Source organism: Bacillus cereus group sp. N31 (assembly GCF_016483245.1).
Taxonomy (GTDB): Bacteria; Bacillota; Bacilli; order Bacillales; family Bacillaceae_G; genus Bacillus_A; species Bacillus_A toyonensis.
The window spans coordinates 1-57,671 of sequence record NZ_JAEHCH010000002.1 but is presented as its reverse complement, the minus strand read 5'-3'; the positions used below and the strand labels follow the sequence as shown (position 1 = coordinate 57,671).

Genomic DNA, 57,671 nt, shown 5'->3' with positions numbered 1-57,671 from the left:
TTACGAAGAGCTTGAAGAAGTAGCTGATAGCTGCCAAAGCGTTGCAAACGTATTAGAAACAATTATTATGAAGAACGCGTAAGGAGTTTGATCATGGATACACTCTTGATACTGACCGTTTTAGTAGTCATTTGCGCTTTAGCTTTTGACTTTATCAATGGATTTCACGATACAGCAAACGCTATTGCAACGGCTGTTTCAACGAAAGCTCTAAAGCCTAGACATGCAATTATTATGGCAGCTATTATGAACTTTTTAGGTGCAATGACATTTACAGGTGTAGCAAAAACGATTACAAAAGATATTGTTGACCCATTTGCTTTACAAAATGGTTCTCTGGTAATTTTAGCTGCTTTACTTGCGGCGATAGCTTGGAACTTAATTACTTGGTACTACGGTATCCCAAGTAGTTCTTCGCATGCAATTATTGGCTCAATCGCAGGTGCAGCTATTGCTGCTGCTGGTATTAGTTCATTAAACCTTAAAGGATTCATTAAAATTCTTGAAGCTTTAATCATTTCACCGATTATCGCTTTTGTTATTGGTTATATCGTATACAGTATTTTTAAAGTAGTCTTTAAAAACTTTAACTTAACGAAAACGAATAAAAACTTCCGTATATTCCAGATTTTCACTGCAGCATTACAAGCTTATACACATGGTACAAATGATGCACAAAAAGCAATGGGAATCATTACGATGGCTCTTATGGCCAATAACTATCATACTTCTAGCGACATCCCGTTCTGGGTACAATTATCTTGTGCAATTGCAATGGGTCTTGGTACTTCTGTCGGTGGATGGAAAATTATTAAAACTGTCGGTGGACAAATTATGAAAATTCGTCCTGTAAATGGTGTAGCTGCTGATTTATCATCATCACTTGTTATTTTCGGTGCAACATTCATTCACTTGCCAGTTAGTACAACGCACGTTATCTCTTCTTCTATTTTAGGGGTTGGTGCTTCTCATCGTGTGAAAGGTGTAAAATGGGGAACTGCAAAACGCATGTTAATTACTTGGGTTATTACACTTCCTATTTCAGCTTCATTAGCTGCGTTATTTTACTACTTATTACACTTAATCTTTTAATCAAAAGTCGTCTTCCTTATTTTTCTAGGAAGACGACTTTTTTGTGAACAAGCCTATTTCTTATTAAAAAGCGTGTATAATGATTGATGGATAAGTTATATAGAGGAGTTGGCAATTTTGGAATACATCATGTTACTTTTCATCGGATTAATCGCTGGGACCGTTGGGAGCCTAGTAGGGCTTGGGGGCGGAATTATTATCGTTCCGTTATTAATTGGATTACACAGTTTATCACCACAACTCGCAGTAGGAACTTCTATGGTAACAGTCGTTTTTACAGGACTGGCTTCTACCCTTACGTATATGAAACATAAACGGGTGGATTATAAAAGTGGACTTATTTTATTTATCGGGAGTGGCCCTGGTGGTATTATCGGATCATGGGCAAATAAATTTTTAAACCAAGATACATTTTCTTTATATTTTGGGATTTTCCTTATTTTCGTATCCATTCTTCTTATGCTACGAGACAAATTAAAACCTCTTTCCTTATCAAATATGTCTGTCATTAAGCGGTCTTTTACAGATAACAAAGGAAATACTGTACACTATCAATTCCCACCGTTTCTTGCTATCTTTATCGCCTTTATAGTTGGGTTTATATCTGGATTATTTGGAATTGGTGGCGGTGCCTTACTTGTTCCAGCGATGATGCTTCTTTTTGCATTCCCAGCACACATTGCTGTGGCAACTTCGATGTTTATCGTATTTTTATCAGCAATTGTAAGTTCTGCAACTCACATCTCTCTTGGAAATGTTAGCTGGACTTATGCATTAATTCTTATTCCTGGTGCATGGATTGGCGGAAAAATCGGGGCTTATATTAATACAAAATTAAGCGGTAATGCCGTAATTAATTTATTACGTATCACATTAATAATTCTTGGAACTAGATTAATCATTACTTCACTTTTATAACGCGTTCTTTCTAGAATGCGTTTTTTTATACACATGAATATAAAAAAGCTCCTAGGAGAACAAATAAAACTAAACAAACACTTAATAGCATAAAATTTGAAATATGTACCTTCTTCAAGTTGATCACTCCTATAGCTGCGACTGTTATCTTTATGATAGCGAAAAAACAGTTCGCATGCAGTTACAAAGTGCTAACAATGCAAAATCATTTATTACAAATTTTATCCTTTTATTTCATTTCCTTGTATAATCTATCGATTCAATAAAAAAAGATGTCATATTGACATCTTTTTAGTGAAGAAGTGACCATCCCATAAAGTCTTCATGTACTTGGCACGCCCTCTTATCGTTTCGATCATATAATTCAGCATAACTATCTGTTTCTTCATCATAGGCCATCGTATAAATAATTTGGCCGTCTATTTCAACGGATAGAACGACTCCACCTTTCATCTCTTCTACATGAATGATAGCATTCGCTGGTATTCTCACATCCGTCATCTTCATCGCATCTAACAATATACTAAACCCCCTACAGCGTATTCATTGCTAGTACTATTACACACTAAATAGTATACTACTGTAATAGCATACATTTCGTCAATGAAATTGCTGTTCAAATAGCATATTATCTTTATACATATACGCTAAAATAGAAGAATTAGAAATGTTTAAATGGGGGGCTAACATTGATTCTACACAAAGGAGATGTACTATTCCGTCAAGGCGAGGATGGTCCTTTATATTTTATAAAAACAGGTTTATTAAAAGTGGTTCGGCTAGAAGAAGACGGAACACCATTTCTATTCAACATTATCGTTCCAGGTGAAACGATACCTCACCATTCTTTAATTTCACCGAAGGAATATCACGGTACCGCTATTGCTTTAATAAAAACAGAAGTTGAACCGATTACTAGTAGCGAATGGTACGATAGACTTCAAGCAAACCCTAAATCATATGCCGACATCGCTATGCAATTACAATCGAAACTAAGAATGATGCAACAGCGGATTGACCAATTGTCAACTGTCTCTCCGAAAGAACGTCTTCATCGTTTACAAGAGTGGTTCACACTATATTTAGGTGACATTCCTATATATGAAATATTAACGCAAACTGAAATTGGTCAACTGATAGGTATACGCCGTGAAACAGTAAATCGGCTGTTAAGAGAACAAATTAAAAACGAGGTAAAATAATACCTCGTTTTTTGCTTATTCAAGCTCAGCCTATTGTAAGCTTGCTGCTGGACCAAAAAATTCATAATGAATATGCTCTTGTTTCACACCTAAATCAATTAGTGCAGTATTTATATGCTTCATAAATGGCACTGGACCACAGAAATAAAATTCTGCTTCAGTTGTCGGAATAATAGTTTGTAACCATTCACCTTCAATGAATCCTTCTTTATCAAAGTTTTTCATTTCCAAATCTTTTTCAGTCGGCGCAGAATAGCAAGTGTATGCTTTAACTTGTTCGTATTCATTGTCTACTGCCTTAACGTGTTCTTTCATCGCATGTGTAGTACTATTTATCGCTGCATGAACAAAATATACATTACGTTTTGAGTCTTGTTCAATTAGCGTATTTAGCATACTCATCATCGGTGTAATACCTACTCCACCACTAATTAGTACAACTGGTAATGTTGAATCCATATTTAATACGAAATCTCCCGCTGGTGCACTTACTGGCAGAATATCTCCTTCCCCTACATGATCATGTAAGTAATTAGATACTTTACCACCTGGTGTATCTACACCTTCTTCTTTTTTTACACTAATACGATAATATTCTTTTCCAGGAGCATCAGATAAGCTATATTGACGATTATGTGTATATGTTTCACCTTTAATATTTATTTGAATTGTTACATATTGTCCTGGGATGAATGAAGAAACTTTCCCGCCATCTTCAGGTTTTAAATAAAATGATGTAATAACGTCACTTTCTTTCACTTTTTTAACAACTACAAAGTTTCGGAAATCTTTCCATCCACCTTCTTTATGTGCAGCCTCTTCATACATCTCTGCTTCAATGCTAATGAATGCATCAGCAATCACTCCATACGCTTCTCCCCATGCATTTAAAACTTCATCAGGTGCACCTGCGACCTCTTTAATCGCTCGTAGTAAACATGTACCCACAATCGGATAATGTTCCGCTTTAATACCTAAACTTCTATGCTTATGACCAATTTGTTTTACAACTGGAATAATTGCTTCTAAATTATCAATGTACATCGCAGCTGCATAAACAGCATTTGCTAACGCTTGTTGTTGTCTTCCCTTTTTCTGATTCGTGTGGTTGAAAATATTCAATAACTCCGGATGTTCCTCAAATAAAATTTGATAAAATCTCGTTGTAATTTCAACGCCTTTTTCTTGTAATAATGGTACTGTTGATTTTACGATTTCAATTGTTTTTGCACTTAACATTGTATCCCACTCCTCTATTTCCTTAACTGTTTTTAGTTTAACTGAATTGTATTATACACATTGTGATTTTAATCACTATTAACACGGTGTTTTTGTGAAAAATATATGAACATTGCACTTACAAAAAGAAAATAAGCCAACTAGAATGCTAGCTAGCTTATTATTTGGACTGTATTGCTTGTTCAATTCCCCTTATATATTTCCCATCTCCAAATTCTGTATACCCCCAGATATTCGTTTCACCTCTATATTTATTTACGATAATATCTAAGTCATGGTATACACGATGGGCATAAACTACATACTCAATATTTTGAAGCTCCACACCTTTTTTTACAATTTCATAACTTCTATTTACATCACGTTTGATCTTTTCATTTTTTATTTCTGTATGTATGTTTTTTAAAGATGATTCTTGTTCTTGAAACCATTTCTTTAAATAGTTCCAGTCCCCGTCTGTATAATTCTCTGCCTTACCATAATTTAAGAAATTATTATAACTTTCATGTGTCGTACGAATAAAATCAAGCACTTTTGTCTCTTCTTGTACCGCTTCTATTTGAGCTATTGTATTTACCCCAGCGGGCTTATTCGCATAATGTAATAGCACTTTCATAAGACTATAACTCGCAATGATCATCACGATTATAATGCTGAACACACTTAGCAATTTCCTCATATACAGAACTCCTTTTCTACTATGAATATTACAATAGAGTGTTTCACTTGTATCATTCGCTCGTAGAAATACAATTCCTGTTTAAATTCTTCCTATCATTTCGACACTATTTTTCTACACATTTCGCCTCGGCAAATGCTCCTGTAAAACAATATAACCTTCATAAGCTGTATAACCAAGTATAGCTATTAATCCGATATAACAAGCGAATACTGTCCATTTCGTTTTCGCATCAACTTTATAATAGTTTTCTTTTTGTACTTTTTCTTTTTCCCATTCATTTAATTGTCTTTCCGCTACTTCAAATGCCTCTCTGATGTGAATTGTATACTCGTCTTTTTCATCCTCATATGGAACATAATCTAGCGGCTCAAACTTCGGAAAAAGATGCTCTAGCACTTCCATTCTTTGAAGTTCCCCTGTTTTTAATTCTTTTTCATGCTCTCTTTGTCTTAATACATTCATCTCATGATGCATCATGTATATAGTCCGATGCACAGCACCAGTTTCTTTTAGTTCCTCTTCAAGCTTAGCAACATATTCTTTCATTCCATCAATTCTATAACCTAATTCTTTAATCGGCTCATCTCTCTTTATTACTCTATATAGTTCCATACAGCCGATAATGAAAATAAATCCTCCCAAAATACTTTTAAAGTAAATTGAATAGCCTAGCAATAAAACAAGCCCTGCTCCCCAAATTTTCGTACTTACCACTGAAATAATTCGGCCACCATCTAGCGGTGAAACGGGAATTAAATTAAAGAAATTAATCATACTTCCAAGCAAAATAACAAGTGCCCAAAACGGCTCTTTTGTGATCATATAAAGTGGAATAGCTGGTAAAAATGAAAGTAATCCGAAAAGAGGCCCCATATAAGCAATATACGCTTCATCTTTTGCGTTTTTCGGCATCTCTTTCATTCCAATAAGAGCCCCCATAAATGGAATGAAGATTGCCGGTGATGTAGGTATCCCTTTTCTTCTTGCCGCCCATAAATGACCCATTTCATGAACAAATAACAAATAAACAAGTGCTACTCCAAATTTCCAACCATATATAACTGCGTATGCACCAAGTGATAGAAACATACTAAATACAGTTGAAAACTTTGCTAATTTAAAGATTGCGAATACCCACTTTAGCTTAGATAGTAAAAACAACCCTATTGCAACAATAATTCCCCATAATCCTTTTTTATTATTTCTCATGTCCCTCTCCTTTATCTTATTGAAATGAGCTATATGCACCCATTTCAGTTTATTCTACTCTCTATTATGACACATTTTTTTCTTTTCTTAGAAATAATGTTTATATCATCCATTTTTAGACAAAAATACAAATGAAAGGAGGTAGATACAAATGAAATTACAGTCTCTCATTATAGGTGCTCTCTCTTTCTTAGCCTCAACTCTTATTTTTTATACCGTTAGCTACCTATTATTATTAGATTGGTTGCCAAATCACTTATTCATCGCTCTTATTATTCTATCCGCTCTTATGATTTCATTTCTTATTACACGAAAATCCATAAATGAGCCATCTGCAAAAGCAAAGTAATAGAGAGGGGATTCTCTCCCCTCTCTATTATCATTTCCTAGGAAAGTCCATATAGACTTTCCTATTCACTTTATCTTTGTAAATCCATTTTTTCACCATACTCTTTAACAATTTGAATGATATTTTGAAAAACGCCTATTTTTTCTTTTTTATTATTTAATATTTTCAAATCATAATTTTCATAATATGTTTCTAATGCTTTTAATTGTGATAATGAAGCATCTTTCATCGGAACAGTAACATTCAATTCATACTGTTTATATCCTTCCTTTACTTTTTCACCTGAAATCATTTCACTCTCTTTTGCTCCAATTAATTTTTGAACCTTTTCCGGGAAAATCAATTGCAAATAATATTCTTGTTCCTTTGCTAACTTGTTGTAAAGTGATTGCGAAATTGTATAACGTACCTTATAATTCATTTTTTGATCCCCTGCCTTAATATGAAACGCTGTAATCTGCAAATCTTTTTTCGTTACTTCTGTTAAAGGATCAACCTGTATCTCATCTTCTTTTTGTTCTAGAATCTTTGGAAATATAGACAAAAGTTTTTCCGTATCTTTTTCGTTCAACATGTACATAGCCTTCTTATATTGTAGCCACCCTCGTCGATCTTCTCCTCTTAACCATGCATAATACGTTTCTTTTTTCCCATCTCTACTAATTTGTATTTCATATTCAGGTTCACCAAAGCTACCTGTTATTTCTTGTTTTTCCGCATTATTTATAATATCTATTACGGCCTTAACTTCTGACTCCTGTAACTTTTTCTCTTTATGTTTTTTTTGTATAACAGTTATCCCTATTGTTTCTTCCACTTCATTCACCGTCTCCTCTACTTGTTTCGTTTCTTTCTTTTGCTCTGCTTGACCACACGATGCTAATAAAATCACACATAAAACCATTACATACTTCACTTTCAACTCAATCCCTCTTTTCTAATAAGAAATCCTTATAACCTTCATATAAGAAACAAAAACATGAGATCATATTAAATAAGCTATACTATACACTGAAGGGAGGATTTTACAATGTCCATTAATTTTCATGATGCAAATAATAAGTACACATATGCAACTAGAAATGCCCATGTTTCTTGGGAGGAAATGATAAAAAACATTACAGATATACAAAACAAACAAATAATTGACATAGGCTGCGGCGGTGGTATTTACACGAAAGAACTTGCTTTTATGGGAGCCAAAAATGTTGTTGGACTTGATTTTTCAAAAGAGATATTACAAGCCGCAAAAGAAAATTGTAGCGGCTTCCCAAACATTTCATTCATTCACGGTGATGCACATAGCATCCCATATCCTAATGAAACATTCGACATAGTTATTTCGCGCGCAGTTATTCATCATTTACAAGACATTCCTACATTTTTACGTGAAGCTTCTCGTATATTAAAGAAAAACGGTGTACTTATTTTACAAGATCGAACCATTGAAGATTGTACAATTCCAGGAAGCCCTGAACACATTCGCGGATATTTTTTCTCGGTATTTCCAAAACTCATTGAAATCGAATCAAAAAGAAGACCAAAAACTGCTACTATACAGCAAGAATTACAAAAGCATTCTCTTCACGTGTTCCCTTCGCAAACACAATGGGAAGTACGAAAAATACACGATTCTGTAGAAGCATTACTACAAGACTTATCTCCTCGAACCGGACGATCCATTCTATACGAATTAACAGATCATGAGCTTGCTCAACTTCTACATCATATCCAAATCGCATTACAAAACATCTCTCCTATTATTGAAAGAGATCGGTGGACAATTTGGAGCGGCAGGAAATTGTAAGGAAGGAAGCCTCACAAATGAATGTGAGGCTTCCTTCTTTCATAATCTAATTTTGCAACACTCTTGATATCCTCCACTTCTGGCCTGTGCACTCCCACACTTCGGACATACTAAATATCTAGACTGATTTGTCAACAAACTACCTTTTTGAAAGAGTAAAACTTCTGCTTGTTTAAACGAACGCGAATAATATAACCACATAAAACCAATTATAGCAATAATGCCAAATAATACTCCCATCGCAAGCATTTCAGTCACCTCTTTTGGTTTGTTCTTTCCAGCAAGTGGATTGTTTTATTATTCTCTGTAAATTCTATTAATACCTTCTTTACTCCTATAAATATCAACTTTCTCTACAAATTTTACAATTCTCTACAACTATTCACCCCCGTTTTACACTTCATCATTTCCTTCACAATAACAAATATCATCTTTGATATTTCCGCATATAAATATATCTTTCAAAAAACATATTGACTTTCAAAAAAAAACATGCAACAATACTGTCAGAATACTTGAACTAAAATTCATTGACGAGAACGAGTACGTTATAGGACTGTTCCCCAGAGAGTTGGCGATTTGCTGAAAGCCAACGTTCAGTGCGTAGCCGAAAATCATCTCCGAGAAGTAGAACCGAATGTTACAGTAAGTTCTTACCGGCTGTCCCCCGTTACAAGGAACACGTATCATGTTGTACGTTGCAAAGCCGTATACATATAGATTTATTTCTACATGTATAAATTAGGGTGGTATCGCGGGTAAATATAACTCGTCCCTTTCTTTAGGGGCGAGTTTTTTGTGTTCTTACAAATGAATTTTAAAAAAGGAGGAAAAAAACAATGAACACTGTATCAAAAAAACATATTTTTTTCACAGGTCTTATGCTATTTTCTTTATTTTTTGGGGCAGGTAATTTAATTTTCCCTCCCATGCTTGGACAAAATGCAGGTGAAAACTTTTGGCCTGCAATGATTGGATTTTTACTAACAGGAGTCGGCTTACCTTTATTAACTGTTATTGCAATTTCTTTATCAGGAAACGGTATGCAACAACTTGCAAGTCATGTTCACCCATTATTCGGAATTTTCTTTACCGTAGTTGTATATATTGCAATCGGTCCATCTATGGGGATTCCGCGCGTCGCTAACGTCGCCTACGAAATGGGTGTTAGTTCTTTCTTACCAGAAACAATTCGCTCTAGTAGCCTAGCGTTATTTTTATACACAGTCATCTTCTTTGCTATCGTATTTTGGCTTAGTTTAAATCCATCTAAACTTGTTGACCGTATCGGAAATATATTAACACCTATTTTATTACTCTCTATTTTCTTATTGTTTGTTAAAAGTGTATTTACACCACTTGGACAATCCGGACAAGCAATGCAAGAATATCAAACTTCCCCAATCTTCAAAGGTTTTATGGAAGGATATTTAACGATGGATACTATTTCAGCACTTGCATTTGGGATTATCGTTGTAAATGCCATTCGCTCTAAAGGTGTGAATGATCGTAAAACCATTGCCATTGCAACAGCAAAAGCAGGATTTATTGCTGCTACCGGACTCGTACTTGTATATGGTGCACTTGGCTGGCTCGGTGCGACTAGCGTCTCTCTCGGATACGCAAAAAATGGTGGACAGCTACTTACTGTTATCGTACAACAACTATTCGGTCCATATGGTCTTCTTCTATTGTCTCTTATCGTTACACTCGCTTGCTTAACGACATGCGTTGGACTCGTATCTGCATGCAGTCAATATTTCGCAACATTATTGACTACATTCTCATATAAAGCATTCGCGAGTATCATTTGCGCATTAGGGTTACTAGTTGCTAACTTAGGTTTAACAAAAATTATCGCCATCTCTGTTCCAATTCTACTTGTTGTATATCCAATTGCGATTGTACTCGTTCTCCTATCGTTACTACATAAATATTTCGGCGGTTATCGATCTGTTTATGTAGGTGCTTTATTCGGGGCAGCAGTTGTGAGCGTATTTGACGGATTAAAACAAGGCGGTATTCCAGTTTCATTTATCACACCCTATTTTGAATTTATCCCTTTATATAATGAAGGAATAGGCTGGCTAGTACCAGCATTAGCCGGAGCTCTTATCGGCCTTACTATCGCTAAGCTAAGCGGTGCGAAAAAAGTTCCCCTACTAACCGAATCCAGCGAAGCAAAAGCATCCTAAAAAAACTCCCGAAAGGGAGTTTTTTTACATTTGATACGCAGTATGATTAAAACTGCTTATTTTATACGCTTTCGTATAATATTCAATATTTGTATCAACTGTTTCTACTTTGACAACATCATAGCAATCTTCTTGCTTTACTAAAAATAAATAATACTCTTCTGTCGCCTCAATAATTGCAATTTTATCTGTTTCAACATTATATTGTTCACAAAGCGCTTGTAATGCGTTCACATAGTCCCCTAATTTTTTAGACTTATCCATTCCGAATATAGTTTGAACTAACATATACATTCTCCCCTCTGTATGTACTGTTAACAACTTAATGATAACGCTTACATTATTTATCGTCAATAAAAAGATGCAACGATTTTACTGCCAAATCCAAATTGATGCAAGCTAATAATCAGCGAGGAATCTCCCCCGCTGATTAAAATTTCACTTTCCCCCGCATTAACGGGCAGTAAGACTCCCCCCTCAAAATTCAGCGAATACGAGGAAGGTAAGCGGGAGATAACTGCCCGTAAAAGCCCGATTGGTGAAGGCTAATAATCAGTAGGAATAACCCCCCACTGATTAAAGTTTCACTTTATCATTTCGTTAATTGATGTCTAAATGCATAAATAACCGCCTGTGTACGATCACTTACATTTAGCTTATTTAATATATTACTCACATGTGTCTTTACTGTTTTGAGGGCAATAAATAACTCATCTGCAATCTCTTGATTACTTTTCCCCTCTGCAATTAATAACAAAATTTCAGACTCTCTTTCTGTTAACTCCTCATGTAAAGGTTGTTCTTTTTTCTGGCGCATACGAGACATCATTTTGCCAGTAACTTTCGGCTCTAATACCGTTTCTCCATCATAAGTAGCTCTTACAGCGTCTGCAATATCACTTGCTCGGGATGTTTTTAATAAATAACTTGTCGCTCCTGCCTCGATAACAGGATATAGCTTTTCATCATCTAAAAAGCTCGTTACAACTACAATTTTCGCTTCTGGCCATTCTTGAATAATAGCACGTGTCGCTTCAACCCCGTCCATTTCATCCATAACAAGATCCATTAAAATAATATCTGGTCTTAATTGCAACGCTAGCTCTGAACCTTTTCTTCCATTTTCAGCTTCACCAACTACTTCAATATCTGGCTGCGTTGATAAATATGCTGATACTCCCATTCGAACCATTTCATGATCATCAACTAGTAATACTTTTATCATGATTCTCCCCCTTTCTCAATCATAATTGGCACTTTCACTTCAATTTGCGTACCTTTTGCCGGAAAGCTAAGTACTTTTAACGTTCCACCAATTTCATGAACACGCTCTTGCATTGATCGTAAACCGTATGAACCCGCTTTATTCACTCCCACTTCAAAGCCCACACCGTCATCAATAATTTTTAAAATCGCATATTGATCTATTTTACGAAGACGTACTTCCGTTTTCTTTGCCTTCGCATGTCGTAACGTGTTTGATAGAGCTTCTTGTACAATACGGAATAAATGATCTTCTACACCTTTTTTTAATTCAATTGGCTCAATTAACCATTCAATTTTCATATGTTGCTTTCTAGACAGTTCTGTTAATAATTCTTCTATACCCTCTGTTAACTTCTTACCTTCTAACTGTACTGGGCGTAGATGTAAGAGCAATGCTCTCATTTCTGATTGTGCATTTACGACCATATTTTCAACAAGTTGTAATTGTTTTTTTGTCGTGTCTGGAATTTCAGCTACTTGTTCATTAATGGCTGACATCATCATCGACATTGCAAAAAGCTGCTGACTTACTGAATCATGCAGTTCCCTTGCTAATCTATGCCTTTCTTGAGAAATTGCCTCTTGCCTCATCTCTTCATTCCAATGGGCTCGTTCATTCGTTACTTTTTGAAATAATCCCGCTTGCTCCTCTAATCGACGAGCAAGGCCGATTACTTTTCGTTCCACTTCATGGAATTCATCATCCGCAGTAAATGAAACATCGTTCGGAAAATTCCCTCGTTCTACTTCAAATAGAAACGTATTTAATCCTTGTATACGCTGCTCAATATAATAGCCGATTGCATATCCTATAATCCCCCCGATAAGGAGACTTGTGCTCATAATAAACAAGCCAATTGGAACAGAAGCGATGGATTCTTCCCATAATAAATCATAAACTTGTTGCTCGCTTTTCCATACATACACAATTGTACAAATAAGTGCGATACTCACTGAGGATAACATCGAATAACGAATATACATCCACGAAATATTTTTTTGTTTTTTCATTATACTTTCCTCACTTCCGTATCACCTACTACAAGTGAAGAAATGATTTTTATACGACGAGGAGCTTCTTTATACTGTTCTGTTCTAAATGTAACATTACGATTAAAACCTGTTTCTTCATGCCCTGGCAGGAGTACTCGCCCAACAATTACAGAATGATTTAAAGACAATTCAATATCATACGGTACATATAAACGAATGTTACCAACGACACCTCGAATAACAATTACCGTTTCCCCCTCCGGAATCATAGCAGTTGTTAAATCAATCTCGACATCACAAGCACCATATTGGACATTAATATCTTCAAGTTCATAAATATGATCCATCATTCGTACATTACCTACGAACATATTTTTTATATACGGTTCTGTACGATATATTTGTTTTTCTTCATCTATATATCCCTTTTCTTTAATTTCAACTTTCATTACTTTTTGCTGATGTCCTTGTTGAATCAGTTGATAACCAATTAAAGCTAAACAAGCAAATACGACAAGTACAAACGCTGCTGATGAAAATAAGAAGAATAAGAATACTATACCACCGACAAATAAAAATACATTCCCTCTTACGTAACGATTCTTCTTTCGATAATGTCTTCCAAACATAAGCATAATAAATGCAAAAATTAGACCACCTGGTTCAAAATGTCCAAGTATCATATCAAGAAATAGACCGAATCCAAATATGATGAGGAGCATCCCCATTAATTGTGTTTTTGAAAAGCGCTTCTTCATTTCAGCTCCCCCCTCCTTGTCACATATACATAGAAGAAAAGGCATTGCTTTCCAACACCTTTTCTCCTATCACTATATCATAAGCCTGTTTTATAATATACTACAATTATTTTGTTACTTCTTTCGTTAACGATACTTCATTTTTCTCTTTCATTTCACGCTCAAGTTTTGCAATTTTCATATCAAATGTATCACGCTCATGCTCTTCATTTATACGAAGCTCTATGTCACGAATGTGATCTTCAATTTCTTCGAATCGTAAGAACGGATTATTTTCATCCATTTTATGAATAGCAGTATTCATACGGCGGTTTGCATGCGCCATATTTTCACGAGCCATTAATTCCATACGCTTTGCGTTCATTTCTTTTAATTTATTTTTCATTTCTGAAAGACGACGCTCTAACTCATCAATTTGCTCTACAACACCAGCATACATTTCTTCTAAGCGAGTTACTTGCCCTTCATAATACGCCACTTCTTCTAATGCACGTTCATGCAGTTGTAATTCGCCTGCTTCTTGAGCAATGATAGCTTGCTTTGATCTTTTGTTAACAAAATAGCGTGCTTGCTCAAGCTCACGAGCGAAGTTAGATTTTAATGTTTTATGACGCTGAATTAACTTCTCAATTTTTGTTATTTCACGCTCACTATCGCGTAAATATTGGTTTAACATTGCAATTGGATTTTTTCTTTCTTTCTCATCTAACACATTATGAAAATCAGCTAAAATTGCATCGCGTACACGTCCGAATAAAGATTGTTTCATTATAAATCTTCCTCTCTTCTACTTTATTTATAATTTATTGTTTTATTGGTTTATTGTTTTAGTTTTTCATTAATTTGTTCCACTCATCTTCAAAGTTGCTATATGGTTTAGAACTTTCTGAAGCTGAATCAACAACTACATCTTTTTCTTTTTTCCATTCACGGTATCCGTAGTACAAAACTACCAATGCAGCGATACCAATTAATGCTGGTGAATGAGAAAGTGCAATGGATAAACCGATTAAACCAACAATGCCCCAAGCTAGCTTTCCAAAAAATGATTTAGCTCGCACAAATGATTTATAGCTCCAGTACACAACTCCTGCTCCGATTGCGAATCCTACAATACCAGCAAGACTACCAAGAGCAATTAAAGCCAAAATACCGGCCGCGATAAACGCTAGAAATTGTTTCATCTTGTGCTTGCCTCCCTTCGATTTGATACTCTTATCTTAACTATTTTTTCATTTTTCCATAACGAGCTTAAGAACCGTTTTCAACTCAGACTTAAGACCGATATGCATTCAGCCTTCTGTAAAAAACATAAGATGGAATAGGATAATTCACTCTTTTTCACACGTAAAAAAACCGTGCAGAGAATATTCTCTGCACGGTTTCAATTACTAAAGTTATCATTTATATTAAATTATGCTGTTTTATGATACTCTTTTTTCTCCGCCACTTTCGAAAACTTCGGAAATCCAATCAAAATCGAAACAATTCCACATACCCCAACTAAAATTGGATAAAATGCATACGGTAACAGTTCAATCGGAGATAAAGCAGCAAACCCTGCCGCAGTTAACATTTGAGCACCATACGGAATTAATCCTTGCACACAACATGAGAAAAGGTCTAATACACTTGCTGATTTACGGGGATCAATTTCATATTGATCTGCAATGTTTTTCGCAAGCGGACCTGTAAAGATAATTGAAATCGTATTATTCGCTGTACACATATTCGTCATACTCACTAAACCAGCAATACCGAACTCTGCGCCTTTTTTCGAACGAATATTACGCGTTAAAAGATTCATTAAATATTGAATCCCACCATTATATTGAATTAGTTCAACCATACCACCGATTAAAATAGCAAGTAATACTAACTCCATCATACCGCCCATTCCAGTCGTTACACTTTTAAAGAAACTCTCCAACGTGTAACTTCCATCTATAAGACCGATAGCGCCAGATAATACAGTTCCACCAGTTAACACAATAAGTACATTCCAGCCAAGTAGCGCGGTAATAAGTACTCCTGCATACGGTAAAATCTTTATCCAATCAAAACTATGAGCTTTAACCTGCGTATCACTTCCTGAAGTAATTATTACTAATAGTACAATTGTAATAATAGCAGCTGGCAATACAATTAAAAAGTTCGTTTTAAACTTATCTTTCATTTCTGTTCCTTGCGAACGAACAGCTGCGATTGTTGTATCTGAAATAAATGATAAATTATCACCAAACATCGCTCCACCAACAACAGTAGCCATCGTAAGTGCAATTGAGATATCAGTTTGTCCACTAATACCTACAGCAATCGGTGCTAACGCTGCAATTGTTCCCATTGAAGTTCCCATCGCTAATGAAATAAATGCACCTATAACAAAAATTCCAGCTACGATAAATCCTGGTGGCAAAATAGTTAACGCTAAATTAACAGTTGAGTCTACTCCGCCCATTCCTTTTGCTGTTTCAGAAAATGCACCTGCAAGTACAAAAATTAATACCATAATCATAATATCCGGATTTCCTGCACCTTTAGCGAATCTTTCTACTTTCACATTAAAACTTTCTTTACGATTCATCACCAAAGCAATTCCTACAGCAATTGAAATCGCTACAAGTATCGGCAATTTATAGAAATCACCCGTAATAATTCCAGAACCAATAAATAGCGCTAAAAATATCCCAAGTGGTAATAAAGCTAAACCATTTCCTCTCGTTTCTTTCAAAGTACCATCTCTCCCTAGTTTCAACCTTTTTTCTAATGAATAACAAAAGACCTCTTCCAACGAGAAGAGGTCTTATACATCTATAAGGAACGCTCTTCTCATCTTTCAAGCACATGCTTGCTGGATTTGGCACAGCACTCTAAAATCGAGTCCGCTGCCGAGGCATCGTAGGGCCAGTCCCTCCGCCTCTCTTTATAAGAAGGTTTCATATTTATTTTTTAATAATAATTTCTTCCCTAACTTTACTCGCTTACAAAACAAAAGTCAATTATTTTTTGTATAGATTTTTTTGGTAATTATACAAAAATATGAATACACCAATCATTTTAACTTTTCGATTTCTTTATCTAATATTGAAATCCAATAAAATTCACTATTGTTTATCGCTTCCATGATCCATTTCGTTGTTTGCCAGGCTAATTCATATTCTTCCTTTGTAACATCACTATTTTTATAAGCGTCCTCTAACTCATCTTCATCCAATACATACATCTTACCATTCGGCAATAGAACTACATCTAAATATAAATCATCAAAATACGGTAAACCCCGGTCGTCTATTTCGTATTCTTTCGTCACATCAATATAATATTGTACTAAATTCCCCTTATTATCTAACATAGCTGTAATCGCAAAGTTTTTCCCTTTTATGAAATACTGAATCCACGTATACTCATTACCTGCGATACAAATTTCTTTACCATCATATTCTTTATAACTAGGTTCTCTCACCTTTTTTATGTCCAGTATTCCTAGCATGCCCTCTTCTACTTGCTTAACCATATAATCCTTCTCTATTAGTCGCTTCCAGGAAGAACCGTCACCATATTTACGTTTCATTACGCCCGCTCCTCTTCTATATATAGAAAAGCTCCCACATATATTATGTGAGAGCTTGTTCATATTATAATTAAGCTGCTTGACCCTTTTCAGATATCTCTTTTAAATAGGCTTGTCCTTTTTCAGCGTCATATTGACCTTCCCACTTAGACATAACTACAGCTGCTAAAGAGTTACCTACAACGTTAACTGCTGTACGAGCCATATCTAGAATACGGTCAATACCTGCAATAAAGGCTAAACCTTCTGCTGGAATACCTACTGTACCAAGCGTTGCTAATAATACAACGAATGATACGCCCGGTACACCTGCGATACCTTTTGATGTAACCATTAATACAAGTAATAATGTAATTTGTTGAGAAATAGATAAATCAATACCGTACATTTGTGCTAAGAAAATAGCCGCAATTGCTTGATATAAAGTTGATCCATCTAAGTTAAATGAATAACCTGTCGGAATAACGAAAGATGTAATTGCTTTCGGACAACCGAACTTTTCCATTTTCTCCATGATTTTCGGTAAAACTGTTTCTGAACTTGCTGTAGAATACGCTAAGATCAGCTCGTCTTTTAAAATCTTAAAGAATTGGAAAATGTTAATTCCAAATATTTTCGCTGTAAGTCCTAAGACAACTACAACGAAGAAGATCATCGCTCCGTATACTACAATGAGTAATTTCCCTAACGGAATTAATGAAGCTAAACCGAATGTAGAAACTGTAACACCAATTAATGCGAATACACCAAATGGTGCAAACTTCATAACTTGGTTCGTTACGTAAAACATTGCGTCTGCTACACCTTGGAAAAATTGTAGAACTGGTTTACCACGTTCACCAATTGCTGCTACACCTAAACCAAATAATACAGAGAAGAAAATAATAGCAAGCATATCACCATCAGCTAATGATTTCATAATGTTCGTCGGAACAATATTTACAAACGTATCCGCAAACGAATGACTTTGTACTTGCTCTGTCGTATGTGTATATTTAGAAATATCTGTTTTTGTTAACTTATCCATATCAACGCCTTTTCCAGGTTGGAAAATGTTCGCTATTAATAGACCAACAACAATTGCAAGTGTTGTAATAATTTCAAAGTAAATAATTGTTTTTCCGCCTAGTCGACCTAACTTCTTAACATCGCCAACACCAGCAACCCCAACAACAATACTTGCTACAACAATCGGTACAACGATCATTTTAATTAATCGGATGAAAACATCACCAATTGGTTGTAAGTACTTCGCAACTGCTGGATTATCAAAGAAAATCGCACCAACTGCAATACCTAACGCAAGACCTATTAATATTTGCCATGCAAGTCCTATTCTTTTCATATTTGTTGTAACCCCCTCTTCGATGTATCACTCTATCCCTCATTCTATCTCTATAAAACTAAGAAATTAAGAGTATTATATATTATTCGACAATTCACTACATTTTGTCCCTGTTAAAAATCATAAATCAAAAAATTAAATCTGACAACAAAATAACTTTTCCCGAACGCAAATAATTTTCTTGACAAAAACAAAACCCATGTCAGAAAACCTAACATGAGAACGATTCCTTACTAGTGTTTAATTGACTCCCTACATAATTTTTCGCTATATACAACAATTCTGTTTATTCCTTTATTTTATAAAAATACCTAAATATACCTTTATTTCATATGTAAAAAAATATACCTTTCATGACAATTACTGTTGAAAAATGATAAATTCCGACAAAACTTAGCAATTTTATAAAATTTTCTTTACATTATGATTACAACGATAGACACACTTCTTCTTATGATATATAACATTCATAGGGAAAGGAGCCAGACAACCATGAAAAAGAAATTTGCAGCGTTTAGTGTTTTAGCAGCAGGAACGATTTTTGCTTCCCCATTACTTTCACCCGTATACGCTGAAACAAATCAAGATAAATTATCTAATATACAATCAGAATTAGACGGCAAACAAAATGACTTACAAAATAAATCAGCTGAGAAAGAACAAATAGAAAAAGAAATCCAAGATTTACAGAAAAAAATCGACGAATTAACTACTTCTATTAATAAAAACGAGGCTGAATTAAACGATACAAAAAAAGAAATTAGCAAAACACAACAAGTAATTGCTGACAAAAAGAAACATATAGAACAATTACAAACAAACATAGATACACGTCAGGAAGTTATTAAACAACGATTACAATCTATGCAAGAAAAACCACGTACAAACATCATTACAGAGGTATTAACAAACTCTGCAAACATTGCTGACCTTATTGATAATATGTACTCCGTCAGTTTAATTTTAAACAATGATACAGATATTGTGAAAAAACAAACAACTGATCAAAATGCTGTGGCGACAGAAAAAGAGGCTGTTGAGAAAAAAGAACAACAACTAAAAGAGGCCGAACAAAAATTAATCCAAAAACAACAAGAGCTACAAACAAACCAGCAACAGCAACAATCATTTATTAATGATCTACATACGAAAGTAGCAAAAGTAGATTCAGAGATTGAAGGACTAGAAGAATCAAAAGGCATTTTAGAAAATCAGCGTCAAGCTGTTCAAAAAGCAATTGAAGAAGAAAAACGTGCAGAAGAGGCTCGTAAAGCCGAGGAAGCCCGCAAGGCAGAAGAAGCTAAACAAGCTACTACATCTGCTCAAAAAGCTCAAGCAGCTTCACCGCCACACGATACAAATACTGACGGCTTTATTAAACCAGCAGCTGGATCAAAAACTTCTGGGTTTGGTACACGTTCTTTAGATAACCATAAAGGTATCGATATTGCCGCTTCGGGAACGGTTCCAATTATTGCTGCTGCAGATGGTGTAGTTATCCGCTCGGAATTCTCATCTAGTTACGGAAATGTTGTGTACTTATCTCACCGTATAAACGGAAAGACATACACGACAGTATATGCACATATGAGTAGCCGTTCTGTATCAAATGGACAAACTGTAAAACAAGGCACTCAACTTGGATTCATGGGGAATACTGGCCAATCATACGGGCAACATTTACACTTCGAACTTCACCTTGGAGAATGGAATGTCGGCAAGACAAACGCAGTTGATCCATCTTCATATATCGGATTATAAAAAACTCGGTGCATACCGAGTTTTTTTCTTTACACTTCACACACTATAGGCATTCTACATAGACTATAACTAAATGCCTATCGTTTACGGGGTGATCAAAGATGGATACACAATTACAACAAAAAATAGAAGAAGCTAGAGAAACGTATATTGGCCGGTTATTTACATTTGGCGGGTCAGCATTGTTTTTAATCGGTTCTTTCATCGCAGTTGTCACAGCTTATAAAGCATATAATCGCTTATTAAATACTTCTACAACATAATAAAAAGACGGAGGAATCTCCGTCTTTTTATTATGCAAACATTTTAAATACGCCTATCGCATTTAAAAATACGATAATTACAGTTACTGGAATAACATAACGAAGCAAGAAGAACCAAATGTTAAATAACGTCTTCCCTTTCGTTTCCGTAACTTCTAATTCTTTCATTAATAACTCTTTACTCATTTTATTTGGTACAAATAGCGAAATAGCTAGTACCCCTAGCGGCAGCAATACATTACTTACCGAGAAGTCAACGAAATCAAAGAATGTTTTTCCAAATATTTTCACATCACTCATAATTCCAAACGATAATGCTGACGGAATTCCAACTGCAAAAATAAGAATACCAATTAATAATGATGCTGAAGGACGCTTCTTTTCATTACCTTTCGCAACAGATGCTACTACAATTTCAAGCATTGAAATAGCTGATGTTAAAGTCGCAAAGAAGAATAAAATTAAAAACATAATAAAGAAAAATTGTCCAAATGGTATTTTTGCAAATACGGCTGGAAGGACGATAAACAGTAATCCCGGTCCTTCCGTCGGTTTAACTCCTAATGCGAAAATCGCTGGGAAAATCGCTAATCCCGCAAGTACTGTAACGAAAACAGTTAAACTTACAATAGATGTTGCTGATTTCGCTAAATGTTCTTCTTTCTTTAAATACGAACTATACGTTACCATTACCGAGGCACCTACTGTTAGTGAGAAGAAAGATTGTCCCATCGCATATAAAATCGTATCTGCTGTAAGCTTTGAAAAGTCAGGTTTTAAGAAGAACTCTACTCCAGCAAAAGCACCATCAAGTGTCAACGCACGAATAATAATCGCGATAAATAAAATAAATAATAATGGCATCATATACTTACTTGCCTTTTCTATACCTTTCTCTACACCTTTACTTACGACAAAAATAGTACAAAGCATAAAGATAAATTGCGCTCCAATCGCACTTACTGGATTTGAAATCGCCTCACCAAACACACTCGCATAATCGACAACACCATTCCAGAAACTACCTGTAACACTGTAGTATAAATACAGTAAAATCCATCCACCTACAACACTATAGAAAGAGAGTACACTAAAACATGTTACAACTCCCATACGACCAATCCAAGGATATACTTTACTATTTGGCACTAATACTTTATACGCTGTAACTGCCTCTTTTTGTGTACTACGACCAATAACAAATTCTGCTAGTAATAGCGGCATCCCAATAAATAAAGTTAATAGTAAGAAGACTAGGAAGAATGCGCCTCCCCCGCCATTACCTGCAACATATGGAAATTTCCATATCGCACCAAGACCTACTGCTGCTCCGGCTGCTGCGAGTACAAAGCCTATTTTCGACGTCCATTGCTGTGTTTCTTTCATCATAAATTCCCCTTTTCTGAATATTTAAACTTTTAACAATTATACACTTTCATTTCATACTCGCACACCTCCTTTAGAAAATAAAAAAGTCCCCTACACGCAAATATGCATGTAGAGGACGATATATGTAATGTAAATACCGTGGTACCACCTCAATTGGACTGATAAATCCCACTTGTTCAAGTACAGGAATAATTCCGATACTCTATCCTTTTAACGGCGGAACCCGGGTTGCCTACTACAATGTTCAACATACCTCTCGCAAGCCCATTCTGTATATTTTATCGTACCGGGCTCACACCTTACCCCAGCTCTCTGAACGCATCAAATATACGTACTCTTCTTGCTCATCGATTTCATCTATTGAAGTTACTTGTGATTATAAATTATATTTTTATACTTGTAAAGCGCTATTTACTTTTTATCTCTTTAGAACTCTCTCCTCTAATTCTTGTAAAAACTGTTCTCTTTTCCCCTCATTTTGCACATATGCTGATTTCAATACTTCTTGTAGTAATATATGCCGTTCTTTCTTTTCTAACTGTAAGTCTTTTAACTTCACCCTTACTTCATATAAAAAATCTAAATATATTTCGTATGTTTCATCGTATTTATTCGCGATATCATCTCGAATTTTTTTTGCGAGTTTTGGACTTGCTCCTCCGGTAGAAACCGCTATATTAAGTAACCCACGATGAATCGCTGCCGGAAAGTGAACATTGCCACTTTCCGGGTTCGTAATAACATTTACCAATTGATTCTTTGCAGCATCTTCAGCAACTTGTTCATTTAATATAGAATCACTACTCGCCGCAACAACTAAAAAAGCATCTTTAATATCACTTTTTTCATACTCTCTTTGATACCAACGAATTTTCTTCTCCTCCACAAGTTTCACTAAATTTACATCTAATTCTGGACTTACTACTACTATATCCGCACCTTGTTTGAGTAAAGGAATTATTTTAAATCCGGCAACTTTTCCTCCACCAATGACAACAACCCGTTTCTTATTAACTTGCACTGTAAGTGGATACATATGAATCTCCCTTCAATAACTCCTTCGTTTTCTGAATTAACATATCTTGAACCACTTCATTTTTTCCTAAATACGGACTTATTTTTATCTCATCCAACTCATATTGACGCACTTCTTTCTCAATATGTTTCATAAGTAAGCCTGTAAATAACAAATAAGGTAATACAATAATACACCCTTCTTTTCGCTCTACAACTTCCTTTAATTTCTCCTCAAATTTCGGCTCCGCAGCTGCTAAAAAACAAACTTCTACTTTAGCAATTTTTTCTTCTGCTTGAAATAAAGTAGCGATCCGATTTATATCTTGTAAAGTTTCAGGATCGCTACTACCCCTTGCAACAAGTAAAAGTGTTACTTCATCTTTATATTCTTCAATACCACTTCCGTTATATACCGACTTTATAAGTGTCTCTGATACACCAAACGGATTACCATACGTCACTTTAATATTAGGGTATTGATTATTTAACTTTTGTAATTCAAAAGGAATATCATTCTTCACATGGCCTGCTGCTAATAAGAAAACAGGAATAGCAATAATCTCTGTCGCACCACGCTTCGCACATGTACGAAATCCTTCTTCAATAGAAGGATTCGCCAGCTCTAAAAAACAAACTTCTTGAATAGCCGCTTCTATACGGCTCATACATGTCATAATAAATTGAATTGCCTCTTCTTTCGCTGCCCTCAAACGACTTCCATGACATATATATAAGATGGCTTTCATTTTATAACACTCCGCTTACTTGATAAGTCTGTTCCGTTTGTTTTTCAAACCAATGAATTTTCTCTCTAAAACGGACAACTTCTCCAATTACAATCATACTCGGATTTTGAATTTGTTCTTTTCTCGCAACATCTACAATTGTCCCTAACGTCCCGACAACTGTACGCTGCATAGACGTCGTTCCCCGTTCAATAATAGCAGCAGGTGTACCTTTATCTTTTCCATGCTTCATAAGTTGTTCGCATATGTAGGGCAAATTACTAACTCCCATATATACTGCCAAGGTCTCTACACCTTTCGCTAAATTTTCCCACTTCACTTCCTCTTCAGCACCTTCTTTTCTATGCCCTGTCACAACCGCAAAACTCGCACTTGCATCACGATGCGTCACCGGAATACCAGCATAAGCAGGTGCAGCTATTCCAGCTGAAATACCAGGAACGATTTCAAATGGTACACCCTGCTTTGCTAACGCTTCAGCTTCTTCCCCCCCTCTACCAAATACAAATGGATCACCGCCCTTTAACCTCGTTACAACTTTTCCTTTTTTCGCATATTTAATAAGAAATGTGTTAATTGTCTCTTGCTTCATCGTGTGATAATTCGGGAGTTTCCCGCAATAAATTAAATCTGCTTCAGGCTTTGCATATGAAAGCAATTCTTTATTCACGAGACGGTCATATAAAATAACATCTGCCTTCTCAATACATTTCAATCCTTTAACAGTAATTAAATCCGGATCGCCAGGACCCGCTCCAACTATATACACCTTCCCCATCATCTCTCCTCATTTCTACTATTAAAATGAAACTTCCATCCTTATGCATGAATGGAAGTTAGTATACGTTCGTATTTCAATGTTATTTACTCATGAACAACAAATGCCGCACCTTTTCGAATCTTCTTTTTTTCAAATAAGGAGATTTCCTTTACTTCTGGCAACGGTAAAAAATGCTTTTCAAGCTCAATCTCCGCAAGCTTAAATGCCTGCTCTTCACTTTGAGCAACAACAACAATCGGAACGATATTATTCGCTAACACAGCTTCAAATCGATATAAATCCATATTGCCCCTCCTAAGACGCTATTACTTCTTCTAACACGTTATTTAAAGCTATTTGCAATGTATCTACACCGATACGTCCGACAAAATCATAAAATGTTTCGGCAGGTAACTTATTCTCTTTAAAATAACTTATAAATGATGCGAGTACATCCGGTAAATCCTCGCCATCTATTTTCCCTTTTAACTTTTGATTATAGGCACCGCCATCTAACAACGTTCCACCTACATATATTTCAAATGCTTCAACAATCCCTTTTTCCTTCGTTTTCATTTTTACCCCTTGTAATCCGATGTCAGCAATTTGACGTTGACCACATGAATTTGGGCATCCTACCATATGAATTCGAACTGGAACATCAAGTGCAATTTCTGTATCTAAGTATTCTGCAATTTTCCGTAATCTTTCTTTCGTTTCTACTAGAGCAAGATTGCAATATTCAATACCAGTACATGAAACCGCATGACCAATAAATGATTTCGGACTTGCAGATATCGCTTCAAACAACGGTTCACTTAATAAACCCGTTACATTTTCTGGTGGAACATTCGGAATGATGAAGTTTTGTGAGTTACACGTACGAATTTGCCCATTTCCATACTGCTTTGCAATTCTTGCAATCTCAAACATTTCTTTTGCATGTAAACGACCTACCGGCACATTAAAACCGACATATTTTAATCCATCTTGTTTTTGATCTTGAACACCATAAAAATAGCCTGCATTCCATCCTTTAAGTGCACTTTCTCCTTTACTTTGCAATGGTCCTGTATACTCTATTAGTTTCTCTTTAAATTTCTCTGCTCCCCAGTCTGCAACAAGAAATTTCAAACGAGCTAAATGACGTTTCTCGCGATATCCAAAATCACGGAATATAGTAGCAATCCCAATTGCTACCGCCTTCACTTCTTCTGGTAAAACGAACACATCTAATTCATCAGCTAAATATGGACGGGCTGATAATCCACCGCCTACTTTTATATGAAAACCAACTTTTTTCTCACCATCTATTTCTTTCGTAGCAGGTGTAAATGCAACACAGTTAATCTCTGCGTTTGCCGAGTTATAAACGTTAGAACTAATAGACATTTTAAATTTACGTGGTAAGTTAGAAAACTCTTCATTATGTTGGAAATAGTCATATACCTCCTTCACAATATGCGTTGTATCAAACAGTTCATTCGCATCAATTCCTGCAAGTGGATTACCTGTAATATTACGTGTTATATCACCACACGCACCTGCTGAAGATAACCCAACTCTTGCTAATCTTTTAAAAATATCTGGCATTTGCTGAATTTCTAACCAGTGAAACTGAATCGCCTGTCTTGTCGTAATATCTATTACATCACGTCCATAATCCTCAGCGATAGAAGCAAGCACTTCCGCCTGCGCATTTGTAATAATCCCTGAAGGAATATTTACACGCATCATAAAATAGCCAGCTTCTTTCGGTCTTTGCAAATACAATCCTGCCCATTTAAATGCGTCCCACTCTTCTTTCGGAATAGATTCGAATCCATTTTCCGCATAGTAAGGAATATTATTAAAAATTTCCAAACCATCTTTTGCTAATTTATTTTTCTCAGTCTGATTTAATTTTTCATTATTAGCCCATACTTTTTCATAACTCATTTTTAAATCCCCCTATATAAAGTGAAACTTTAATCAACCCTCACCAATCGGGCATTTACAGCCTGCTCCAGCCGAATTTTGAGGTGGGCGTTTTACTTCCCAGCAAACAACGGGACAAAACTACGCTCTTGTAAGTACTTCACGATTTGTTCTGCACATTCTTCAATAGAATACTTGTGCGTTTCTACAATTAATTCCGCTCGATCTGGTTCCTCATACGGTGAATCAATACCTGTAAAATCTTTAATATCACCTTGTCTCGCTTTTTTGTATAACCCTTTTGGATCACGTTTTTCACACTCTTCAATTGGACATTTTACAAACACTTCTATAAACTCATCTGCCGCTAATAGATCCCTAACTTGTTTTCGATCTACTCGAAATGGTGAAATGAACGCTGTAAGAACAACAGTACCTTGATCTACAAATAGCTTCGCCACTTCGCCAATACGCCTTATATTCTCCATACGATCACTTTCAGAAAAACCTAAGTCTTTATTTAAACCATGGCGAATATTATCCCCATCTAACACATAATTTCCAATATTCTTTTCAAATAGTTTACGAGCAACCGCATTCGCTACTGTAGATTTACCCGAAGCTGATAAACCAGTAAACCAAATTACAAAACTATGATGCCCATTCTTCACTCTTCTCTCATTTTTTGAAACAGAAGCTGTGTGCCAAGTAATATTCGTATCCATCTCGTTCTCTCCCTATTCTGTTACTACTTCTTTTTTCAAACCTTTAATTAACACTTCCACTACTTCTTTACGACTAAATGTACTTGGCGGAATCTCACCATTTCTTAACATTTCTCTTACTTTTGTACCTGATAAAATGACACGGTCCTCTTTTCCATGCGGACACGTTTTCGTTGAAGCCATCGCTTCACATCTCGTACAGTAAAAGCTATGTTCAAAAAATAGCGGCGTAATCCCTAACTCTTCCACTGTAAAGTTCGTAAAGATTTCCTGCGCTTCGTATGTTCCGTAATAGTCTCCTACCCCAGCGTGATCACGTCCTACAATAAAGTGGGTACACCCAAAATTCTTTCTTACCAATGCATGAAATATCGCTTCCCTTGGTCCTGCGTAGCGCATCGCTGCAGGAAATACACCTAAAAAGACACGATTTTTCGGATAATAGTTTTGAAGCAATACTTCGTAGCTTTCCATCCTTACATCAGCAGGAATATCATCTGACTTTGTTTCCCCAACGAGTGGATTTAAAAAGAGACCATCTACAATTTCAAGAGCAGATTTTTGAATATACTCATGGGCACGATGTACCGGATTTCTCGTTTGAAATCCAACTACTGTTTTCCAACCACGTTTTTTAAATTCTTCTCTCGTTTCAATTGGGTCTAAATGATAAGAAGGAAATTGCTTATTTTCCAAGCGTTTTATAAGCGTAATAGCTCCTCCAACATAAACATCTGGTCGTTCATATAATTTTTTCACGCCTGGATGAGCCTCATCCGTCGTTTTATATACAAGTAAAGCTTCTTTTTCTTTATCAGGTGCAAAAATATCTTCTATTTGAATGACACCATATATATTTCTGTCGTTAACAAGTTTTACTTCCTCTCCAGCTTTCAGTCCCTCTGCTACTTCTTCTGTTACCGGCAATGTAATCGGTATACTCCATACGCTTCCATCTGCTAAACGAAGCGTTTCTACGACCGAATCATAGTCTTTTTCCCCTAAAAAACCAGTAAGCGGACTATATCCCCCTGTCGCTAGCAGTTCTAAATCACTTAATGCAATGTTGTCTAATTCAATTTCTTTTTCAATTTGTGATACGTCGTATGTCTCATCTACACGGTTTATTAATTCGTTTCTTGTAGTCATTTTCTATATCCCCTCTTAGCTTTATTTCAAGATACATCTTATTGGTAATGAAGACCGCATTCGGTTTTCATTTTCCCGGTCCACCTACCATCTCTTGAATCACCACCGGCACCTACAGGTAACGTACACTTCTCACACCCGATACTTGGATATCCAATATCATGTAATGGGTTGTATGGCAAATTATGTTTGTATACATATCGCCATACTTCTTTCCACGTCCAATGAATAAGCGGACAAACTTTAATAGATTGAAAACGATGATCTTGATTTATAAACTTTGTATGCTTACGCGTTTCTGATTGTTCCCTTCTTAAGCCCGATATCCACGCTTTTTCCGCTGTAAGTGATTTTTCTAACGGCAAAATCTTCCTAATCTTACAACAGAGATTCGGATTGCTTTCCCATAGTTTCTCACCGTGCAACTTCGCTTGTTCATCGAGTGTAAGTTCCGGCTGTTTTTCTATAATATTTAATGAAGGAAACCGTTCTCTTACTTTTTGAATTAATTCATACGTTTCTTGAAAATGAACATTTGTATCCAAAAATACAACTTTAGCAGATGGATTTACTTGGTTTATAAGATGCAGTAAAACCATGCCTTCCACTCCGAAGCTACACGCGTATACAATTTCATCTTTATATTCTTTATAAGCCCAACTTAATACGGATAGCGCGCCTTTCGTTTCACCTTCCTCTGAAAATGAAACACGATTTTCTTCCCACGTTTCATATGTCAACATGTTTTTTCCCCCTGTAAAAGCAAAAAGACGGTTTTAATCTATTAAAATAGATTAAAACCGCCTCTAGTTTTTCTAGTCAGCGCTTTTCACTTTAAACGTACTTTTTCACTTTTCTCTAATTGAATTACTTTTCCATCTTGCACCACAATTGTAATTGAACCATATTTCATATCAGCAAGCATCGCTTGAATTTTCTCAGATACTTCATCAAAATGTTCCCGTACGCTCACGCGAACAGCCCCCCTTTTTATTCATAAAAAAAATCTTTCCCATTTCGAAAAGACTGTTCGGTAATATATTTTACCTTATCTTTCAAAATGGATTCCATTTTGCTGGATTTAGCACCTTGCTTTCTATAAGCAGGTTGCCGAGCTTCTTCGGGCCAGTTCCCTCCGCTTCTCTTGATAAGCTTTGTATTTGTATTTTATCACAATTCTGATTTTTTTCAATCCTAGTTTTCCGATATATTTTAATTATTTTATTTTATCCCGCTATTTGCGGGCAATCCCCCCACTGATTATAGTTTCACTTTATAAAAAAGGAATTGCCCATTCGAACAACTCCTTTTCCTTATTTAAACAAGCTCTTTAATACGTATGCGATCGTTCCCAATGATATTTTCGTACGTTTCACGTTCCACAACAATTTGCGATGCGCCACCTTTCGCAAAGACGACGGCTGGTCTCCGAATTCGATTATAATTATTCGCCATCGAGTACCCATATGCTCCCGTACAAGAAATTGCTAGTAAATCAGAAGAAGCAACTTTCGGTAGATTAATATCCCAAATTAGCATATCTCCACTCTCACAGCATTTCCCAGCAATTGAAACGAGTTCCTCATTCTCATCATTTCCTCGATTCGCTAACATCGCTTCGTAACGAGCGCTATATAAAGCCGGTCTTAAGTTATCTGTCATTCCACCATCGACGGATACATATTTCCGAATGCCAGGAATTTCTTTCACAGATCCAACTGTATAAATTGTCGTTCCCGCATCACCTACAATACTACGACCTGGTTCAACCCATATTTCTGGCAATGGATATTCACATACTGTAAATTGTTCTCTCACTGCACTTGTTACAGCTCGCACATATGTCTCAAGAGTTAATGGTGTATCTGACTCTGTATAGCGTATTCCAAATCCTCCGCCTACATTTAATACTTTTACTACATAGTTCGTTTGCTTTCTCACCTCTTCCAAAAATTTACGAAGAACTTCAATCGCTCGAACAAAACCAGCCGTTTCAAATATTTGTGATCCGATATGTGAATGAATCCCTAACACATTATAATTTGATTTTTGTAAAGCAAGCCCAATTGCCTGCATCGCTTGACCATTTGAAACGCCAAATCCAAATTTTGAATCCTCTTGGCCTGTCGTAATATATTCATGTGTGTGCGCCTCTACTCCAGGCGTTACACGAATTAATATGTTTACAAATTTCCCATGTTGCATTGCTAAATCGTGTAAAACTTCTAATTCCAAGAAATTATCTACTACAAAACAACCGATATTCGCCTGAAGAGCCATCACTATCTCTTCTTCTGTTTTATTGTTTCCATGAAAATGAATACGTGATGCTGGAAATCCTGCTTGGAGCGCAGTATATAATTCCCCACCCGAAACAACATCTAATGACATGTTCTCTTCACGAGCTACTCGGCACATCTCCATGCACAAGAACGCCTTGCTTGCATATGCTACTTGATAAGAGAAACCACTTTCTTTAAAAGCACGATGAAACGCACGACATTTCCCTCGAATAGACTCTTCATCGTATACATAAAGTGGTGTTCCGTATTGTTTTGCTAGCTGCGTCGTATCGCACCCTCCAATTTCTAAGTGTCCTTGCCCATTGATTCGGCTTGTGCCGTGTAAATACATTTGAATTCCTCCCTTATTTCCTCTAAAACTCATAACCCCAATCTTCTATTCATTGCAGCACGCTTTTAGATAGACAAAAAACGCGCGGAACAATGTTCACACGCGTTTCTTATTAGGAAAAATATATATTGAAAAAATAAACAAGTTGTTATCTTCTCAAAATAAGAAACCGCATCAACATCTCCAAATAGCTCTCCATAAAATAAATCTTATGACAGTACTACATTTATTCAATGCAGTCCCAATATATGAATAAGGTGGTTATTCTTATATTTCGGCAATAGTCCCTTTCAACCCATGGTCACAGATTCCACTAAATCTCCCATAGCTTACTCTTTCCTATCGCGGCCTCTACCTTTGAGAGTAGATGAGGTAAGTCTATTTAATTTTCAAACATCTAATTGTTGCTATTAACAATACCAAAGGACCATTTTATTTGTCAAACAATTTTTTATATTGTTTTTTTACAGTTTAATTTCGTATCATTTGGTAAGCGCTTTACTATTATCTTCGTTACTTCCCATTCGCCTTCTTCATTATTAAACGTAATAGTTACTTTTTCAAATGGTGGAACAATTTTCCCACCAATCTGTTCGTACTTCGTCACCTCAATAACCGTTTGAAATAAATATGTACCACTATACACTTTTTTTAAACTAATAATTTTAGGACATTGATAAGGTTTCAAACTCCCATATTGTTTTTCAATTGCTTTATTTATTTTTGGAAATAAAACAGAATAAAGTGCATCTTCCATAAGAGGTGCATCATACTGAGCTACTGATACACTCGGTGAAGCAAAGAGTATAAAAATACTGCACATTATAAGATAAAATAATTTTCGCATTATAACCTCCGCACCATTACGCGATACTTTCTATGTTTAATGAATTACAATAATCGCGCATAGAAATTCTATTTTATTGTCTCCTACTTCTCTTTTTCTACTCAATTGTTGCAAAAAAAGCCCACAACCCTCTTTAATTTTCGTATAATGATACTCATAGTATAATAATCATAATAACAAAAGACTGTTCGTATATATAAAGTGAGACGCTAATGAAAACGGCTCGCAAGAACTGTCATGCTTTCTAGGAGAGGAGTATATTATGCTACAACATCTGTTTCCAAAATTACGATTTGCACTCGTTGCAGTCGTTTTATTATGGATTAAAACATATATTGTGTACAAGCTAGCGTTTGATATTAAAATTGATAACTTCTTTGAAGAATTTATGCTGTTTATTAATCCACTAGCTGCGTTACTTTTATTTTTCGGTTTAGCTTTATTTGCATCTAAGCATCGAAATCGAATTATAATTGGAATTAGTTTTATACTGTCATTTATTTTATTTGGAAATGCAATGTTTTATGGGTTTTATAACGATTTCGTTACCTTCCCGGTTTTATTCCAAACAAATAATATGGCTGATTTAGGGACGAGCATAAAAGAGCTCTTTACGTACAAAACATTACTTTTATTTGCAGATGCAATTATTTTAATGTTTATTTCACGTAAATTCCCATCATTTGGTGATAAAACACCACTTTCACGATCTGAGAAGAGAACTTTCTTTAGCGGTGTAACTGCGTTATTAGCACTACAAATTGTTGTTTCAGTTATTTATAAGCCACAAATGTTCTCACGCTCATTTGACCGTCAAACTGTCGTGAAAAATTTAGGGTTATACACATATCATCTATTTGATATTACGCTTCAATCTAAGTCTTCGGCTGAACGTGTATTCGCAAGTGGCGACGGATTCTCTGAAATTAAAAACTATACAGACGCAAAAGATAAGCAAGTTGATAAAAACTTATTTGGAGCTGCAAAAGGTAAAAATGTAATTTTAATTTCAATGGAATCTACACAAAGTTTTGTTATTAATAAAAAAATAAATGGAAAAGAAATTACTCCATTCTTAAATGAATTTATTAAAGATAGTTTTTATTTCGATAACTTCTATCATCAAACGGGACAAGGTAAAACTTCTGATGCTGAATTTATCGTTGAAAATTCACTTTATCCGTTAGACCGTGGTTCTGTATTCTTTACTCATGCAACAAATGAGTATACTGCCACACCAGAACAATTAAAGAAATACGGATATTCTTCTGCTGTCTTCCATTCAAACGATAAAACGTTTTGGAATCGTGACGTAATGTATCCTGCGCTTGGTTATGACCGTTACTTTAATTTAAATGATTACGTAGGTACGGAACAAATGTCTGTTGGTTGGGGATTAAAAGATAAAGAGTTCTTTGAACAATCTATTCCAAAGTTAAAATCTTTACCGCAACCGTTCTATACAAAATTTATCACTTTAACAAACCATTTTCCATTTCTTCTAAATCCAGAAGATCAATATGTTGATGAGTTTAATTCGGACAGTGATGTTTTAAACCGTTACTTCCCAACTGTTCGTTACACGGATGAAGCTCTTAAATTATTTATTAAACAGTTAAAAGATGAAGGACTGTATGATAATTCAGTTATTGTCATTTATGGTGATCATTACGGTATTTCTGAAAACCATAACGCAGCTATGGCCCAGTTCCTTGGGAAAGACGCTATTACACCGTTTGATTCTATGCAATTACAACGCGTACCTCTCATTATTCATGTGCCAGGTCAAGAAGGAAAAATGATTTCTAAAGTATCCGGTCAACTTGATATTAAACCAACGCTCCTTCATTTACTTGGGATTAAAACAAATCAATCCGTTGAATTTGGAACGGACTTATTTATTAAAGAAAAAGATCCACTTATGGTAATGCGTGATGGTAGTTTTGTTTCGGAAGATTATGTTTATACAAAAAACATGTGCTATAAACGAAATACAGGTGAAGAAGCTGCTATATCACTATGTCAGCCGTATATTGAAAAAGCAAAAACAGAATTAAAATTATCCGATAAACTCATTTATGGAGATTTATTACGTTTCGATCCTAACAATCGATATAAAACCGGAACGATGACAACAAAATTTGAATAGTGCAAGAAGCAACTTTATAAAAGTTGCTTCTTTTTCTACTTATTTTCCAAATCATTCTCCCATGAAATCTTTCACAAATTGGTAATTTCTTTCGTATGAGGAAGAAATTTATGGTATGATAAAATAAGTAAACTTTCATACACTAATTAAGAATTTATTACAGAAAGCAAGGGATCAGATTTTGTATAGAGCAGCTATTCCAAACTTATTTACGCTCGGAAATTTATATAGCGGATTTTTATCAATCGGCTATGCATCTTTAGGATATTATAAATCAGCTGCTATTTTAGTACTTATCGGGATGATGTTAGATAGTCTTGATGGTCGTGTTGCTCGTTTATTACGCGTTGATTCACAAATGGGAAAAGAGCTTGATTCACTCGCAGATGTCGTAACATTTGGTGCAGCACCAGCTGTTTTAATGTATTACACATCTTTCTCAAACTACGGAATCATCGGATTATACATAGCGGGATTATTCCCTCTTTTCGGAGCATATCGTTTAGCACGATTTAATGTAACACCATCTTCTACTTCAATGAAATATTTCACTGGAGTACCGATTACAGCAGCGGGAGGGCTTGTTGCTTTCTTAACATTATTTTCACATACCATTCCCAAAATCGTTCTTATTACAGTCTTTGTAACGTTCGCATTTTTAATGGTGAGTCGTATTCGTATCCCAAGTTTAAAAGATGTACCAATTCCAAGATATAGCATCATTATTACATTATTTTTAGTTGGAATCATTATCACAATGTATCAAACAGGGATCGGTAATTTTTCTGTTTTCTTATTCATTGCTATTCCACTATATATTTTGTATATGCTATCTCAATTTATTAGACAAAGACCGTCTAAAAAAGCGAATAAAGAAAAATAAGAAAAACAAAAACCTTCCGTATTCGGAAGGTTTCTTTTTATCCCGCTATTTGCGGACAACCTGATTAATCGGGAGGCCTTACAAATGAAAGTCTCACTTTATTTTGTAACTAATACTTTTGGATTTACAGGTGTTACAGGGTCTTCACCGTTTAATACAGCTAAAATATTTCTTACTGCCATTTCAGCCATCGCATCACGAGTTTCGAATGTTGCATTCCCTACGTGAGGAGCAAGCACCACATTCTTTAATCCTTTTAGTTCTTCCGTAATTTTCGGTTCAAATTCAAATACGTCAAGAGCTGCTCCTTCAATTTCTTTCGTTTTTAATGCATAAGCAAGTGCTAATTCATTCATAATTGGTCCACGCGAAGCATTTATAATATATGCTGTCTTCTTCATCATTTTAAACTGTTCTTCATCGATCATATGATGTAATTTTGGATTATAGGCACAGTTAATTGTAATAAAATCTGCCGTTTGTAACAGCTCTTCTAATGTTACATATGTCGCTTCTAGTTCAACTTCAGCTTCAAGCTTACGATTTGGTCCTGTATATAAAACGTTCATTCCAAATGCTTTCGCACGCTTTGCAACTGCCTTCCCGATTTCGCCAAGACCGATAACTCCAATTGTCTTACCGTGTACTTCGCGGCCCAAGAAAAATAATGGCGCCCATCCGTTAAATCCAGTTGTACGACATAACGTATCTCCTTCAGGGATTCTACGTGCTGCTGCTAAAAGAAGTGCAAATGTTAATTCTGCTGTCGCTTCAGTTGATACTTTCGGTGTATTCGTTACCGTAATCCCTTTTTCTCCTGCATGCAAGTAATCAATATTATCGTAGCCAGCACCATAGTTTGCAACAATCTTTAAATTAGGTGCCGCATCTATAACTTCTTTCGTCACCTTTGTAGAAAGTAAGCTTAACAATGCATCTTTATCTTTTACACGCTCTGTTAATTCATCTAAAGAAATTAACTCTTCTTTATCATACATTTCTACATCATGATCTTTTAATAGTTCTAATCCGATTTCTGGAATTTTCCCTGCTACTAATATTTTTGCCACTACTAACACCTCTTCTATAGAAAATAAGATATCTCTTATATTTCATTGTAAGAAATCCACTTATAAAAACCAAGGGATTTGATTATAGTTTTGAAAATCGACACTTTTCCATGAAAAAAGAGGAGATGCAACTCCCCCCTCTTCTTACGCTTTTTCCTGCGATTCTTTTCCGAGCTTTACATCAATTGTTCCTTCTGCAACTGTATCGCTAATTTGCTCCTCAATAACTGATTGAGATGCAGCATTCGTTTCAGAAGTATAAGCTTGTTGCTGTGCACCTTGTACATTTTGTTTATTTTGTTGTTTCGCCATTTCTTACCCTCCTTTTTTTCTTTCTTATTTTGAACAAAAAGGAAGGTTTTCATCAAAAAATCGTGGGTCATTTTATAATTGTTACTTCTTCTTCAAGTAGTCTCATTACTCTTGCTCGTTTCGTAAATGTTGCGATATGAGTAATACCATGATTTCGTAATGTTTGCACATTTTCTTTTACGTATTTCCCTAAATCATTCGGATAATGAGCATCTGAAGAAATAGTAATGGGAACACCATGTTTAGCTAACACTTGTAAATACAGTGGACTCGGGCACATTTCCCGTACAGGATAACGATAGTACAATCCCGCATTTATTTCTGTTGCGGTATTAGTTTCTACTAATGCACGGGCTATTTTCTTATAATAAGAAAGCTGTTCATTCTCATCCAACCTGTAATTAAATACTTTTATGTTATCAAGGTGGGCTATAATATCAAATAATTCGGAACGAACTGCACTCTCAACTGTTTTGAAAAACGTATCATATAGTATATGTAAATCATGCTCCTCAAAATATTCTTTCGTATCTGGATTATCAAACCCCCAGCCGTTTAAAAAATGAACAGACCCAATTACATAATCAAAGTCTCCTAGTGCTAACAATTCTTTTAGCTCTTCTTCACAGCCAATAAAATAATCCGCTTCAATTCCAAGTTTAAGTGTAACGCCTCTTTTACTCCATCGTTCTTTCGCCTCTTCAATCGACTTTGTAAAATCGTATAGTGAAACTACTCTTACTTGGTCTAACCATTCCTTCTGTAAACGCCCAAGCTTTGAATCACTAATATTCACATATTTTTCATAATATACTTTCGACTCATGAAAGCGGTATAAATGATCCACAATCCCAACTTCTTTTATACCTTTTCGCAATGCCTCTTCTAAATATAAATCAATCCATTTCGCTGTAAATGGTCCTTCCTTCACACGTCTTTGCAGGCGTTCTTGCGTCTTCATAAGCCATTCGATAGAATGGCTTTCTTCTTGAAGCGGCTCATAATATTGTAGCGTTTCATTTATTTTGGCAAGCCAGCCTATTGAATAAGGCCCTTCTTCTAAATGAAGATGATAATCCACTTTCATACATATTCCCCCTCATAACGTATCTATTTCTTTTCGTTCCCCTACTCTCGAAAGCTTTCCATTTCTTTCTTTCACTTCTTCCATAACATCTTCTAGTGAAATGTTTTTTTCGGCTAATAGAACAAAACAGTGATAAAACACATCAACCATTTCTTTTACTAGTTCTTTTTTATCATTATTTTTAGAAGCAATGATCACTTCAGAGCACTCTTCCCCAATTTTCTTTAAAATTTTATCTTCTCCTTTTGAAAATAAATAATTTGTATATGATTCTGGCAATGGATTTTCCTTTCGGTCTTCAATTGTTTCAAATAATAATTTAAGGACATCTTCCATCTTCATCCCCCTATATAACTTTATAATGAAAACATGTTTTCTCTCCCGTATGACAAGCAGGTCCTACTTGCTTTACAACAACTACAATTGAATCTTGATCACAATCTAAATAAAGGGATTGAACATACTGCATATTGCCCGATGTTTCTCCTTTATTCCATAACGATTGTCTTGAGCGAGAATAAAACCACGTCCTTTTTGTTTCTAACGTCTTTTCATACGCTTCTTCATTCATGTAAGCGAGCATTAAAACTTCTTTCGTATCTTCCTCTATCACCACTGCTGGTAGTAACCCTTTTGAGAAGTTAGGCTTCATAGTCGCACCTCAACGTTTGCTTCTCTTAATTTTCTCTTTACATCCTGCACAGTCTCTTCACCATAATGAAAGATTGATGCTGCTAGCGCTGCGTCGACTGTTGTCTTTTTAAATACCTCTATAATGTGATCCGCATGACCACATCCTCCTGATGCAATTACCGGGACGGAAACGCTACTTGAAATTGCTTCTGTTAACTGAAGATCGTATCCATCCTTCGTTCCATCTGCATCCATACTCGTTAGCAAAATTTCTCCTGCCCCTAATTGTACGGCGTGCTTTGCCCATTCGATTGCATCCATTCCTGTATCACCCCTCCCGCCATTTACGTATACATTCCATTTACCTTCTGCTACTTTTCTAGCATCGATTGCTACAACAATACATTGCGAGCCAAAATGTTCTGCACCTTCCTGAATTAGTTTTGGATTCCGTACTGCTGCTGAATTAATTGAAATTTTATCCGCACCGGCTCGTAGCAGATTGTATATATCTTGAACATTAGAAATCCCCCCACCTACTGTAAGAGGAATAAATATTTTTGAGGCAGTTTTTTCTACAACATCTATCATCGTTTTTCGCCCTTCATGTGTCGCAGTAATATCTAAAAATACAATTTCATCTGCTCCCGCACCATTATATAAAGCCGCTATTTCAACAGGATCGCCGACATCTTGTAATCCTATAAAATTTACACCCTTTACGACTCGCCCTTCTTTCACATCTAGACATGGAATAATTCGTTTCGCTAACATAGCTTTGTTACCTCTAGCACTTCTTCTAAATCAATTGTATTCTCGTAAAGAGCCTTACCAATGATAACACCATGTATATTCATATCATTTAACCTTTTCACATCTTGAATAGACGCCACTCCTCCAGAGGCAATGAGACGAATACCCACACTTTTTTGCAGTAACCCTAATTGCTCAAAATTTGGTCCTGCAAGTGTCCCATCTCTCGAGATGTCTGTAAATACAATCGTTTGAACACCTACACTCTCCATTTGCTTCGCTAAATGAATATAAGAAATTTCAGACACATCAAGCCAACCTCTAGTTGCTATGAAACCATTTTTCGCATCAATTCCAACAATTATTTTCTCTTTATATAGCCGAACTGCTTCCTCTAAAAATGACTTATCATAAAGAGCAGCTGTTCCTAAAATGACTTTTTCTACACCTGCTAACAATAGCTTCTCCACTGCTACAAGTGATCGAATCCCTCCTCCAACTTGCACGGGAATACGCACCGCCCTGCATATTCTTTCAATGACAAGCAAATTTAACGACTCTCCAGCAATTGCACCGTCTAAATCAACAATGTGTAATATTTTCGCTCCAAGCTTTTCAAATATGATCGCTTGCGCAACCGGATCTTCATTCATAACCGTTTCTTTACTAAACTCTCCTTGATAAAGTCTGACACATCGCCCTTCTTTTAAATCGATAGCTGGGAAAATTTCCATGCTTCTACCACCCCTTTAAAATTCTTTAAAATTTGTATTCCGACTTCCCCACTTTTTTCAGGGTGAAACTGCGCTCCAAATACGTTTCCTTTCGCTACAAAACCAGGTACTTGCACCCCATACTCGCTTGCCCCATACACAATTCCCTTTGGACAATCTGCATAATAAGAGTGGACATAATATACGAAAGAACCGTCTTCTATTTCATTCCAAAGTGGTATTTCTCCTTCTTTCTTCAATTCATTCCATCCCATATGTGGAATTTTATAAGGCACTTTTAATTTCCGAATAACACCTGGCAATAAACTTAATCCGCTACAGTCTTTTAATTCCTCACTTTTTTCAAATAAAAGTTGCATACCTAAACATATACCAAGGAACGGTTTCCCTAAATTTCCAACCTCTTTTAGCACAAATACTAATTTTTTTTCTTCTAGAACGTCCATCGCTTTCGGAAATGCCCCTACTCCTGGTAAAATAACGCCATCACTTCTCAATATTTCCTCTCTATCATCCGTTACGATATACTCTGCTCCAATATATTTTAATGCCTGTTCCACACTACGAATATTTCCCATCCCATAATCTACAATAGCAATCAATTACAACATCCCCTTCGTTGAATTTACACCAGTTATGTTGTCATTTTTTTCGACTGCCTCTCTAAGCGCTCGACCAAATGCCTTAAATAAAGCTTCAATTTTGTGATGTGTATTACTTCCGTATAAAATACGAGCGTGTAACGTAATATTTGCTGCATGAGCAACTGCTCTAAAAAACTCTTCCGTTAATTCTGTGTCAAAATCACCTAATTTCGGATTTGTTAACTCGCCTTGAAACACACTATAGGAACGTCCACTTATATCAATTGCGACAAAACCTAAAGATTCATCCATCGGTACATATGCGGAACCGTACCTATTAATACTCTCTTTATTTTGCAATGCTTCTTTCAAGCAATTTCCGAGTACAATTCCAACATCTTCAACCGTGTGATGTGCATCGACAAACACGTCACCTTCAGCTTCAATTTGTAAACCAAATCGTCCATGCCTTGCAAATAAAGTTAGCATATGATCAAAAAAACCTACTCCTGTTTGAATAGAAACATTCGTACTTTCATCAAGCTGCAAACTTAATTTAATTTTTGTTTCTGTCGTTTCACGTACTTGACTCGACTGTCGCATTATTCTTCCTCCTCAAATCTCATTTGGACTGCTCTTGCGTGTGCATATAAACCTTCTTTATTTGCCAGTTCTACAATATGATGTTGTACATTTTTTAACGCTTCCTCTGTATAAGAAAGAAAGCTTGATTTTTTTACGAAATCATCGACTGATAACGGGGAGAAAAATCTTGCTGTTCCACTTGTCGGTAAAACGTGATTCGGTCCTGCCAAATAATCGCCGAGCGGCTCTGGTGCATATGGCCCAAGGAAAATAGAGCCTGCATGTTTCACATAAGCTAGAGCATTCATTGGCTCTTTTATATGTAACTCTAAATGTTCTGGAGCAATTTCATTTGATAACTTTAGTGCCTCATCTAAAGAAGAAACGATAAAAATGGCTCCATTTCTTTTGATTGATTCACGAGCGATTTCACTTCTTGGTAATGTTTCTAACTGTCTTTCTATCTCTCTTCCTACTTCTTTAGCTAGTTCTATATTCGTTGTAATACAAATCGCTGTTGCCCTCTCGTCATGTTCTGCTTGCGATAATAAATCAGCAGCGATATATTTGGCATTGCCTGTTTCATCAGCGATAACTACAATTTCTGATGGCCCAGCAATCATATCGATATTTACTATTCCGTATACTTCTCGCTTCGCTAAAGCGACGTACAAATTTCCCGGTCCAACTATTTTATCCACTTTCGGAATCGATTCCGTCCCATACGCTAAAGCAGCGATTGCCTGGGCACCACCAGCCATATAAACTTCATCTACACCTGCAAGACCTGCGGCAGTTAATATATGCGGGTCAATTCCTCCTTGCCTTGGCGGTGTTACCATTACAATTTTTTTCACACCTGCCAGTTTGGCTGGCAATACATTCATTAATACTGAAGAGGGATACGATGCCTTCCCGCCTGGCACATATACACCTACATTTTCTAACGGTCTAATGAGCTGCCCTCTAATTATCCCATCACTTTCGCAATCAAACATAGATTGCCTCTTTTGCTTTTCATGATATGAGATAATGTTTTTTTTCGCCTCTTGTAGCGCCTCTAAAAAAGAAAGTTCTACAAACGCACTTGCTTGTTTTATTTCTTCTTCACTTACACGAAAATTTTTAACATCCGCACCATCAAGCTTTTTTGTATAGAAAGATAAAGCCTCATCTTTACTTTCTCTTACGTTTTGAACGATTTCCCTTACACTTCTTTGAACAGTTTCTTCTATTATATTAGCGTTTTCTCGCAACACTTTTATTTTGGATAATGCCTCCTTGAAGTCTTCATAAATGATCTCCATTGTAAGCCCTCCTATTTCCCTGATAAAATTTCTTGCTCCATCATATTTATAATACTGAATATTTCGTCTTTTTTAGTTTTTAAAGCTGCCTTATTTACAATCATTCGAGCGGATATAGAATACATTTCCTCAAATACAATGAGCCCATTCTCTTGTAGTGTTTTTCCTGTTTCAACAATATCAACAATCGCATCTACTAATCCAAGAAGCGGAGCAATTTCTACAGAACCTTCTATTTTTATGATTTCTACATCTTCTCCCTTTTCGTGAAAATAATTGGAAGTGATGTGTGGATATTTCGTAGCAATTCGTTTCTTTCGGTAACTCTTCGGATTATACGTAGGAATAGAAGCGACACAAAATTTACACATACCCACTCCTAAATCCAACATTTCATATATATCTTTCTCGTTTTCCATTAAAATATCTTTTCCAACGATCCCAATATCAGCTACTCCATGTTCTACATAAGTAGCAACATCAACCGCTTTTACTAAAATAAATGAAATGTTTGTATTTTTACTTTGAAAGACAAGCTTTCTCCCTTTATCTTTAAGCTCTGAACAATCAATTCCAATTTTCTCAAACAGCGGAATAACATGTTTCTCTAATCTTCCTTTCGTTAACGCAATTTGAATGTTACGCATGAAGTCTCCCCTTCTTTCTGAACGACCCATTTCTCTTTCCATACATATTCCACCAATGATTCATTCCTTGCCTCAACGACCGTTACTATTTTATTGTTTCTTGCAAATTGAAATGTGTCGTTTAAATTAGAGAATAAAGATAACTGGGCATTCTTCCCGTCCTTTCGAAGTAAGTTTCTTAACCTTTCAGCTTCCGCTAATCTATTCAATTCATAATGTATCATCATATCTATTGGCTCTCGTTCATAAGATTCTTGTTGCTCTTGAAGTGCCTTGACTATTTGATTTACTTGCACCGCGAGGCCAACCGCTGACACCATCTCTCCAAAATTCCCAATTAACTCATCGTATCTTCCACCACTAACAATCTCTTCTCCAATTTCATATATATACCCTTTGAAAATAATACCCGTATAATAGTCCAAATGTTGAATCATGCCTAAATCAATGGATATGTAAGGTCCATAGCCTAGCCTTTCAACCGCTTCATATATTTCTTTCACTCTTGCAATGGCCATTTTCATTTCATTACTTGAGGCGAGTTTTTCTGCTTCCTCAATAACCTCTAAATTCCCAAATAACCTTGGTAATTTCTCAAGTAATTTTACTGTTTCATCGCACCGATCTAATTTCTTTTCTCCGATAAAATTTGAGAGAGCAGCATAATTTTTGCTTTCTATATACGTTCTAAGTACTCTCTCTTCTTCATCATGAATAGAGAGCTTTTTTACAATACATTTATATAACTCTACCTGCCCAATTTCGATTGTAAAAGATTGTACCTTCAACCTTTGTAGTGCTTGCATTACACTTATCACACATTCAATTTCAGCTCTTATATTATCAATCCCGATAATTTCAATACCACTTTGTACAATTTCATTATATTTTCCAGACAGAGACTCATTCGCCCGAAATACATTTCCACTATATGTCACCTTAAGAGGCGTATCCCACCTTTGCGTTCCAATTACTCTCGCTAAAGGAATCGTCATATCTGGACGTAACACGATAATCCGTCCCTTTTCATCAAAAAATTTATACATCTTCTCTTCATCTATCGGCCGATTTTGAAAAGCAAACACATCATAAAATTCAATTGTAGGTGTCCTTATTTCCTCATAGCCCCTCTCTAAAAATGTATGTCTTAATTTTTGTTCCACCTCTTCAATTAACGTACATTCTTCAAATAAGTAATCTCTCGTTCCATTCGGATTTGCCCGCTTCCACTTTGTCATCTGAATTCACACGCCCTTCCCTTTCTAATGTATGCCCACTCCATTCACCCAAACCGAAAATAAAAAGAGCCTTGTAGACAAAATACCTACAAGGCTCTTTAGTAGAGTGTAGGTACAACGGGAATAACCCTTGTGCCTACACGTTTTCACGTTAGGTTCAAGGGTTTCATGTATGATGATGTAGTTGTGTAAGCATTTTAATAGATTGTACGATATTCATAATACTTACTCCCTTTCTCCTCTGATTTTTCCATAGTATATAACAGTTAATTCTGAATGTAAATACATTTTTAATATTCCGTTATTTCTTAATATAAAGCTACTTTTCTTTCATACTCTTCAATTTCTTGTTCATATTGCATCGTAATGGCAATTTCATCTAGACCATTTAATAATTTTTCTTTCCACATTTTCTCGATTGTAAAATGAAACCTGTGCGTATTTGTAGTAATGACTTCATTCTCTAAATCGACTTCCATTTGATCTCTCGCATTTATTGTAGCAAGTTGTTCACGCATCTCTTTATCCATTACAATCGGTAACATACCATTTTTCATACAATTCATATAAAAAATATCTGCAAATCCCCCTGCGATAATAACGCGGAAACCATAATCAGCAAGGGCCCACGGAGCATGCTCTCTTGAAGAACCGCATCCAAAATTATCACCTGTAATTAATATACTTGCTCCCTTTCGTTCTTGTGCATTAAGGGGAAAATTAGGATTTTCATGGCGCTCATTATCGTAACGCCACTCATCAAATAAATACTTTCCAAATCCTGTCCTTTCAATTCTCTTTAAGTATTGTTTCGGAATAATTTGATCTGTATCAATGTTATCATTCATAAGTACTGCGGCAGTACCTTTATGAATACGAAATGGCCCCATCGTAACTCTCCTTTCTAATATCAACAAAATGCCCATATAATGCAGCAGCTGCTGCCATAGCTGGACTTACTAAATGTGTTCTTGCCCCTTTCCCTTGCCTTCCTTCAAAATTACGATTTGAAGTAGACGCACAATGTTCTCCTTCAGGTACTTGATCTGGATTCATCCCAAGGCACATTGAACATCCAGGCTCTCTCCATTCAAACCCCGCTTCTTCAAATATGTGATGTAAGCCTTTTTGCATTGCCCGCTCTCTCACACTTTTTGATCCTGGTACAACGAGTGCTCGCACACCTTCTTTTACCTTTTTCCCTTTTACAACAGATGCAGCAATTTCTAAGTCAGATAAACGTGAATTTGTACAAGAACCAATAAAGACATGCTTAACAGGAATTTCAAACGTACTTTGTCCAGGGCTCAATCCCATATATGAAAATGCTCTTTCATCATTTTCGTTATGCTTTTCTGGTAACTTTTCATCAATAGGAACACCCATACTAGGATTTGTTCCCCAAGTTACGTATGGAGCTAGACTCGTAACATCTATTGAAATATATAAATCATAAATTGCATCTGAATCCGTATAAAGCTCCGAACATTTTTCCGTGAAAGATTCATAGTCTTTTGGTGCATATTTACGCCCTTTTACATAAGAAAATGTTTTTTCATCCGGTGCAATAATGCCTGCTTTCGCTCCTCCTTCAATTGCCATATTACAAAGTGTCATTCTCTCTTCCATTCCCATATCACGAATCGTCTCTCCGTAGAATTCCATTACATACCCAGTCCCAACCGCTACACCGTACTTTGAGAGAAGATGTAAAATAATATCCTTTGCATAAACGCCTTTCGGTAACTTTCCTGTTAATTCAATCCCCATCGCTTTCGGTTTTCGTTGCCACAACGTTTGAGTTGCTAATACATGTTCCACTTCACTCGTACCAATACCAAACGCTAGCGCACCGAAAGCACCGTGAGTTGCTGTATGGCTATCACCACAAACAATCGTTTTCCCTGGTTGTGTGAGTCCAAGTTCCGGCCCGATAACATGAACGATTCCTTGCTCTTCATCACCAATATCAGCTAATCGCACCTCAAATTGTTTACAATTTTCACGAAGTGTATCCAATTGCTGCTTCGCAATGCGATCGGTAATATTCCAAACATCTTTCGTTGGAATATTATGATCCATCGTTGCAAACGTTAATTCCGGTCTCCGAACAGTTCGATTTGCAAGCCGCAAGCCTTCAAAGGCTTGCGGTGAAGTTACTTCATGAACGAGGTGAAGATCAATATATAATAAATCCAATCCATTTTCATTTGTTGTAACTACATGTCTTTCCCAAAGTTTATCTAGCAACCTTTTCCCCATTATCTTCCTCTCCCTACTAGTGCCTGCTCTTCCATTTCTTGAACAACCGCCTTCGTAAATGAAGTTGTCGTCTCATCTCCCCCAATATCAACTGTACATTTTCCAGATTGAAGAACTGCAGAAATTGCCTCTTCAATCGCATATCCTTCTCTCGTTAATCCAAATGATTGCCCAAGCATCATCGCAACCGAACGCATCATCGCAATTGGATTTACTTTATTTTTCCCTGCAATATCCGGTGCTGAACCGTGAATAGGCTCATATAAAGATGGCCCGTTTTCCGCATGACTCGCTGATGGAAGCATTCCTAATGACCCTGCTAATACAGAAGCCTCATCACTTAAAATATCACCAAACAAATTCTCTGTTACAATAACATCAAATCTCTTTGGGTTCCGAATTAACTCCATAGCAGCTGCATCTACTAAAATATGCTCTAACTCAACATGAGGATAACGAAGAGCGACTTCTTCCGTAACAGTTCTCCATAATTTACTAGATTCTAAAACATTCGCCTTATCAATAGACGTTACTTTTTTCGATCTCTTACTCGCTAATTGAAAAGCATAAGAAACGATACGTTCAATTTCATGACGATGATACGTAAGTGTATCCGTTGCGACTTCTTCCGTTCGCTCTTTCGGATAAGAAAAATAAATACCACCTGTTAATTCACGAACGACAACGAAGTCAATTTCATCAGCATTTTTTAATGGGGATAAATGCGAAGTTGAGCTTTCTACCGTTACAGGGCGAACATTCGCAAATACACCAAGTCCTTTTCTTAAAGCTAATAATCCTTTCTCCGGTCTTTCTTTCGCACCATCCCAACGAGGTCCACCAACTGCCCCAAGTAAAACCGCATCACTCGCTAAACAAGCGGCAAGTGTTCGCTGTGGTAATGGTTGCCCCGTTAAATCAATAGCAACACCACCAAAGTGCTCATCTTGCAAATGAAAATGATGCCCATATAGTCTCTCTACCATATGCAATACTTCCTTTGCACTTTCCATAATTTCCGGGCCGACACCATCACCAGCTAAACAAACGATACGTTTTTCCAATTTTAACACTCCTTTTAACTGAATTTTCAGAACTTTATTTTGATAGGTGAGGAAAGCTTCACTCACCTATCAAACCCTTATTTTACAAGCGCTATAAACGATTTCAATTTTCCAGCTGCATGAACATATGCTCTCGCCGATGCTTCCAATACGTCTTGCGCAACACCAAAACCTGATACTTGATGCGTTCCTTCTTTTAATTCAACATGAACATGAGCAAGTGCATCTTGACCTTGTGTAATAGATTGTATGCGATAATCTGCCAATTCACATTCTAATCCTAAAATTCTTTGAATCGCATTGTATATCGCTTCAATACTACCAGAACCAGTGGCTGCATCTTCATATACATTTCCTTCCTCATCCTTCAGCACAACTGTTGCGCATTGTGTACTATTTGATACGAAATGCACTTGTAATTGCGTAATGTTATATTGCTGGGCTGCAAATGCTGCTTCACCAAGCATAATTGCGCGTAAATCTTCCTCAGTAATTTCCTTTTTACGATCCGCCAATTTTTTAAATGCTTCGAATGCCGCATCTCGCTCTTCATTTGTAAATTCATAACCAAGCTCTTTCATTTTTTCCGTAAACGCATGACGGCCAGAATGTTTCCCAAGTACAAAGAGATTTTGAGATTCTCCTATAAGCGCTGGTTCGATAATTTCATAAGTTGTTACTTCTTTTAGAACCCCATCTTGGTGGATGCCTGATTCATGAGCAAATGCATTCGCTCCAACGATTGCTTTATTTTTCGGTACAACCATACCCGTTAACCTGCTTACTAATGTACTCGTTGCCTTAATCTCTTTTAAAGTCATCGAAGGTTCTACTTTATAAAAATCTTTTCTAATATGAAGAGCAACCGCAACTTCTTCTAACGCTGCATTCCCTGCTCTTTCTCCAATGCCATTAATCGTTCCTTCTACTTGCAATGCTCCGCCTTCAACCGCAGCTAACGAATTTGCTACTGCCATACCAAGATCGTCGTGACAATGACAAGAAAAAATCGCTTTTTCATATGATGGAACGGATTCTTGTAAGTATCTAAAAAGAGAATAATATTCTTCCGGATTCGTATATCCAACTGTATCCGGAATATTAATTACATTCGCTCCTGCGCGAATCGCAGTTTCTACTGCTTCAGCTAAAAATGCTCTCGATGTTCTTGTCGCATCTTCTGCAGAAAATTGTACTGTCGGAAATAATGATTTTCCAAGCGTAACCGAACGATGAATACTATTTAACACATCTTCTTTTGACATACAAAGTTTATATTTCATATGAATATCACTCGTAGCTAAAAATACATGTAAACGAGGAGATACGGCACCTTTCACAGCTTCATATGCTCTTCGAATATCACTTTCTTTCGCTCTAGCTAAACTCATAACTGTAGCATTTTGAATTGTATTCGCGATGCGTTTTACCGATTGGAAGTCACCTTCGGAAGCTGCCGCGAATCCAGCTTCCATTACATGAATACCAAGCCTCTCTAATTGCCTAGCAATTTGTAACTTCTCTTGTTCATTTAAATTTACTCCTGGTGATTGTTCGCCATCACGAAGCGTCGTATCCATGAACAAAATCTGCTTCATATTATTTAATCCCTACCTTTACACGCGGTTGTACGAAAGGCATCATTTCACGTAATTTACGTCCAACTACTTCAATTTCATGTTCATTTTCTTTCTCATTTGTCGCGTGGAAATTTGGTCTTCCTGCTTTATGCTCTGCAATCCAGCCTCTTGCAAATGTACCATCTTGAATTTCTGCTAATACTGCCCCCATCGCTTTCTTCGTATCTTCAGTAACAACGCGTGGTCCTGATACGAAGTCTCCCCACTGCGCTGTATCTGAAACTGAATATCTCATATTTTCAAGTCCACCTTCATACATAAGGTCAACGATTAGCTTCAGTTCATGTAAACATTCAAAATATGCAAGTTCAGGCTGGTATCCCGCATCAACTAACGTTTCAAATCCTGCTTTTACAAGTGCAGTCACTCCGCCGCAGAGTACAGCTTGCTCTCCAAATAAATCTGTTTCTGTTTCTTCTTTAAACGTCGTTTCTAATACACCAGCTCTCGTTGCTCCAATTCCGTCAGCATAAGAAAGTGCCTTTTCAGTAGCTACTCCTGTTGCATCTTGATATACTGCAAACAGTGCTGGAACCGCACCGCCCTCACTAAACGTACGGCGCACTAAATGTCCTGGACCTTTTGGTGCTACTAGAAATACATCTACATTAGCTGGTGGTTTCACTTGATCAAAGTGAACATTAAATCCGTGTGCAAAAACGAGAGAATTTCCTGCCTGTAAATTTGGTGCAATTTCCGCTTCATATACTTCTGGCTGCAGTTCATCAGGTAATAAAATCATTACTACATCCGCCTGTTTTGCTGCTTCTGCTACTGTATATACAGAAAATCCATCTTCTTTCGCTTTATCCCAAGACTTCCCTTTTCTTAAACCTACTACTACATCAAATCCGTTATCACGTAAGTTTTGCGCATGCGCATGACCTTGCGAGCCATATCCGATGATTGCTACTTTCTTTTCTTTTAATACATTTACCGTTACATCTTTCTCATAATAAACCTTTGCCATTTTCATTTCCCCCTATATTTAAATGATTATTGAATTAACATAACTTGCTTATCTTGTTTTTTCATACTACGCGTAAATGCTGTTACACCTGTTCTAGCAATTTCTTTCAAACCGTATGGACGAAGTAATTCAATTAACGCTTCTACCTTCTCCTGCGTACCTGTTACTTGCACAACTATGGAATCCTTCCCAACATCTATTACAGCGGCTCGAAATGGCTCAATTAAACTATATAATTCTGCTCTTGCTACAGACGTTGCGACTTTAATAAGTGCCAATTCTCTAGCGATCATCGCTTCTTCTGTAATATCTGATACTTTCAAAACATCAATTTGTTTATGAAGTTGTTTAATTAACTGCTCCACTTGCTGTTCATTTTCAACATGTACAACAATCGTCATCCGCGATATGTCCGATGATTCCGTATGACCTACTGAAATACTTTCAATATTAAAATGTCTTCGTGTCATAACACCTGTAATTCGGTTTAACACACCACTTTGATTTCGAACTGTTGCTGTAACAATTCTCTTCACCTTTTTTCCACTCCCTCCATTTGGTGAACACCTTTCCCTGGCGCAACCATCGGCATTACCTTTTCTGATTGAAGTACACGGCAATCAATTACGACTGGCTCTTGTAATTCAATCGCATGCTGTATTTGCTTCTTTGCAAGAAGTGGATCATCTATGCGAATTCCTTTTATGCCATACGCATTCGCAAGAGCGACGAAATCTGGTTGGCACGATAGTAAAGAGTGCGAATATCTTTGATTATAAAATTCATCTTGCCATTGTCTTACCATTCCTAAAGCTTCATTATTTAAAATAAAAACTTTAACAGGCAAAGAATGTTCTTTTAAGACACTTAATTCTTGCAGAGTCATTTGAAACCCAGCGTCACCTACAATTGCAATAACTAGTTCTTCTGGCTTTGCAATTTGTGCACCAATTGCTGCTGGAAATCCGAATCCCATCGTTCCTAATCCTCCAGAAGTTACCCATTTATCTGGATTTTTCAACGGATAATATTGCGCTGCCCACATTTGATGTTGCCCAACGTCTGTTGTTACAATCGCTTCTCCTTTCGTAATTTCATATAGCATATCAATTGCGTATTGAGGTTTAATACTTTCAGGATTTCGTTTGTAAGAGAGTGGATATTTTTCTTTTCTACCCTTTAATAAAATGAGCCATTCATGATGATTTTCTTTCTTCCCTTCTGATTGAAGTAATACTTTCAAAGCTCGCTTAGCACTTGCAACAATAGGAATTTCAGTCGGCACATTTTTTCCGATTTCTGCTGGATCAATATCGATATGTGCAACAGTCGCCTCTTTAGCAAAATAAGCTAAATTCCCAGTAAGACGATCATCAAATCTCGCACCAATATTGATCAGTAAGTCGCATTCATATAGCGCCATATTGGCTGTGTAAGAACCATGCATTCCTCCCATCCCTAGAAATAGTCCATCATCTGGCGGAAAACCACCAAGACCAAGTAACGTATGCACAACAGGAATTTCATATTTACGAGCAAAACTTGTTAATTCTTTCGAAGCTTTCGCATGCAATACACCTGCTCCAGCTAAAATTAACGGTTTTTTTGAAATCTCAATTGCTTGTAATAATTTGTTTATTTGGAGTAGATTCGGTTCATAATTAGGGTTGTACCCTGGTAAATCCATTTGCACGTCACTACATCGTTCCCCTTGTTCTACTACCATATCTTTCGGAAGATCAATTACGACTGGACCTGGTCTTCCTGTTCTAGCGATATGAAATGCTTCTTTAATAATTCGAGGTAAATCCGAGGCCTTTCGCACTTGATAATTATGTTTTGTCACTGGCATCGTAAGCCCCATAATATCCGCTTCTTGGAAAGCATCACTTCCAATTAACGTTGTTGCTACTTGCCCTGTAAATACAACAAGTGGCAATGAATCAATCATCGCATCAGCTAGACCAGTAATAACATTTGTAGCACCAGGCCCGCTTGTTGCAATTACAACCCCTGGATTTCCAGTAATTCTGGCATACCCTTCAGCTGCATGAATGGCCCCTTGCTCATGCCTTGTTAAAATATGCGGAATTTCACAGTCATAAAGCGCATCATAAAGAGGTAAAACGGCACCACCCGGATAACCGAAAATCACTTCTACGCCTTCCTTTTCTAGCGCTTCTAACAATAGCTGTGCACCAGTTGCCAGTTTCTCTTCCGTTTTTGAAGACATTGTTCTTATAAGCCCCCTTTAAAAAAAATTTATAAATAAAAAAAATCCTACGTCCACACTCCAGCTATGTGCTGAAGGGACGAAAGATTTCGCGGTACCACCCTTCTTCGCAAGAATACTCTTGCCTCAGTGACCCATAAATGAGTCTAGCTAATAACGGAGCTACCGTCTAAGCCTAACCAAATGCTTCAGCTTAGCACTCAAGGGCGATGTTCGTCGACGTGAACCATCGGTTTCCAGCAACCACCGACTCTCTGTGAGGCTTCACAATCAACTACTCCTCCCTATCAACGCTTTCTCATTTCATAAAGAGTTATTATCCAACTTTATTTTCTTCGTAAATTTTCTCTCCATCTTCTACAACTAATTTACGGAATTCTTCTAGTAAACGATTCGTATGTAGTCCCGTTTTTCCTAAACCAATCGTCCTACCATCTACTGTCGTAACAGCAATAACTTCAGCAGCTGTTCCTGTTAAAAATACTTCATCAGCTACATATACATCGTGCCTTGTAAATAACTCTTCTCTTACGTCATACCCAAGTTTTTCGCCGATTTCTAAAATTGCGTTTCGTGTAATACCTTCTAACGCTCCAGCAGAACTTGGTGGTGTAATTAATTTATTTCCTTTTACAATAAATACGTTATCTCCTGAACCTTCAGCTACGTATCCTTGATCATTTAACATAAGTGCTTCTTGTACTCCAGCTAATTTCGCTTCAATACGAACTAAAATATTGTTTAAATAATTTAAAGATTTTACTTGAGGTGATAAAACATCTGGTCGATTTCGGCGCGTTGCAACTGTTACAACTGGAATCCCCTTTTCATAATATTCTTGTGGGAATAAAGATAGTTGTTCTGCAATTACTACTACATTCGGTGTCTTACAAGAATCAGGATCTAACCCAAGATTTCCTGCTCCTCTCGATACAACAAGGCGAATGTATCCATTAGATAATTTATTTTGTCGAATCGTCTCAACAACAATATTCGTTACTTCATCTAACGAATATGGAATTTCTAACATGATGGATTTCGCTGATTCATATAACCGGACAAGATGCTCTCTCAAACGGAAAACATTACCGCTATAAACTCTAATGCCTTCAAACACTCCATCGCCATATAAATAGCCATGATCATATACTGAAACTTTTGCTTCGTCTTTTGGAACAAATTCTCCATTTAAGAAAATCCATTGTTCGTTCACTGGAAAGCGCCTCCTATGTTCTATGAATTTTTTATTGTTTCCTAGTTTACTCTCCTTTCTAAATAAATCAAGTGAATTTTTAGAAAATTTTTAATTTTTAATCGTACGTACATCTTTAATTATATTGATTTAACAACATTGTTAACGTTTACAAAAAGTCAAAAAATTTTTTTCGCCAATTTCCACTAAAAAAAATATTTGTTTAAAAGAAGGATTTTCTCTAAGAGGTACGAATCTATTGTATTCAATAAACGGACGTCCGATTTTATAAATTCGGGAATATATAACGACTTTTGCTGAAAAAGGGGGAAAATAAAAAAATTAGTGCTGTGTAAAAATAACATTCATAATTTTTATTTCGAAATCATAATCCTATTTTTAAAAAACAATTTGTCAAAATGAAGGAGGAAATAAATATGGCGTGTGTACAAATTAAAGGAACGAGACAAGAAGTAGTTGAAATGCTACAACTATTTGATCTAATGGATACGAAAGGTTTTTGTAAATTCGATAATTATGTAGAGGTAGAACCGAATAACAAAGAACATAATAATTTTATCGCTTCAATCGATATTCAATCTAATCCTTCTTCCGCACAGGATACATTAAACGATCAATTCGTTAGTCAAATGCTTACTGGTGTTTATAACGACTAAACAAATATATGCTTCCTACCATCTTTTCATAAATATATGCTATAGACTTGAGCATACTAGCAACTAGATGGTAGGAGGTGAAAATTATGGCTAGAATTGGCGTTGAAAACTCATTAACAGATGTTCAACAAGCTCTTCAGCAACAAGGACATGAAGTCGTTACACTTAACTCAGAAAATGATGCACAAGGCTGCGATTGTTGTGTTGTAACTGGGCAAGATTCTAATGTGATGGGGATTGCAGATACATCAATAAAAGGATCGGTAATTACAGCTCATGGTTTAACAACAGATGAAATTTGTCAGCAAGTTGAGAACCGTATTTAAAAGTCATTTCTCATTATGGTATAACACACAAAAGAAAGAGGACTCCTTTTAAAAAGGAGTCCTCTTTTTTATATTCACCTAACGGGAAAGTAACATATACTGGATGAAAGCCCTACCTCTCTCTCATCATTACGGTTCCAATGACCGCTCCTTGATTCACTAGTATACATATATGGCTTACAAATACAATTTATAGGGTTTGTTCACAAAAGTTGTTGATAAAATTACCCGATCTTTCGCAAACTTTTCGTATTGTATTCATAAGAGATATTTACTTTACACTAGCTGTAACCGAGACACGAATTAAAATTCTAACACCAATACAGTAACTTGTCAATATTTTTTACAAATTAAAAACAGACAGTAACGGTTTGTCTGTTTTAGAATGGAGCTTTTTCTTTTATTACATATACAACAAAGCCGCTTACTAACATAAATAAGCCAACTACTAAGTTTTTAATATTAATCATACATTCCTCTCCCTTATTCCACACATCTTATTATATATTTACATTTCAATTATTCCGATCATCCTAAAGCGCACTTTTTCTAATATATCACAATTCCTAAAAATTGCAAGTTCACTTTTGACGACCATTCACAAATTTATCTACAGTACTTGGTACAGTGTTTAAAGCTTTTTCAATTAAATGTGTACTACTGTTAAGATGCAATACTTGTACTCCGTTAGAACCAACTACTAAAAAAGCAACGGGACTAATGGAAACCCCAGCCCCACTTCCGCCTCCAAATGGATGCCCTGGCTTATTCTCTTTATGCTGACCTTGTCCACCATTATGTTTTTCAGTAATGAAATCCCCTTTAAAGTCACTTCCACCAGCTCCAAAACCAAACGCCACTTGAGATACTGTTAATACTACATTTCCGTCAGCTGTCGAAACCGGACTTCCAACAATCGTATTTACATCTACCATCTCTTTTAAATTTGTCATCGCTGTTTTCATTAAATTTTCAATTGGATGTTCCATTATGTACTGCACCCTTTCCTCATTATTCCTTTTTATACTTTCCAAAATAGAGGAAGTCATACTAACTTTTCCTATTTCAAAAAAACAATTTTCTTCTACATGGATATTACTCCCTGCCTATCCTCGGATAAAAAAGAAAAAGAGATACATACTACTATTGAACCTTGTTATGAAAGGAGTCATGACTTTGACTGAGAAATTTGATGATTACAAAAAAAGAGATAGAATAGATAGTGATTATAGTGACTATAAAGAAGAATATGCAGCTGAAGTTGCACCACAGCGCATTGATTATGATTACGATAAGAAAGAAGATAAAGATGATGTAAGATCGTCTGCTGCTGGATCAACTGCCGGTTTTATCGCTCTTGCCTTATCTATATTATCACTCTTCACCTTCCCAACACTATTTGGTCTTGTTTCTGTGTTACTAGGAATTTACGCTTATAATCGCGGAGCTACTGTAACTGGTGGTATCGCTGCCATTGTTGGTGGAATTGCTGCACTCATCGCGATTTTATTCCGTGTAGCACTTATCGGTTTATTGTTCTCCCTTTTTTAAAAAGAAAAAGGTATCTCGCTTTATGCGAGATACCTTATCCTGTAAATACATCTTCTGATGGATATTTTATTTTTTGTTTTGCTGGGCGTGCTAAAGAAAACACAAGTGTTAGCGGTCCAATTAATCCACAAAACATAACAAACATAATAATACATTTTCCAAATGCTGATAGCTTCGCAGTAATCCCCATTGTTAATCCAACTGTGCCAAATGCTGAAATTGTCTCAAATAGTAGCTGAATAAAGCTAAAGTCTTCTGTAAGCATTAATACAAATACTGCTGTAAAAATAAGTATTTGACTGGCAACGACAATTGCTAACGCTCTCGTTACTGTCGACATTTTAATTGTACGCTGAAATAAAACAATTTCCTCCTTCTTTCTAAAGAAAGAAAGGACAGATGTAATTAAAATAACAAACGTCGTTAATTTAATACCTCCACCCGTCGATACACTTCCTGCACCGATAAACATTAAAACCATCGTAAATAATATAGATGATTCTTCCATCCCTCCATAATCAACTGTATTAAAACCAGCTGTACGAGGTGTAATACCTTGAAAGAAAGACGCCCATAACTTTTCATTTAAAGATAAATTCCCTAACGTCTTCACATTATTATATTCCAATACAAAAATCACAATCATTGCTATAACATTTAGCGCTACTGTTCCAATAATCATTATTTTTGAGTGAAGTGATAATTTTCGAAAACTACGACTATACCATATATCAATTAATACGGTAAAACCGAGTCCTCCTATTACAATTAAGGAACAAATTCCAATATTAATAATAGGGTCTCCTACATACCTTGTTAAATTATCTGGCCAAAGAGCAAACCCCGCATTATTATAAGAAGCAATTACATGGAAAATACTATAGTATAAACCTTTCCCAAAACCAAACTCTGGAATAAAGCGAAACGATAAAAAGATGACTCCAATGAATTCAATACAAATAGAAAAAATAAAGACACGTTTTACTAATTTTACAAGACCACCTATATTTGTTTGATTAAATGCTTCTCCAATTAATAATCGATGGCGTAAGCCAATTTTTTTACCTAGTACCCAAACAATTAAAATGGCAATTGTCATAAGACCTAAACCACCTGTTTGAATTAGAAACATAATAACAATTTCACCAAACATCGTAAACGTACTTGCAGTATCTACTACTCCTAAACCCGTTACAGTCGCTGCCGACGTTGCTGTAAAAAAAGCATCTACCCAACTAATATGTACTTTCGTTGCGAATGGTAACTTTAATAACAAACCTCCGGCCACAATTAAGCAGAAAAAACCTAATGCTAATATTTGTGGTGGGTTTAATTGTATAAAACGATTATACAAACTTTGTCTTTTTGTTACTTTCATATCACTAACTCCCTTTATTAAGTGAAGCTTCTATCCCCTCATAAATACAGGCTTTTAAGAACCTACAAGTAGCGGGATAAACCTTATATTCTCATAACATAGTTGAGCATAATCCTTTTTTTCATAGATTTCAACTTTTATTTATATTCGAACTTTACTTCATTTTATGACAGAAAAACTTTCTATTATCTTTCTCTTAACTCTACAACTCTTGCAACAATAATTTTATATGTACTATTTTTCAAATCCCCATACCTTTCACTCTATGTTCACATGGGGGTCACATCTATCTTTTATAGTATATGTATCGAAGCTGTTCCTCCCTAATTTAAGACATTCCCCAGTGTCTTTGAATAGCTTCCATCCCTAATTAAATTGACATAAATTGTCCCCTTCCTTTGACCATCTTTTATACGATGGTCTTATTTTTTTGTCTTTCTATCCTTTTTTAAACTCCCTCTCTCTTTCACTCTATGTTCACACGAGGGTCACATCTATCTTTTATAGTATATGTATCGAAGCTGTTCCTCCCTAATTTAAGACATTCCCCAGTGTCTTTGAA

At 36.1% G+C, this 57,671-nt stretch carries 64 protein-coding genes, 1 pseudogene, 3 riboswitches and 3 other annotated features (1 of these 71 running past the window's edge); of the genes and pseudogenes, 14 read left to right on the top strand and 51 right to left on the bottom strand.

Annotated features, from left to right (window positions below):
- The 3 genes from JDS81_RS04585 to JDS81_RS04575 form a co-directional block, all read left to right on the top strand.
- Positions 1–82, top strand: partial view of a DUF47 domain-containing protein gene (locus JDS81_RS04585; protein WP_000231446.1) — the end only. The gene continues 539 nt to the left of window position 1, outside the view; only the last 82 of its 621 coding nucleotides appear in the window; its start codon lies beyond the left edge, outside the window; the stop codon is at positions 80–82.
- A gap of 11 nt (positions 83–93) precedes the next feature.
- Positions 94–1,092 (top strand): inorganic phosphate transporter, encoded by a 999-nt coding sequence (locus JDS81_RS04580; protein ID WP_000380277.1) that lies wholly within the window; start codon positions 94–96, stop codon positions 1,090–1,092.
- A gap of 117 nt (positions 1,093–1,209) precedes the next feature.
- The gene (locus JDS81_RS04575; protein WP_000455752.1) at positions 1,210–2,010 is read left to right on the top strand and encodes a sulfite exporter TauE/SafE family protein; all 801 of its coding nucleotides are present in this window, start codon (positions 1,210–1,212) and stop codon (positions 2,008–2,010) included.
- Between the two features lie 291 nt (positions 2,011–2,301).
- On the opposite strand, the gene JDS81_RS04570 is transcribed toward JDS81_RS04575, so the two are convergent.
- Complete coding sequence (locus JDS81_RS04570) at positions 2,302–2,529, bottom strand: hypothetical protein (protein ID WP_000883006.1); 228 nt, start codon at positions 2,527–2,529, stop codon at positions 2,302–2,304.
- A 170-nt stretch (positions 2,530–2,699) separates the two neighbouring features.
- On the opposite strand from JDS81_RS04570, the gene JDS81_RS04565 reads away from it, so the two are divergent.
- A complete protein-coding gene (locus JDS81_RS04565) occupies positions 2,700–3,212 on the top strand; it encodes a Crp/Fnr family transcriptional regulator (RefSeq protein ID WP_000600584.1) in 513 nt (170 codons plus the stop codon).
- Positions 3,213–3,242: 30 nt separating this feature from the next.
- On the opposite strand, the gene hmpA is transcribed toward JDS81_RS04565, so the two are convergent.
- The 3 genes from hmpA to JDS81_RS04550 all read right to left on the bottom strand — a co-directional run bounded on the left by hmpA (position 3,243) and on the right by JDS81_RS04550 (position 6,342).
- The gene (gene hmpA / locus JDS81_RS04560; protein WP_097954468.1) at positions 3,243–4,451 is read right to left on the bottom strand and encodes an NO-inducible flavohemoprotein; all 1,209 of its coding nucleotides are present in this window, start codon (positions 4,449–4,451) and stop codon (positions 3,243–3,245) included.
- 160 nt (positions 4,452–4,611) lie between these two features.
- Positions 4,612–5,130 carry a hypothetical protein gene (locus JDS81_RS04555; protein WP_097954467.1) on the bottom strand — a complete coding sequence of 173 codons (519 nt, stop codon included), beginning with the start codon at positions 5,128–5,130 and terminating at the stop codon, positions 4,612–4,614.
- 114 nt (positions 5,131–5,244) lie between these two features.
- Positions 5,245–6,342 (bottom strand): site-2 protease family protein, encoded by a 1,098-nt coding sequence (locus JDS81_RS04550; RefSeq protein WP_087949110.1) that lies wholly within the window; start codon positions 6,340–6,342, stop codon positions 5,245–5,247.
- A 151-nt stretch (positions 6,343–6,493) separates the two neighbouring features.
- On the opposite strand from JDS81_RS04550, the gene JDS81_RS04545 reads away from it, so the two are divergent.
- Entirely contained in the window at positions 6,494–6,691 is a 198-nt protein-coding gene (locus JDS81_RS04545; RefSeq protein WP_000776283.1) for a hypothetical protein, read from the top strand.
- A gap of 70 nt (positions 6,692–6,761) precedes the next feature.
- Here the strand turns inward: JDS81_RS04545 and JDS81_RS04540 are convergent, their stop codons facing one another.
- Entirely contained in the window at positions 6,762–7,613 is an 852-nt protein-coding gene (locus tag JDS81_RS04540; RefSeq protein WP_000865657.1) for a YhfM domain-containing protein, read from the bottom strand.
- Positions 7,614–7,721: 108 nt separating this feature from the next.
- Between JDS81_RS04540 and JDS81_RS04535 the strand changes: the two genes are divergently transcribed.
- Positions 7,722–8,498, top strand: a complete 777-nt coding sequence (locus JDS81_RS04535) for a class I SAM-dependent methyltransferase (RefSeq protein WP_000026265.1) — start codon at positions 7,722–7,724, stop codon at positions 8,496–8,498.
- A 39-nt stretch (positions 8,499–8,537) separates the two neighbouring features.
- Here the strand turns inward: JDS81_RS04535 and JDS81_RS04530 are convergent, their stop codons facing one another.
- Positions 8,538–8,747, bottom strand: a complete 210-nt coding sequence (locus JDS81_RS04530; RefSeq protein ID WP_000880630.1) for a hypothetical protein — start codon at positions 8,745–8,747, stop codon at positions 8,538–8,540.
- Positions 8,748–9,019: 272 nt separating this feature from the next.
- Positions 9,020–9,278, top strand: a binding site (T-box leader).
- 59 nt (positions 9,279–9,337) lie between these two features.
- On the opposite strand from JDS81_RS04530, the gene brnQ3 reads away from it, so the two are divergent.
- Positions 9,338–10,693: a branched-chain amino acid transport system II carrier protein BrnQ3 gene (gene brnQ3 / locus JDS81_RS04525; protein ID WP_033661247.1), complete on the top strand. Its 1,356-nt coding sequence runs from the start codon at positions 9,338–9,340 to the stop codon at positions 10,691–10,693.
- Between the two features lie 24 nt (positions 10,694–10,717).
- Here the strand turns inward: brnQ3 and JDS81_RS04520 are convergent, their stop codons facing one another.
- The 9 genes from JDS81_RS04520 to gltP form a co-directional block, all read right to left on the bottom strand.
- Positions 10,718–11,056, bottom strand: coding sequence for a DUF3922 domain-containing protein (locus JDS81_RS04520; protein ID WP_131202359.1), 339 nt, complete (start codon positions 11,054–11,056; stop codon positions 10,718–10,720).
- A gap of 229 nt (positions 11,057–11,285) precedes the next feature.
- Positions 11,286–11,918 carry a response regulator gene (locus JDS81_RS04515; protein WP_000598709.1) on the bottom strand — a complete coding sequence of 211 codons (633 nt, stop codon included), beginning with the start codon at positions 11,916–11,918 and terminating at the stop codon, positions 11,286–11,288.
- Positions 11,915–12,970, bottom strand: a complete 1,056-nt coding sequence (locus JDS81_RS04510) for a sensor histidine kinase (RefSeq protein ID WP_000744314.1) — start codon at positions 12,968–12,970, stop codon at positions 11,915–11,917. The genes JDS81_RS04515 and JDS81_RS04510 overlap by 4 nt, the downstream gene beginning before the upstream one ends.
- Entirely contained in the window at positions 12,970–13,710 is a 741-nt protein-coding gene (liaF, locus tag JDS81_RS04505) for a cell wall-active antibiotics response protein LiaF (protein WP_000745642.1), read from the bottom strand. The genes JDS81_RS04510 and liaF overlap by 1 nt, the downstream gene beginning before the upstream one ends.
- 106 nt (positions 13,711–13,816) lie before the next feature.
- Positions 13,817–14,479, bottom strand: coding sequence for a PspA/IM30 family protein (locus tag JDS81_RS04500; protein WP_000814140.1), 663 nt, complete (start codon positions 14,477–14,479; stop codon positions 13,817–13,819).
- Positions 14,480–14,537: 58 nt separating this feature from the next.
- Positions 14,538–14,894, bottom strand: coding sequence for a lmo0954 family membrane protein (locus JDS81_RS04495; protein ID WP_000808637.1), 357 nt, complete (start codon positions 14,892–14,894; stop codon positions 14,538–14,540).
- A gap of 230 nt (positions 14,895–15,124) precedes the next feature.
- Positions 15,125–16,441: a Na+/H+ antiporter NhaC family protein gene (locus JDS81_RS04490; RefSeq protein WP_000665472.1), complete on the bottom strand. Its 1,317-nt coding sequence runs from the start codon at positions 16,439–16,441 to the stop codon at positions 15,125–15,127.
- A gap of 95 nt (positions 16,442–16,536) precedes the next feature.
- Positions 16,537–16,642, bottom strand: a riboswitch (SAM riboswitch).
- Between the two features lie 120 nt (positions 16,643–16,762).
- Positions 16,763–17,281, bottom strand: coding sequence for a ribonuclease FAU-1 family protein (locus tag JDS81_RS04485; RefSeq protein WP_000824636.1), 519 nt, complete (start codon positions 17,279–17,281; stop codon positions 16,763–16,765).
- Positions 17,282–17,351: 70 nt separating this feature from the next.
- Positions 17,352–18,626 (bottom strand): glutamate/aspartate:proton symporter GltP, encoded by a 1,275-nt coding sequence (gltP, locus tag JDS81_RS04480; RefSeq protein WP_000821124.1) that lies wholly within the window; start codon positions 18,624–18,626, stop codon positions 17,352–17,354.
- Positions 18,627–19,118: 492 nt separating this feature from the next.
- Between gltP and JDS81_RS04475 the strand changes: the two genes are divergently transcribed.
- Complete coding sequence (locus JDS81_RS04475; protein ID WP_097954466.1) at positions 19,119–20,387, top strand: murein hydrolase activator EnvC family protein; 1,269 nt, start codon at positions 19,119–19,121, stop codon at positions 20,385–20,387.
- Positions 20,388–20,488: 101 nt separating this feature from the next.
- Positions 20,489–20,650 (top strand): hypothetical protein, encoded by a 162-nt coding sequence (locus JDS81_RS04470; RefSeq protein ID WP_000380942.1) that lies wholly within the window; start codon positions 20,489–20,491, stop codon positions 20,648–20,650.
- Between the two features lie 30 nt (positions 20,651–20,680).
- Here the strand turns inward: JDS81_RS04470 and JDS81_RS04465 are convergent, their stop codons facing one another.
- The 12 genes from JDS81_RS04465 to JDS81_RS04410 form a co-directional block, all read right to left on the bottom strand.
- Positions 20,681–22,036, bottom strand: a complete 1,356-nt coding sequence (locus JDS81_RS04465) for a sodium-dependent transporter (protein ID WP_000665454.1) — start codon at positions 22,034–22,036, stop codon at positions 20,681–20,683.
- A 111-nt stretch (positions 22,037–22,147) separates the two neighbouring features.
- Positions 22,148–22,396: a binding site (T-box leader), on the bottom strand.
- 61 nt (positions 22,397–22,457) lie between these two features.
- Entirely contained in the window at positions 22,458–23,075 is a 618-nt protein-coding gene (locus JDS81_RS04460) for an NAD(P)-binding protein (protein ID WP_000283323.1), read from the bottom strand.
- On the bottom strand, positions 23,050–23,802 hold the full coding sequence (locus tag JDS81_RS04455; protein WP_097954465.1) for a sirohydrochlorin chelatase: 753 nt from the start codon (positions 23,800–23,802) through the stop codon (positions 23,050–23,052). Before JDS81_RS04455 ends, JDS81_RS04460 begins: the two co-directional genes overlap by 26 nt.
- Before the next feature lies 1 nt (position 23,803).
- Positions 23,804–24,580 (bottom strand): uroporphyrinogen-III C-methyltransferase, encoded by a 777-nt coding sequence (gene cobA, locus JDS81_RS04450; protein ID WP_000521277.1) that lies wholly within the window; start codon positions 24,578–24,580, stop codon positions 23,804–23,806.
- Between the two features lie 86 nt (positions 24,581–24,666).
- Positions 24,667–24,867, bottom strand: a complete 201-nt coding sequence (locus JDS81_RS04445) for a DUF3906 family protein (RefSeq protein WP_000366906.1) — start codon at positions 24,865–24,867, stop codon at positions 24,667–24,669.
- A 10-nt stretch (positions 24,868–24,877) separates the two neighbouring features.
- Positions 24,878–26,500, bottom strand: coding sequence for a nitrite/sulfite reductase (locus JDS81_RS04440; protein WP_097954464.1), 1,623 nt, complete (start codon positions 26,498–26,500; stop codon positions 24,878–24,880).
- 92 nt (positions 26,501–26,592) lie between these two features.
- A complete protein-coding gene (gene cysC / locus JDS81_RS04435; RefSeq protein WP_000380522.1) occupies positions 26,593–27,204 on the bottom strand; it encodes an adenylyl-sulfate kinase in 612 nt (203 codons plus the stop codon).
- Positions 27,205–27,216: 12 nt separating this feature from the next.
- Positions 27,217–28,353, bottom strand: a complete 1,137-nt coding sequence (sat, locus tag JDS81_RS04430) for a sulfate adenylyltransferase (protein ID WP_087949113.1) — start codon at positions 28,351–28,353, stop codon at positions 27,217–27,219.
- A 38-nt stretch (positions 28,354–28,391) separates the two neighbouring features.
- On the bottom strand, positions 28,392–29,096 hold the full coding sequence (locus JDS81_RS04425; protein WP_097954463.1) for a phosphoadenylyl-sulfate reductase: 705 nt from the start codon (positions 29,094–29,096) through the stop codon (positions 28,392–28,394).
- Positions 29,097–29,182: 86 nt separating this feature from the next.
- Positions 29,183–29,326 (bottom strand): YezD family protein, encoded by a 144-nt coding sequence (locus JDS81_RS04420; RefSeq protein WP_000116159.1) that lies wholly within the window; start codon positions 29,324–29,326, stop codon positions 29,183–29,185.
- Positions 29,327–29,398: 72 nt separating this feature from the next.
- Positions 29,399–29,507: riboswitch (SAM riboswitch) on the bottom strand.
- Positions 29,508–29,670: 163 nt separating this feature from the next.
- The gene (lysA, locus tag JDS81_RS04415; RefSeq protein ID WP_097954462.1) at positions 29,671–30,987 is read right to left on the bottom strand and encodes a diaminopimelate decarboxylase; all 1,317 of its coding nucleotides are present in this window, start codon (positions 30,985–30,987) and stop codon (positions 29,671–29,673) included.
- Positions 30,988–31,167: 180 nt separating this feature from the next.
- Positions 31,168–31,349, bottom strand: a riboswitch (Lysine riboswitch).
- Between the two features lie 89 nt (positions 31,350–31,438).
- The gene (locus JDS81_RS04410; protein WP_001228518.1) at positions 31,439–31,834 is read right to left on the bottom strand and encodes a DUF3888 domain-containing protein; all 396 of its coding nucleotides are present in this window, start codon (positions 31,832–31,834) and stop codon (positions 31,439–31,441) included.
- Between the two features lie 262 nt (positions 31,835–32,096).
- Here JDS81_RS04410 and JDS81_RS04405 point away from each other — a divergent pair, with 262 nt between their 5' ends.
- Together JDS81_RS04405 and pssA are read left to right on the top strand one after the other, a co-directional pair.
- The gene (locus JDS81_RS04405; protein WP_097954461.1) at positions 32,097–33,983 is read left to right on the top strand and encodes an LTA synthase family protein; all 1,887 of its coding nucleotides are present in this window, start codon (positions 32,097–32,099) and stop codon (positions 33,981–33,983) included.
- Between the two features lie 181 nt (positions 33,984–34,164).
- On the top strand, positions 34,165–34,866 hold the full coding sequence (gene pssA / locus JDS81_RS04400; RefSeq protein WP_000285424.1) for a CDP-diacylglycerol--serine O-phosphatidyltransferase: 702 nt from the start codon (positions 34,165–34,167) through the stop codon (positions 34,864–34,866).
- A gap of 98 nt (positions 34,867–34,964) precedes the next feature.
- On the opposite strand, the gene JDS81_RS04395 is transcribed toward pssA, so the two are convergent.
- From JDS81_RS04395 to JDS81_RS30895, 21 genes and pseudogenes are all read right to left on the bottom strand, one after another.
- Entirely contained in the window at positions 34,965–35,936 is a 972-nt protein-coding gene (locus JDS81_RS04395; RefSeq protein ID WP_016108075.1) for a 2-hydroxyacid dehydrogenase family protein, read from the bottom strand.
- 144 nt (positions 35,937–36,080) lie between these two features.
- Positions 36,081–36,248 carry a YozQ family protein gene (locus JDS81_RS04390; protein ID WP_001118878.1) on the bottom strand — a complete coding sequence of 56 codons (168 nt, stop codon included), beginning with the start codon at positions 36,246–36,248 and terminating at the stop codon, positions 36,081–36,083.
- 67 nt (positions 36,249–36,315) lie between these two features.
- A complete protein-coding gene (locus JDS81_RS04385) occupies positions 36,316–37,335 on the bottom strand; it encodes a histidinol phosphate phosphatase domain-containing protein (RefSeq protein WP_097954460.1) in 1,020 nt (339 codons plus the stop codon).
- Positions 37,336–37,347: 12 nt separating this feature from the next.
- Positions 37,348–37,671, bottom strand: coding sequence for a phosphoribosyl-ATP diphosphatase (gene hisE / locus JDS81_RS04380; RefSeq protein ID WP_000390406.1), 324 nt, complete (start codon positions 37,669–37,671; stop codon positions 37,348–37,350).
- 10 nt (positions 37,672–37,681) lie between these two features.
- Positions 37,682–37,987, bottom strand: coding sequence for a phosphoribosyl-AMP cyclohydrolase (gene hisI, locus JDS81_RS04375; RefSeq protein WP_000803970.1), 306 nt, complete (start codon positions 37,985–37,987; stop codon positions 37,682–37,684).
- A complete protein-coding gene (hisF, locus tag JDS81_RS04370) occupies positions 37,984–38,742 on the bottom strand; it encodes an imidazole glycerol phosphate synthase subunit HisF (RefSeq protein ID WP_097954459.1) in 759 nt (252 codons plus the stop codon). Before hisF ends, hisI begins: the two co-directional genes overlap by 4 nt.
- The gene (gene hisA, locus JDS81_RS04365) at positions 38,736–39,455 is read right to left on the bottom strand and encodes a 1-(5-phosphoribosyl)-5-[(5-phosphoribosylamino)methylideneamino]imidazole-4-carboxamide isomerase (protein WP_097954458.1); all 720 of its coding nucleotides are present in this window, start codon (positions 39,453–39,455) and stop codon (positions 38,736–38,738) included. The genes hisF and hisA overlap by 7 nt, the downstream gene beginning before the upstream one ends.
- On the bottom strand, positions 39,428–40,057 hold the full coding sequence (gene hisH, locus JDS81_RS04360; protein WP_097954457.1) for an imidazole glycerol phosphate synthase subunit HisH: 630 nt from the start codon (positions 40,055–40,057) through the stop codon (positions 39,428–39,430). Before hisH ends, hisA begins: the two co-directional genes overlap by 28 nt.
- Positions 40,058–40,642, bottom strand: a complete 585-nt coding sequence (hisB, locus tag JDS81_RS04355; RefSeq protein WP_001249958.1) for an imidazoleglycerol-phosphate dehydratase HisB — start codon at positions 40,640–40,642, stop codon at positions 40,058–40,060.
- Positions 40,642–41,931: a histidinol dehydrogenase gene (gene hisD, locus JDS81_RS04350; protein WP_000402922.1), complete on the bottom strand. Its 1,290-nt coding sequence runs from the start codon at positions 41,929–41,931 to the stop codon at positions 40,642–40,644. The genes hisB and hisD overlap by 1 nt, the downstream gene beginning before the upstream one ends.
- Positions 41,932–41,942: 11 nt before the next feature.
- Complete coding sequence (gene hisG / locus JDS81_RS04345) at positions 41,943–42,578, bottom strand: ATP phosphoribosyltransferase (RefSeq protein ID WP_001244463.1); 636 nt, start codon at positions 42,576–42,578, stop codon at positions 41,943–41,945.
- The gene (locus JDS81_RS04340; protein WP_097954456.1) at positions 42,554–43,816 is read right to left on the bottom strand and encodes an ATP phosphoribosyltransferase regulatory subunit; all 1,263 of its coding nucleotides are present in this window, start codon (positions 43,814–43,816) and stop codon (positions 42,554–42,556) included. The genes hisG and JDS81_RS04340 overlap by 25 nt, the downstream gene beginning before the upstream one ends.
- Positions 43,817–44,124: 308 nt before the next feature.
- Positions 44,125–44,706: a 3-isopropylmalate dehydratase small subunit gene (gene leuD / locus JDS81_RS04335; protein WP_097954455.1), complete on the bottom strand. Its 582-nt coding sequence runs from the start codon at positions 44,704–44,706 to the stop codon at positions 44,125–44,127.
- On the bottom strand, positions 44,684–46,078 hold the full coding sequence (gene leuC / locus JDS81_RS04330; RefSeq protein WP_097954454.1) for a 3-isopropylmalate dehydratase large subunit: 1,395 nt from the start codon (positions 46,076–46,078) through the stop codon (positions 44,684–44,686). Before leuC ends, leuD begins: the two co-directional genes overlap by 23 nt.
- Positions 46,078–47,142, bottom strand: a complete 1,065-nt coding sequence (gene leuB / locus JDS81_RS04325; protein ID WP_000415349.1) for a 3-isopropylmalate dehydrogenase — start codon at positions 47,140–47,142, stop codon at positions 46,078–46,080. Before leuB ends, leuC begins: the two co-directional genes overlap by 1 nt.
- 77 nt (positions 47,143–47,219) lie before the next feature.
- Positions 47,220–48,740, bottom strand: a complete 1,521-nt coding sequence (leuA, locus tag JDS81_RS04320; protein WP_097954453.1) for a 2-isopropylmalate synthase — start codon at positions 48,738–48,740, stop codon at positions 47,220–47,222.
- 1 nt (position 48,741) lies between these two features.
- Positions 48,742–49,752: a ketol-acid reductoisomerase gene (gene ilvC / locus JDS81_RS04315; RefSeq protein ID WP_097954452.1), complete on the bottom strand. Its 1,011-nt coding sequence runs from the start codon at positions 49,750–49,752 to the stop codon at positions 48,742–48,744.
- A 26-nt stretch (positions 49,753–49,778) separates the two neighbouring features.
- Positions 49,779–50,288: an acetolactate synthase small subunit gene (gene ilvN, locus JDS81_RS04310; RefSeq protein WP_000822948.1), complete on the bottom strand. Its 510-nt coding sequence runs from the start codon at positions 50,286–50,288 to the stop codon at positions 49,779–49,781.
- The gene (ilvB, locus tag JDS81_RS04305) at positions 50,285–51,985 is read right to left on the bottom strand and encodes an acetolactate synthase large subunit (protein ID WP_016108064.1); all 1,701 of its coding nucleotides are present in this window, start codon (positions 51,983–51,985) and stop codon (positions 50,285–50,287) included. Before ilvB ends, ilvN begins: the two co-directional genes overlap by 4 nt.
- 72 nt (positions 51,986–52,057) lie before the next feature.
- Positions 52,058–52,285 (bottom strand) — a binding site (T-box leader).
- A 16-nt stretch (positions 52,286–52,301) separates the two neighbouring features.
- The gene (gene ilvE, locus JDS81_RS04300; protein ID WP_001005499.1) at positions 52,302–53,198 is read right to left on the bottom strand and encodes a branched-chain-amino-acid transaminase; all 897 of its coding nucleotides are present in this window, start codon (positions 53,196–53,198) and stop codon (positions 52,302–52,304) included.
- A 141-nt stretch (positions 53,199–53,339) separates the two neighbouring features.
- Positions 53,340–53,555 (bottom strand): annotated as a pseudogene (locus JDS81_RS30895) (hypothetical protein).
- Between the two features lie 59 nt (positions 53,556–53,614).
- Between JDS81_RS30895 and JDS81_RS04295 the strand changes: the two are divergent.
- Complete coding sequence (locus tag JDS81_RS04295) at positions 53,615–53,854, top strand: DUF3911 family protein (protein WP_000752506.1); 240 nt, start codon at positions 53,615–53,617, stop codon at positions 53,852–53,854.
- Between the two features lie 86 nt (positions 53,855–53,940).
- A complete protein-coding gene (locus JDS81_RS04290; RefSeq protein WP_000101014.1) occupies positions 53,941–54,180 on the top strand; it encodes a YkuS family protein in 240 nt (79 codons plus the stop codon).
- Between the two features lie 380 nt (positions 54,181–54,560).
- Here JDS81_RS04290 and JDS81_RS04285 read toward each other — a convergent pair whose 3' ends face one another.
- Both JDS81_RS04285 and ytfJ read right to left on the bottom strand, forming a co-directional pair.
- Positions 54,561–54,650 (bottom strand): hypothetical protein, encoded by a 90-nt coding sequence (locus tag JDS81_RS04285; RefSeq protein WP_000608227.1) that lies wholly within the window; start codon positions 54,648–54,650, stop codon positions 54,561–54,563.
- Positions 54,651–54,761: 111 nt separating this feature from the next.
- A complete protein-coding gene (gene ytfJ / locus JDS81_RS04280; protein WP_002038268.1) occupies positions 54,762–55,229 on the bottom strand; it encodes a GerW family sporulation protein in 468 nt (155 codons plus the stop codon).
- 109 nt (positions 55,230–55,338) lie between these two features.
- On the opposite strand from ytfJ, the gene JDS81_RS04275 reads away from it, so the two are divergent.
- Positions 55,339–55,731 carry a hypothetical protein gene (locus JDS81_RS04275; protein ID WP_002038267.1) on the top strand — a complete coding sequence of 131 codons (393 nt, stop codon included), beginning with the start codon at positions 55,339–55,341 and terminating at the stop codon, positions 55,729–55,731.
- 34 nt (positions 55,732–55,765) lie between these two features.
- On the opposite strand, the gene JDS81_RS04270 is transcribed toward JDS81_RS04275, so the two are convergent.
- Positions 55,766–57,109, bottom strand: coding sequence for a TrkH family potassium uptake protein (locus JDS81_RS04270; RefSeq protein ID WP_000869131.1), 1,344 nt, complete (start codon positions 57,107–57,109; stop codon positions 55,766–55,768).
- Positions 57,110–57,671 lie beyond the last annotated feature (562 nt).

What these genes read in the sequence shown, in the direction of transcription:
- JDS81_RS04580 (WP_000380277.1), top strand. Translation starts at nt 94, where the DNA reads ATGGATACACTCTTGATACTGACCGTTTTAGTAGTCATTTGCGCTTTA.
- hmpA (WP_097954468.1), bottom strand. Translation starts at nt 4,451, where the DNA reads ATGTTAAGTGCAAAAACAATTGAAATCGTAAAATCAACAGTACCATTA.
- JDS81_RS04555 (WP_097954467.1), bottom strand. Translation starts at nt 5,130, where the DNA reads ATGAGGAAATTGCTAAGTGTGTTCAGCATTATAATCGTGATGATCATT.
- JDS81_RS04550 (WP_087949110.1), bottom strand. Translation starts at nt 6,342, where the DNA reads ATGAGAAATAATAAAAAAGGATTATGGGGAATTATTGTTGCAATAGGG.
- JDS81_RS04545 (WP_000776283.1), top strand. Translation starts at nt 6,494, where the DNA reads ATGAAATTACAGTCTCTCATTATAGGTGCTCTCTCTTTCTTAGCCTCA.
- JDS81_RS04535 (WP_000026265.1), top strand. Translation starts at nt 7,722, where the DNA reads ATGTCCATTAATTTTCATGATGCAAATAATAAGTACACATATGCAACT.
- JDS81_RS04530 (WP_000880630.1), bottom strand. Translation starts at nt 8,747, where the DNA reads ATGCTTGCGATGGGAGTATTATTTGGCATTATTGCTATAATTGGTTTT.
- brnQ3 (WP_033661247.1), top strand. Translation starts at nt 9,338, where the DNA reads ATGAACACTGTATCAAAAAAACATATTTTTTTCACAGGTCTTATGCTA.
- JDS81_RS04515 (WP_000598709.1), bottom strand. Translation starts at nt 11,918, where the DNA reads ATGATAAAAGTATTACTAGTTGATGATCATGAAATGGTTCGAATGGGA.
- JDS81_RS04510 (WP_000744314.1), bottom strand. Translation starts at nt 12,970, where the DNA reads ATGAAAAAACAAAAAAATATTTCGTGGATGTATATTCGTTATTCGATG.
- liaF (WP_000745642.1), bottom strand. Translation starts at nt 13,710, where the DNA reads ATGAAGAAGCGCTTTTCAAAAACACAATTAATGGGGATGCTCCTCATC.
- JDS81_RS04500 (WP_000814140.1), bottom strand. Translation starts at nt 14,479, where the DNA reads ATGAAACAATCTTTATTCGGACGTGTACGCGATGCAATTTTAGCTGAT.
- JDS81_RS04495 (WP_000808637.1), bottom strand. Translation starts at nt 14,894, where the DNA reads ATGAAACAATTTCTAGCGTTTATCGCGGCCGGTATTTTGGCTTTAATT.
- JDS81_RS04485 (WP_000824636.1), bottom strand. Translation starts at nt 17,281, where the DNA reads ATGAAACGTAAATATGGTGACGGTTCTTCCTGGAAGCGACTAATAGAG.
- gltP (WP_000821124.1), bottom strand. Translation starts at nt 18,626, where the DNA reads ATGAAAAGAATAGGACTTGCATGGCAAATATTAATAGGTCTTGCGTTA.
- JDS81_RS04475 (WP_097954466.1), top strand. Translation starts at nt 19,119, where the DNA reads ATGAAAAAGAAATTTGCAGCGTTTAGTGTTTTAGCAGCAGGAACGATT.
- JDS81_RS04470 (WP_000380942.1), top strand. Translation starts at nt 20,489, where the DNA reads ATGGATACACAATTACAACAAAAAATAGAAGAAGCTAGAGAAACGTAT.
- JDS81_RS04465 (WP_000665454.1), bottom strand. Translation starts at nt 22,036, where the DNA reads ATGAAAGAAACACAGCAATGGACGTCGAAAATAGGCTTTGTACTCGCA.
- JDS81_RS04460 (WP_000283323.1), bottom strand. Translation starts at nt 23,075, where the DNA reads ATGTATCCACTTACAGTGCAAGTTAATAAGAAACGGGTTGTTGTCATT.
- JDS81_RS04455 (WP_097954465.1), bottom strand. Translation starts at nt 23,802, where the DNA reads ATGAAAGCCATCTTATATATATGTCATGGAAGTCGTTTGAGGGCAGCG.
- cobA (WP_000521277.1), bottom strand. Translation starts at nt 24,580, where the DNA reads ATGGGGAAGGTGTATATAGTTGGAGCGGGTCCTGGCGATCCGGATTTA.
- JDS81_RS04445 (WP_000366906.1), bottom strand. Translation starts at nt 24,867, where the DNA reads ATGGATTTATATCGATTTGAAGCTGTGTTAGCGAATAATATCGTTCCG.
- JDS81_RS04440 (WP_097954464.1), bottom strand. Translation starts at nt 26,500, where the DNA reads ATGAGTTATGAAAAAGTATGGGCTAATAATGAAAAATTAAATCAGACT.
- cysC (WP_000380522.1), bottom strand. Translation starts at nt 27,204, where the DNA reads ATGGATACGAATATTACTTGGCACACAGCTTCTGTTTCAAAAAATGAG.
- sat (WP_087949113.1), bottom strand. Translation starts at nt 28,353, where the DNA reads ATGACTACAAGAAACGAATTAATAAACCGTGTAGATGAGACATACGAC.
- JDS81_RS04425 (WP_097954463.1), bottom strand. Translation starts at nt 29,096, where the DNA reads ATGTTGACATATGAAACGTGGGAAGAAAATCGTGTTTCATTTTCAGAG.
- lysA (WP_097954462.1), bottom strand. Translation starts at nt 30,987, where the DNA reads ATGTATTTACACGGCACAAGCCGAATCAATGGGCAAGGACACTTAGAA.
- JDS81_RS04410 (WP_001228518.1), bottom strand. Translation starts at nt 31,834, where the DNA reads ATGCGAAAATTATTTTATCTTATAATGTGCAGTATTTTTATACTCTTT.
- JDS81_RS04405 (WP_097954461.1), top strand. Translation starts at nt 32,097, where the DNA reads ATGCTACAACATCTGTTTCCAAAATTACGATTTGCACTCGTTGCAGTC.
- JDS81_RS04390 (WP_001118878.1), bottom strand. Translation starts at nt 36,248, where the DNA reads ATGGCGAAACAACAAAATAAACAAAATGTACAAGGTGCACAGCAACAA.
- JDS81_RS04385 (WP_097954460.1), bottom strand. Translation starts at nt 37,335, where the DNA reads ATGAAAGTGGATTATCATCTTCATTTAGAAGAAGGGCCTTATTCAATA.
- hisE (WP_000390406.1), bottom strand. Translation starts at nt 37,671, where the DNA reads ATGGAAGATGTCCTTAAATTATTATTTGAAACAATTGAAGACCGAAAG.
- hisI (WP_000803970.1), bottom strand. Translation starts at nt 37,987, where the DNA reads ATGAAGCCTAACTTCTCAAAAGGGTTACTACCAGCAGTGGTGATAGAG.
- hisF (WP_097954459.1), bottom strand. Translation starts at nt 38,742, where the DNA reads ATGTTAGCGAAACGAATTATTCCATGTCTAGATGTGAAAGAAGGGCGA.
- hisA (WP_097954458.1), bottom strand. Translation starts at nt 39,455, where the DNA reads ATGGAAATTTTCCCAGCTATCGATTTAAAAGAAGGGCGATGTGTCAGA.
- hisB (WP_001249958.1), bottom strand. Translation starts at nt 40,642, where the DNA reads ATGCGACAGTCGAGTCAAGTACGTGAAACGACAGAAACAAAAATTAAA.
- hisD (WP_000402922.1), bottom strand. Translation starts at nt 41,931, where the DNA reads ATGGAGATCATTTATGAAGACTTCAAGGAGGCATTATCCAAAATAAAA.
- hisG (WP_001244463.1), bottom strand. Translation starts at nt 42,578, where the DNA reads ATGCGTAACATTCAAATTGCGTTAACGAAAGGAAGATTAGAGAAACAT.
- JDS81_RS04340 (WP_097954456.1), bottom strand. Translation starts at nt 43,816, where the DNA reads ATGACAAAGTGGAAGCGGGCAAATCCGAATGGAACGAGAGATTACTTA.
- leuD (WP_097954455.1), bottom strand. Translation starts at nt 44,706, where the DNA reads ATGGGGCCATTTCGTATTCATAAAGGTACTGCCGCAGTACTTATGAAT.
- leuC (WP_097954454.1), bottom strand. Translation starts at nt 46,078, where the DNA reads ATGGGGAAAAGGTTGCTAGATAAACTTTGGGAAAGACATGTAGTTACA.
- leuA (WP_097954453.1), bottom strand. Translation starts at nt 48,740, where the DNA reads ATGAAGCAGATTTTGTTCATGGATACGACGCTTCGTGATGGCGAACAA.
- ilvC (WP_097954452.1), bottom strand. Translation starts at nt 49,752, where the DNA reads ATGGCAAAGGTTTATTATGAGAAAGATGTAACGGTAAATGTATTAAAA.
- ilvB (WP_016108064.1), bottom strand. Translation starts at nt 51,985, where the DNA reads ATGTCTTCAAAAACGGAAGAGAAACTGGCAACTGGTGCACAGCTATTG.
- JDS81_RS04295 (WP_000752506.1), top strand. Translation starts at nt 53,615, where the DNA reads ATGGCGTGTGTACAAATTAAAGGAACGAGACAAGAAGTAGTTGAAATG.
- JDS81_RS04290 (WP_000101014.1), top strand. Translation starts at nt 53,941, where the DNA reads ATGGCTAGAATTGGCGTTGAAAACTCATTAACAGATGTTCAACAAGCT.
- JDS81_RS04285 (WP_000608227.1), bottom strand. Translation starts at nt 54,650, where the DNA reads ATGATTAATATTAAAAACTTAGTAGTTGGCTTATTTATGTTAGTAAGC.
- ytfJ (WP_002038268.1), bottom strand. Translation starts at nt 55,229, where the DNA reads ATGACTTCCTCTATTTTGGAAAGTATAAAAAGGAATAATGAGGAAAGG.
- JDS81_RS04275 (WP_002038267.1), top strand. Translation starts at nt 55,339, where the DNA reads ATGAAAGGAGTCATGACTTTGACTGAGAAATTTGATGATTACAAAAAA.
- JDS81_RS04270 (WP_000869131.1), bottom strand. Translation starts at nt 57,109, where the DNA reads ATGAAAGTAACAAAAAGACAAAGTTTGTATAATCGTTTTATACAATTA.